Source organism: Akkermansia sp. RCC_12PD (assembly GCF_036417355.1).
Taxonomy (GTDB): Bacteria; Verrucomicrobiota; Verrucomicrobiia; order Verrucomicrobiales; family Akkermansiaceae; genus Akkermansia.
In genome coordinates, this window is record NZ_CP143889.1 from 2303307 (window position 1) to 2360201 (window position 56895).

The window sequence follows — 56895 nt, forward strand, 5'->3', positions numbered from 1 at the left end:
ACTGCGCCATTGCTCCCGCACCCATACCACAAACGGCCCGGAAGGAAAAGCTTAAAGAAGCGGTTCGCCGAAATGTCCGGGCAAGCGGCGGTGCGCTTGACGCATAGAGCCGTATTCCGGGCTCAACAGACTTCCCTGGAGAACATGAAAGACATGGAACTGAGGCTTCCGGGGCAGCCAGAAAGCCATTGCCGCCGTTCCTGCCGGGAAATCTCCTGCGGGAAAAAAGAGGTAAATTTTTTCTGAAAAAAGCCGGGATAAACAAAACCGTCATTTTACTGCGCTTTCCGGGTAGCAACCTTGCTGATTCGTCAAACCTGTTAAACAAAAACATTTATACCTGTCATGAAACAATCCTTCTTATATGCATGGTGTTTGAGCGCCGCCGGGTGTGCCTCCCTGCTGCACGCCCAGTCCGTCAACCAATTCCCGGACAGCGGCCCTGAAACCACTCTGGATTCCCTCTGGGCGGCTACGGGCCACATGCAGGCCTTTTCTGACGCCATCGACTCCCAGATGGGCGTGCACCGTTTTCAGGACGGCAAAAAATCGCGTTTCTGGTTCAGCGGCATGGGAAGCTTCGGAAATGCCAGTGTCAGGAACGAGCATCCCGCCTTCGACTATTCGGCCGGCGGCGGAGTCCTGGGCTATGACTACTGCGCATCCGAAAGTGGAAGGGGAAGGCTGCTCGGCCTGTCCCTGGGCTTCATGTCCGGTACCCAGAACATCAAGGAAATGGCGGACCATCCCGCCGGATTTCTGGAAGGCGACAAATTTGACCAGGATACGATGATGGTCAACATTTACGGAGCCCTGTACAGGCAGACCGGAAGAAAATCCCATCTTCTTCTGTCCATGAATATGGGATTCGGCAATACCGATAACAAATGCGCCCACCACGGCATGAACTACGAAAACTCCACATGGGATACGGAAACCTGGAACGTCGCGTTGTCGGCCGCATGGCGCTACGAAGTCTCCAGGTCCTTCAGTATCACGCCTTTCGCCAAGATGAGCTATGTGCATGCCTCTAACAAAGTGAAAAAGGACGACTATGATGACGAAGGCTATGACTCTTCCTGGTGGTGGGATGATGATGAATACTGGAGAAGGGAATCCAGGTGGGAAAACCGCGGATCGTTCGACAATCTGGCGCTTGAAGTGGGAGTGACGCTGGAACACGCCATCCGCTTCTCCAACGGCATGATGTGGACCAATGCCATTTCCGGAAGCTACTGCCCGGACATATGGCGCAACAATCCCCACCATACCTTCAACGACATCTGGTGGGACGGCGACACCGTCTATGAGTCCCGGTACAGAGGCAGAGGATACGCTCCGGCACGCCAGGCCTTCAAGGCCAAATTCCTGTCGCGCTTCGTGTGCAGCGAAAACCTCTCCATTTATGCCTCCTATCAGGCCTGTTTCCGGGAATCCTGCACGGAACACCGGGCGGCATTGGGCGTAGCCGTAGTCTTCTGACGTCTTTCGTGTCCCTCACCGTGGAGATGGAGGAGCGCGGAATACCTTTTGCTGATGCCGGGAACGTGGAGGGAAAGGAGGAAAAAACGCCGAAGTGCCGGGTGCGCCTCGTGGCAACCGCTTCTTTCCCCGTATTTCTGCGAACGGAAAGCCGGATACCCGGGAGTAATTGAAACGGGGTGGCTATTCCTCTTCCGTTTCGAGGGAATAATCCAGCATTCTATCGCCATCGAACGTGAAAAACGCCTGGAATCGCTTCCCTCCGAGCATGGCGGGAAGCCAGTACCGGTCGTCCTGCCACATGAGATCGTAGGGAATCTCCTCTACGGGAGACCAAAAAGGCTCTGCCTCCGGCGTTTCCGAAGGAGTGCCCGTGAACGACGAAGCCATGAACACATGGCAGAGGATTTCCGGAATGGTCCTGCAGGTAAAGGAAAAATGCAACACGCCCATCTCCCGCGCGTCTGTTACGTTAATCCGCAGCTCTTCCCGGACTTCCCTCAGAACGCATTGAAGAGCCGTTTCCCCCGGCTCAAACTTGCCGCCGGGGCCGTTCACTTTCCCCGCTCCTATACCCCTCTTCTTGCGTATCAGAAGAATCTTTCCCTCCTGAACCACAAACATCAGGGTAGCGAGAATATCCGGGGTCCACGGTGCGGGCCATTGAAAGCCGCTGCTTCTCTCTTGCATGGGCACATGCTACAGGATTGAAGGACCGGCATGAAGAAAAATACGGAATAAATGCATAATGAGTAGGGAAACGGTCAAATTGCCCGCGGCGTCAATCTCCGGAATACTTTGGATGAACAACCGAATCGTTCACTTCATCGACTCTGTGAGAACTCAAATTACCCATTACTCCATAATTTTTCATGCGCAGATGAGCGATGAGATGATTATTCAAATAATCTAGGAAATATTCCTTGTCGAATGCTCCTTGAAAAGTGACGGGAATTGCACTTCCATCTGGACTATGGATGAGATTAATATAATTGTTTTTAGACGTATTCAGAATAGATGACCCATTGTGCAAATCAGCCATCTGATGTTATTGATCTGATGTTTTGCGGCCGCCCTATCTGGCCCGGATCCGTCAAATTCCGGATGTCTTGTTATTAATACTGCTCAGAATTTTTTCCTGAGCAAGGGAGGAGGGGAGTTGAGCGTCCTTGTAATCAAATAAAAGGCTTGTTTTTTTTGCAAGCTGTTCAAAGGCGGCAATTTTTTGCACCAAAACGTCGATATGTGTTTTCCCTTCGGGTTCACGGTAAATATTCAAGCGTGTCACATTTTTTTGAACATTCGCAAGCGAGGATTCAAAAGCAGCGCGGATTTGCGTTTTAATCAGATAAGCCGTTTCCGTGGCTTCTTCATCAGTCAGGGGACCGCTTTTTGAAATAACTAAAAAGGAATAATCATAATCTTTCAATCTATATTTCGCCAATACTTTGGATAAACGCTGCATAGAGCATTCTTTCGGATTCGCGTTAATGACTTCCTTAAATCTCCAAGCGCGTCCAAGCGTGTCGTTAATGCCGATCATTATCGGGTTATCGACTTTTTGTACGAGCCGCATTTCTTGTAATGTAATCCGTCCTTTTCTATTATGCAGTAAAACGGGCAATTCAATGACGTAACCCCCGTATTTTCCTGCTTTGAGGTCGTTCTTATTCAAATTTGGCATTTGATAAGTATACAAAAGCGTCATAATCTGACTTAAACTATCCTGTACGTTTGATAAGGTACGTTGTGTGCGCAAAACTGTGTCTGGTATCGGGAATTCCATGTAATTTTGGATTTCTTTTGCATCTTGAAGAAAAGATTTTTGTGTTGGAACGACGGGAATATCATCTGAAATAATGTTATACGAAATTTCTGTTCCCACAGTTTTCACAATTGGGGGATTTGTTCTTTTCTCACTCTTCCTGTCTGTATTAATCGCCGTCTTGTTTTTTGATAAAATATCGTCCATAACCGTAGTATGGGCAATAGAAATCATTTGGTTTCCGCTGAAGATCCCTCCCTGGCTAAGTGCTTCATTAATCGTATTTAATTGAGCGATGAGAATGTCCAGTTCTTGCGGAGCTTCTTTATACAAAGACAATTTTTTTATTTTTTGAGGGAGTGATGAAAATTCGTGGTTTAAAATACGGGCAAAAGTGTCATTGATGGCATCTTGAATCTGTACTTGTTCCGCTTTTGTCAACGAAGTGATTTGTGCAACACTGAAAAAATCGTACGCGCGTTTACCAACACTGTAATGTGACAGTGGAGAAAACCAAAATTGGCAATAAGCTTGTGTGCCGTTCAATTCCAGGATCTGCTCTTTTGTTAAAATGCGTCCCAAAATATTATTAATTTTATCTTCGCTTTCGCTTTCATGTAAGCCTATCTTCTCTTTTTCCTTTTTTGAAAGAGATTTCGTATATAAAGCGGGAGGAGCAATGAAGCTCCCTTTTGAATTATATTGGTAAGAGTTATTTTTTGTATTCGGTTTTGTAAAAGTTACGAGATAGTGAATCTTCTGATTGATATTTTGATATAATAGATCAACATCCTTGTCCGTTCCAGTGGCTATGCCCCCTTTCGGACGCACCACATAGCCCGCAGAAATGTTATTATATTTTGGAGAAATTTCATGGTTGGGAATAAAAATATCCGGCGTAATATGAGATGTGTGAACGCGTACTATTTTGTTGGGCTTGTAAATCATGATGGTAAAATTGTCGCCCGGAACATAAATCATGCGTGGATTGGAAAAAATTTTATTTAATTGCAGACAAGTTTTCAGGAACGGCAGCATGCGTTTATAATCGTCTGTTTCTTTAAAAAAATCCCATGCTTCCCGTTGTGTTGCAGTTAAGCTTTTTTCTTGTTGCTTCAATGACATTTCAATTTTTTGCGTATCTAGAATGTCGGAATTTTTCGCATCGGTTTCAGTTGAAAAAAACAGCGATGCTGCGGCAGCAATAGGAAAAATAATATTTTTAAAGCTCATAGCCCGGCTCCTTGATGAAAAAAGTGAAGGTTATTCTAGTTTGATTGTTGTTGTATTTTCCGTCCCTGTCTTTGAAAAGTGATCAACCCATGGAAGTTACGAAGGCATGTTCCTCCGTAAAAAACGGCTTTGTTGAAGAAGGCCACCATTGTAAAGGCTTGTCGCGTTGTCAAGCACCTTGCTCCGCTTCCTGCAGGAGGACTTGAGGGGAGTTACCCGTTCCGGAATCACTCCTGTCTGGGATAATACCGTTTCACAGGAAACGTGGGTGGGATGAAAAAGATGATTCGCGACAAGTTCGCGCGAATGGGTGCTTTCCCCTTGTTCGGGAAGATACGGGTAAGGATTCCGGCAAAGGTTGAGAGTGACGCCTTTTGGCTGCAGGAGGAATATTTTGGCCATAGGAGCTTTGTACTCCTTAAGCGCAGACTTAAGGATACGTGTATTGACAGGAAGAGTCCCGAACTGCTTGGACAAAAAAAACTCCATGTAATCAAATAAAGCTAGCAGGAATTGCATGGAGAATCAATTCAAAATGAATCTCCATTGGATGAAAGGATGGCCAGAACCTGGACAGGATTGAAAGAAGAACCGCAATCCTGAACCAAAGGAAACCGCAACACATTACGGCGAAGAGTTCAAACGTAAATGCGTAGAACCCTGCCTCAGCAATAACCGGGAATTTCGATACTGATAAAAGAACTGGGAATATCCCCGGAAATGCTGAGATGCTGGTAATGAAAGAACTTGGCGTCAAAAAACTAACGAACAATACACGTCTGGCTGAAGAACCATTGAGTACAGCCACAGTATAGACCTATCTCCCGGGAATATCCGTATAATCAAGAACAGGTTGGGAGCCTCCGCCTAATGACCGCGGTTCCCTCGCGGGCCTTTCGCGGTACGTACGCGGATATCAGCCAACGGCATGCAGCAGGAGTCTCATAGGAGACAATTGACCTTTTGCCTATTTATTGCGACAACTATGCCTGTCACCCTTCCATCTAGCCTCAATAACATAGCAAATTTGAGGATTTTCAACCTTATACAACCCTTTTCAAGCATTTATGCTTGGTTGCAACGGGGAGAGGGCTTCTTTGTGCCCCAATCCACACCCTCTACCTGTAAGATAATGCCTTTAAAAACCGTTTTAATATCTTGCACTTTCAAGAAAACAAAAACCGCAATCGCTGAAAATCAACAACTTGCGGTATGAAAATGTTGGTGCTCGAGAGGGGACTCGAACCCCTACGGTTTATCACCACTAGATCCTTAGTCCTATGTATGACTATTGATTATCAATGCAAAATGATTTTTAACCCCTCTCGGCTACCAATAGGCTACCAAACGTGCAAAAGCAAGCCCTTTTTGAACGCCTTTTTGCAGGTGTAAAATCTGCCCTTTTACGTCTTTTTAAGAGATTGGAAATTTACTCTATATTCAGAATTCACTGCATTAGTAAATTTCCGAATATGGAGTAAATCAAACGAATGCAAGAAGGGGCTTGTTGGTCGAATGAGGTCGAGTATTTTCCTAGGACAACTTCACCATGTCCGCTAATTGCAGGAAGTACTCTGTCGACCAGATATTAAGCTTGTTCTGATCTTTGATGAAAGGCATGACATCGTCCTTTCCAGAAAATTCAATTCGTTCTTTTTCTTGTTCGTCTTTTCGGCACATGCCCGAATAATGGAAATATCCATCCCGGCGATCATGTCCCAGTCAGCTCTCAGGTACTCATCCAAATAAGACCGCATGGTCTTCATCGATTGAATGCGGAGATTGGACGAAGATACAATCAAATCGCACAAGGCTTTTTCGGGAGTCGCTGTCAGGTAGAAATATCCTTCTTCCGTCTTTTGCCGGGTCAGTCCAATCGGAAAATAAGCCTCAGGAACCTGAATGTATTCGTAGCGGCCTGTCGCGTTGTCAAACGTCTTGCTCCGCTTCATGCAGGAGGACTTGAGGAGAGTCACCCGTTCCGGAATTACTCCTGCCTGGGATAATACCGTTTCATGAGAAACATAGGAGGGATGAAGAAGATGATTCGCGACAAGTTCACGCGAATAGGTGCCTTCCCCATCTTCGGGAAGACACAGGTAAAGATCCCGGCGAAGGTTGAGAATGACGCCTTCTCGCTGCAGGAGGGATATCTTGGCCATAGGAGCCTTGTACTCCTTAAGCGCAGACTTAAGGGTATGTGTATTGACAGGAACAGTCCCGAACTGCTTGTACAGGAAAGAAGCCATGTGATCGAATAGAGAAAAGTTAGCGAGAATTGCAGGGAAAATCAACTTGAAATGAAATAAGTGCGCAAAAATCGCTAGAATTGATGACGAATATCAAGTGCATTCACTGGTAGCGAGGTTAATGAGAGGACAAATGCTCCCCTTTCAATCGCTCCTTCGTCGCCCAGAGGTCGACGAACCAAGTATTCCCAGACAGTGGATAAGAAGAAAAAAGCACCTGTAAGACCTCTTCCCGATACCTCGTCTTACTGAAAATTGCATCATTAACAACGTGACAAAGCCTCTGCCGCAGTCACGAGAGTTTGACGAATTTCCAGAGCCATTTCAGAAGAAACGTATGTCCCCACAAAATCGGCGGCTTTGGAGGGACCTTCGTCTTCTTCCCTGCCGAAACAGGTTTCCAGACATTGAAGTGCGTCCTGTGTTGCGGTATTGCCCGATTTCTTCTCGAATGCAAACTGTTGGAAAATATTCCAGCCATCCTGATGCTTCCCATCGTAGTAGCGCATGACGTAATACAGGTCGTAGGCATCCTTGGGTTGGCGGCGATGAAGAAACGCCCGCAACTTAAGCATGAGGAAAGCTCCTGCTTCACAAACACGCAGAGGAACCTGTATGGCCTCCCCCTCTTCATCTGGAACTTCAAACATGATTTTGCGGGAGGACTCGATAGCCCGTTTAACGCCCAGCAAATTACTGGCTCTGATTCCGGCTATTTCTATCGAACTGGTGGGGCGGACGTGCTCTGTGAGAAAGTCAATAGGGATACGAATGCCATCTATATCTGCCATAAAACGCCCTCCTTCCTTCTGATCTTCCCGATACCCCAATGCTCTCAATTTCCAATCGATAGGTGACATGTCCCCGTCTACGGCAACACTGATTCCCAAATCCACATCAAGAGTCACCGGCCTCAAGAGAGTGGTATTCATATTGCCGGAACAGATGAACCTGGGCACCAGGCCCCCTATTAAAACCATGCCATGACGATAGTTTTCCAAGGCTCCCCACAGGGAGGCAAGCACCTTTCCCGCATGATTCGTAATAACTTCGCTGTAGCTGGTATAATGATCAAATTTCATGATTCCTGCAAAAATCCGGACATTGTACAAGTGCCTCCAGGGCTTCTTCACTCCTCAGTCCCTGTCCCTTCAAATCGATATAAATTTGCGCATCCGAAACCAGAGGGACATGACGGGAACGTTGGAGTTGACGCAGGACATCCTGATCTTCAGGATAGAACAAGAGCAGATTTCCCCCTTGTTCCACTCTTCTCCCCACCAGCCCCGGAGACAATTCAGACAAATTCGGAATACGAGACACATAGGCACTACAAATGACTGGTTCCGTAAAAGCGGCGCGTTGCCAGGCCCCAACCCATTGCGTAAACCCTATCCTGACTCCGTTCTGTTCCGCCCACTGATGCACCATATCAGCCAGTTCGGCAATACCGGTCCCTACAATGGAATACCGGACAACTCTCTGATGAGCGCGCTTTTCATGCCATATGTCCAACAACTCCCGTTCATGAAGAAGAGAAACTTGCCGATAAGGATGACGATCAATAAATTGCCTATCCTCCAGCCTCTTGATGACTTTATTCACCAAGGCTGTACTCGTTCCTGTTGATGCGGCCAAATCCTTTTGGCTCCATTTTTTGGAAACATTGAAAAGAAGAGCCCGGACAATGCGTTCGCTTTTCCCGGAGAACAAGTCTCTGGCGCCCTTGTTGAATCGAAATCGTTTCAAGGGGCTTCCAGTATTGCCAAAATAAACTTTCCCTTTTTTGTAATAAAACGCTCCATTGGGATCAGCAACGGCAACATGAGCCTCCAAGGCTTTTTTCACGAACGGCCCCGCTGGAATACAGGGAAGAACGAGTAATTGATCCCTAAAGGAATCCAGATTTCGAGGCGGCATCAGCCTGTAAACCGTCGGCAGTTCAATGTATCCCTGCGGCTTCCCGGCATCATCATATTCCTCAAAATCAAGAACTGCTCTGGTTGGCTCAATGAACAGTCGCGGAAAGTCCCATGTATCGTGAAGCTTTGCGAATGCCTCACGCAATTCATTTTCTGTAGAAATAAGAGATGCCTTCTGCCTTGACTCCATAGGACTCTTCTACTTGATCTGCTTTATATGCACAACATAAATTTACTCTATATTCAAAATTCACTTTGTCAGTAAATTCTACATATAGAGTAAATTCAAGCGCTAAAGTTTTTGAGTGAATGATCAAAAAGGGGGCAACGGCAACTATGTTAATGAGAGGATGAATGTTCCCTTTGCAAGCGCTCCCTCGTCGCCCTGAGGTCGACAAATCGGCTGCTTCCCAGACACAGGATGCAAAGAATGCCTTTCTTTTCCCAGTTGTAGACTGTTCTGCGGCAGGGGCAGGACGAAGACTCGAACAAGTCGGTTCCTTTAGGGAAAAGCGATAATTTGACAAGTTGAGTTTCCTCCATGACATATCGGAACCCATTTACGCGAGCTTGTCGTTCCAGACGCTGGAATAGCGCTTTCATGTCTATAAATATCGTCTTTCCTATCCGTTTCACAGGAAGGTGTTTGTCTTCAATCCAGGCATGGACGGTTCCCCATGAGGGAGATGACCCTGAAACAAAAATTCCAGAGTTGGTCATGAATTGACCGGTGCGGCAGTATTGAGGTACAGGGATGGGAGATGCTTGTTCCAAATGCATCCCAAAGGAATTTACCCAGAGTTCGGATTCCTTTGACAACTATCGGGCTGACAGGAAATAAATTGATTTTAGTTCGTAATGCGTTGAGAGAAAACAATCAAATATTAAGCATCCCTTTGCTGCTTGCTTGAGAGAAAATCTCATCTTAATCTAAATCATGGCTACTCAAGGACGAGCTCACCTCCCTTTACTCCAATCTGAATATTGGGAGTATTCGGAGGAAGTCTCTATCGAAACACCAAAGGGAAAACAGAAGCGAATATGCTCAGCCAGAAATCGTCTCATAAGCCGATGGAGAGAAATCCTTGCAGCATCAGAGAAGAATCAAAAAGCATCTGTTGAAAAAGGCCTCAAAGAAGGAATATTGCGTAAGGAAATTGAAAAAGAACTCAGAGAAAAAGGAGGGTATCTGAGTGCCCTGAGGTATGCCCAAAATCTCCCCTTCCGTATTGATATTCATACATCTGCGTTTCAATACACGCAGACTCTTTTCCCCAGGCAGCTCCTGAAGCCAAAAATCAAGGAAGCCGGCGTCGTTGATGAATACGGAGTTTTTTCGGAAGAGTATCTGGATCTTTATTACTCTCTGCCCTGGGAATCGTATTGTGCCGAAGGTATGAGGCTCGAATCAACCGATCTTTTCGACCCGAACTGTTCTTTTGATGATGAAAAAGTATTGAGAAGTGAAAAAGTGTATGCCCAATCCATCGTCAAAACACCCCGGGAGTGCGAACAGTTGATAAAAAAACTCCGCAGAGCTGCCGACATGTTGAAAGCATTTCCCTTAGAAAAGGCCGCAAAATTTTTGGAAACGCCCGTTGAAGATTTTCAAAACGAATCCCTCCTGGATTCCAGGGATACCTTGGGATGGTCCATGGAAAATATCACTTCCGCATGGGGAAGAGAAGAAGCAGACAGAATTCTTGCCATGGATATCGCACAGCCAGCAGAACACCCCCATGGAGTCAATACCTGGCGTGCTCTCAAACTGGTTTTCATCACTCTGTGTTCGGAAAAAGGATTTAAGAATTTCACTCGCTGGGATGTGCGTGAAAAATGGATTCAATTGTTTCCGCCTTCCACCTCCTGCAAGAAAGACTCTTCTTCAATCCTGTCCATCTCTTCCAGGCTGCAGGAAGGAGGAGCCAGATGTTCATCCAATACCACGTTGGCACAACTCTTGACCCGTTGGGGATTCGGCTGGTTCCCGACTTCGTAAAAGATAAATTTCATTTTCCGGAAAATGAACCATTGAGTTTTCAAAAGTCGGCATGCAGGAGCCATATACCCTCCGCATCCGTTTCTCATGAACTTCTGATATAGGACGCACTCAATATTTGGTATATTCATTGTAAGTCGCTTGTGATTGAAAATCAGAAAGTGAAATTCCATGTACGATAGTTGATTAAATTATCCGCAGTCTGAGTAAATTCCGGAAGGATGCGGTCAGCACAGGCATCCTCCATATCGGAATCTCAATATTGTCGAATCAAAGAATTCGTAGATAATAACGATTTTTTTGCACAAGGCTCTACACCATCCCAAGTCACTCTTTATTCGTGGGTTAAAGGAAGAATTCTTCCCGTCACAAGAATAAAGGAAGAAAGGCTTATAGATTTGTCAACCTTGAAGACAAACTTGGAAGAACAGGCTTTGCAAAGAGGATTTCGGTACGAATTCGGGAAAACTACCCTTGTCAAATTGTCGCTTTTCCCGTGGGGCGTTTCTTTGTTCCTCCCTTCTGCCATGCCATGCCGCAGGACGGTCTACAATTGGGAGAAGAGCGGGCTTCTCTGTATCCTGAACATCGGGAAAAGCCGTTTTGTAGACATTCATGCAACGGAACAGCGTTTGAAGCGGGAAGGACAATCTGCTCTCATCCGTGTTGTTCGACGATGCAGATCTATCCGGAAGCCAAAGACAAAGGCTCTCTGTGAACTAGAAAATCCAAACCAAACGGAGCAGCCATTCCAAGCAGTCCCTTCTCACACCCCATGTACCTGGGATACCTTCTTGTGGGGATGTCCACTTCCTTCTCAAGAAAAAGCCCTGCCTGACAAAATCGTTCTGAACGTGAGGACAGCTCTGCATGGCATAACCGATCTAAATGGGTTCATCAGATATCTGGAAGGCAACCCTTCCAATCATGCTTTGGGTAAGAGCCTGCTGCATAACGTTCATCAAAAGACATTACGGGAAAATGAATTGAAATTGTCGACCAGGAAACTCTCTCTTTATTTGCCGGCTCCTTATCAAGGAGGAACCGGGCCTCGGAAGACTCTCACCAATCATTGTTCATTACCTGGCCACTTCAGCGCTTGTTGGCCATTTCGCTCACCAAGGGAAGTACAACCTCCTCTTGCCCATGTAAATCTTCTCATCAGTCAGCAAAAGGAAAGCGTCCAGATCACCATGTATATCATGGCCAATCTCTTGAGAACATTGAATAATCATCCCTGGCTTTTAGAAGGGCATACAGAACAGCGGTCCAAACGAGAACAGCTGGCTATGCTTTATTTCCACAACCCATCCATTCACGATCAAAAATCGGCCAACTGGATATCTGCACCTATTACCGCAGAACAACGTACCGAGATTCTTAAAAAAATGCTGACTGCCACCATTGAAATGGAATGGGAGGATATCAAGCGGGCTTATTGCCTGAGTCAGCAGAAGAAATATCCCGTGGAAAGCATTTGGAACAACGGAGTGAGCGTTACTCTTACAAGCATGGAAGTCTGCTACCATTATCTTTCCACAGGGAATGCTCCGTTCATCGTCAAACATCTGGAGCCATTTTTTAAGAGGCATTTCAAAGAGGATCTATTTAGAACACATGGAGAGCGGTCAGGCGCTATTGATTGCGGAAAGGTCAATCAGGAAAGCCTCGTATCCTGCCACGGATATCCGCGTAAGGACATGGAACTCGTCTGCTACGCCAAGACAGCAGACATCCTCAAATTTGAGCTCAGATGTAATAGAGGAGGACTTGTTGCGGATTTTCCTGAAGGCGCATGCAAAAAACGAATGTGCGGCAGTCTGGATGACTTGTGCCGCCTCATTGATCGTGTCATTAAACATTCACGGGGACGAATAGAGAACTTGGTGAACAGTTTAAGCGAACCATCGTATGCTGCCGATTCCATAGCCCCATGGTGGCTTTCCGTTCTTAATATGGATCGTAAACTGCGGTTATGGTCTGAATCCCCTGATAGTGAACTCAAACTGAGAGCAAGCCAAATCAAGATGGAATCCTTGAAAGCTCTCATTACGCCGGAGGGATGGCCCATCCGGAACCTTGGTATGGAAACGGTCAATTTCCTGCGAAGAATGGAGAGAAAAGGATACGTGCAAAGGCATGCCGGAAAATATCATGCCAGAAGAGATCATGCTTTGGAAAAAACAAGTTCAAATCATCATTTTTAAATTGAAGGAAGGGCCACCTTGGGCACGCGTGCCCAAGGTGAGGCGGAAGGTAAGCTTCCGTGTTAAATCTTGCGTCGTCGAGCGGATCCTTTTTTCTTTGAGCGAAAGCGAAAAAGAAAAAAGAGAGCCAGCGAGCGGGGGCGGAGCCGCCCCCCCCCCAAGATTACAAAGGAAGCCTGGCTACTGGTAAAAATGAGGTATTTGATCGAAATTATCCGCCCCCTTCCTCCCTCAATTAGGATGACAATGGTGTTATATGAAGATGAGCGGAGTAGGTATCCGCCATTTCCCGGCCTCTGCACGCTGTTGTGTGCAGAGGCCTTTTCATCATCAACCATCAACATATCAAATCATCATGGCTATCAAACTCATCGCCAACTACAGCAAACGCCTCGGCCTGCCGGGGTATTCCTCCCATCAGTTCGAAGTCTCCATCGAAACGGAAATCGGAAACACGTCAGAACTCGATTTCGCCGCAGAACGTCTCTACAGCTCGCTCCAGTCCGCTGTGGATGCCCAGATCAAGCAGGTCGGATTTGTCCCCGATGCCTCCTATGGTTTGGGAGATGTATCCGGCCCTTCGCTTCCTGCCATGCGCCAAGTTCCCCGGATTTCCATGCAACCATCCGGGGATAAACGCTCTGCCACCGTTTCTTCCGATCAACAGGCATGGAATTGTTCCGAGAAACAGAAGCAGGTCATACTCTCTCTAGCCCGCAAAAACGGTATGAACGATTCCGCACTTCATGATCTGGCCGTACTCTGTTTCAGCAAAGGCGTCTCTCAGCTGAACAAGCTGGAAGCGTCTACCCTGATCAAAGAATTGATCGAAACATCAGGAGCAACATCCCGAAAGGCTTCTTCCTCCGGGAACTATGCCTGACACAAGACAAAAGTTGTGTTTGGAATACGGTGTGCATCTGCTTGTGTCCCTCTTACTTGTCCTCCTCCATGGAAGGAGGGCAAGTAAGGACTTTATTTTATCTGCTGCGTCCTTGGTTCCTATTGTGAAATGAAAATTGTCGAGAAATAGATTACCGGAATCATATTTTCCATGAAATCTGTTTCCATCGCGTACAAAAAGGAGTCGTATTCTGTCTTGGCTCAAGTCTTGTTTTATTGTCATTCTGACTTGAATGAAGTCAGAATGACAATACTTCTTTATCACGGTCAAGAATTCTTGAGCCTGGAAGTCTCCGGGATTTGGTCATCGAAACACTTCCGCGCAAGGCAAACATTTGCATGCGAGTAAGGCGCGGGGGCAAGTCCACATTCATGGAAGGCCATCATGCAGCAGTTGGCGGAGAGCGGCGTAAGCAGGGAAAATATGATTTGGATCAATTTTGCCGACGACCGGCTCTCTCGCCTGGCTATGGAAGTCTTGGGTGGGTTTCATGAATCCTATTACGGAATGTATCCTGAGGAGAGACACAAGGAGAAGGTGTATTTCTTTTCTGACGAGATCCGGATATTTCCTCAATAGGAACTTTTTGTAGAGCATCTGCGGAAGGAAGAAGAATGCGATATTTACATTACAGAGTCTTCCGCGCGCATGCTATTCCCGTGAGATTGGGACGAAAATGCGGGGACGTTCCCTTTCCTAGGCACTGTTTCCTTTCTCCTCCTGGTGCGATTTGATAACAAGCATGAAGATGAACAAAATGTAATCAATTGTTATAATTTGCCAACAATTTGTTCATTCTCTTAAGAGCGGTTTCTTTTAAAAGAGTTATTGGATTGGCTATGCTATGAGTGGCTTATCTGAGAACATGGCGGCTGGACGACAGTGTGGAGAGTTGATGACGACCTGTCTCTCCAGACAAAAATCCTCTTGGCATTGCCTGTTCCTGTATTCGGGATCTGACGGTTAGTCCTTCCATTGCGTGATTTGATTGCGCAAATACACACAAACAGTATATTTACGCAATCATTTTATGATTTTGAAACTTTTCTTTGAGAGAAAGGTTTGGAAACGATGCTGCGCCGAACAAGTTGCGGACAAGTACCGCATAAGTTCAGGATAACAGTCCCGACATCCTTCTATTCACTCAGACGGTTGGCGATAGACAGCAATTTTTAATGGCTGCCCGTTATATAGACCTGAAGGCAGGCATTCAGCTTCTGACTTCATTCCTCAACACCCGTTTTCCCTTCGCAGGGAAGCGGGTGTTTTCGTTTCAACCCATATTTCATCATCAATATGAACAATATTATCGCATTGCCTCACCATCCGGCGACAGCCCGGCACATCCTGCCTTTGGAAGATACCAGACAGGCAGCCCACCTCCAGCAGAGAAACATCATACCGGAACCGGCAGCGGCTCCGGTCGTTCCCCCAACCGTATTCCGTAAGGGGCTTCTCCTCCACTGCGGGGCCGAAGTCGTCGACAGGAGAACGCTTTCCCATGTGGAAACCCCGTCCTGCACGGAATCGTGGTTCCCGCTTCCCCATGACTTCCTGCTGAAGGAAGTGGAATCCCAGCTCGCCGCCTACGGCTTCGGCATCGGAGAAACCACCCATGCCCTCAGCCATGAAGGAAAGCGGTATTTTGGCGTACTCCAAATCCTGCGGCCCGACGACGGCCCCGGCGACTACTCGTGGATTGTCGGCATCCGCAACTCCCACGACAAAACCTTCCCGGCCTCCCTGGTCATGGGAACGCGCGTGTTCGTCTGCGACAACCTCGCGTTCAACGGAGAAGTGAAACTCTCCCGAAAACATACGAGGTTCGCCGTGCGGGATCTGCGCTTCATGACCTCCCGCGCCGTCGGCAGGCTTGGGGAACAATTCCATCGTGAAGACGAACGGATTGCCGCCTACAAAAAGCAAAGGCTGACGGACAAGGCCGCCCACGATCTCCTGATCCGCGCGGTTGATTGCCGAGCAATCACGCCGACCGTCCTGCCGGAAGTCATCCGGTACTGGCGGGAGCCGCTTCATGAAGAATTCCGATCCCGTACCGTCTGGAGCCTGTTCAACGCCTTCACGGAGCAGTTCAAGGCCGTCAACCCGCATGTGGTCGCCAAACGGAGCCAGGCTCTGCACGGCCTGTGTGATTCCGTCTGCGGACTGATTGCCTGAGCGTAGTTAAAAAACAGGAAAGGAAACATCTTATGAATCCATCCTACTCATTGACGGGAGCGCAAGCCGCAGTCCTGATCCTCACGCAATCCGTATCCGGGCAAACGAGCGATGAACTGATCGGCTCCTTCCACTCGGAAGAACGAGGGCGGGTCAGGCAAATCATTCGCTTGCTGGAACGCCGCGGGCTGCTCATCTGCCAAACGGGGGAAGACGATCCCTTTGTCTTCCCCCGCACATGGCATCCCACCTGGGACGGGCGAATAGCCCTGCTGGAATGGGCCTCCTATCTGGGCAACATCCGGCTGGCCGGCAGGAATACTCCGGCATCAACCGGCTCCCGGACAATCATCGAACAGGAAGATCATCATCACCCCTCATCCGTATGCTGACCTTTCTCCTCGTGACCGTTGCAGGCTGGTTCCTGTTCCCGTGGCTGTTCGCTCTCCTCAAATGGGGAATCGTGCTGGCCTTCGGCTTGATGACGGCAGGGCTGCTTCTGTGGTTCTGCCTCTTTTGAAAAGACATTCATCCAGACACCGGAACCATGTATCACATCGTCAAATACAAGGACACGCGCTACTGGGCGGTTCTCCATCACAATGGGAAACTGCTCGCCGTCGTCGTGTACAAAAAAGGCGCCGAGGCCATTGTCCAGGCTTTGGAGCAAATCCTCGTCGACGCCGTCACCCACTCACAACCGCCATGCCCATGATCAAAATCATCCTGTTCGAGCTCACCCGCATCCTGCTGGGCTACGCCTCCGACAAAGTCGGCGAGTTCATTCGGAACAAGCAGAGGAGCGGATCTCGTCCTCCTTCCTTTTACGAAGAAGAGGAGGAAGATCCCTGGTCTCAACATCCGCCCCGCTGATTCCATGATCCTAGCGCAATTACTCCAAGCCATTTACAACCTCATCGCCCAACGATGAGATATGCCTTCTAAGACGATATGTTGTCTGAGGAGGGCGTTCAAGAGGCAGTCCCAACAGGCTCCTCTTTTTTAGCTGTCAGATCGCATTATACGTTATATTACATCCGAAATGTAAACAATACGTCGAATGATACGATTTCTCTTTGTGGAGCTTCCTGAAAAAAAACGTACTTTTTGGGTGTATACTCTTGAAAAAGGAAAATCTACGTAGTAAAGTAGCGCAAAAATGGAAAAGTTACCTTTCACATGTTCTCATGTGACACACCTTTAATAGTATTTTTATTCACTATGAGTACCCCCTCTCAAGAACAAAACAAGCGCTCGGCCGCAGATATTTTTGTGGCATTTGAGTATCAGTGGGATTACTTCGTGTTGATGTTATTAAAGTCGTTGGACCAATCCACAACTATTAGTTTCGAATTACACGATGATGTTGGCGAACAGTCAGACCATAGGCTAATCCTTTACCAAGTCAAACATAGTGTGCAAAAAAATGCTCGTGGAGAAACAAAGTCTTTAAGTAACCGTGATATAGATTTATGGAAGACTATTTCTATTTGGATGAAGTTAATAGAGGAACAATCCGATTTTTTAGAAAATACCGAATTTCAATTAGTGACTAATAAAAAAATCTCCGAAAATGCTTTCATAAAGGCAATTGAGAATTTTAAGATAACGCATTCTATTGAGGATCTTAGGTCGGCAATAGTAGAAATACAAGCGTCCAAAAGGTCTAAAGGAGATGCTTCCGGGGTAAGTGGCTCTAAAAAGAGCCGCATTGACGTATCTAAAATAATTTCAGACCTTTTGAATAAGCCATACTTAGTTGATTTTATTGGTAAAATTTCTGTATCAACAACTTCAGATATACTTAAGGAAGACATAAAAGAACTGATGTACAGTCGATTCGCCTTAAATCGAAACCGCATAGATTGGGTTTATAATAATCTGATGAGTAGTTTAAAAGATAATGCCATTGATAACATTTTGGCAGGTAAATCCGTGTCATTTACTGGAGCTATTTTTGCAGAACAATATCAGAGCATCCTTGATATAGGGCGTAAGAAGCTTCATTTTCGAACAGACTATAGTTACCGGGATTTCGAAGGAAACCCTCGAGAACTGTTGTTCATAAAACAATTATTCGCAGTTAATGATACACAAGAAGATGATACAGATAGAATTGCGGCTTTAACAACTAGTTGGCTTCGATTCCATAACAATTTTCATGATCATTGGGATGACAATACTTTGATTTCTTATGACATTGATAAATTAACTCAAGATGTTTGCTCGGCTTGGCGTACGTTTCATCATTCTGCTCACCGTAATATCCCTCCTAATCCAAGACAAGAGGACTTATACGAAGCTGGATGTAACACCGTCGATAAATTACGAGAAAAGGATTTTAAGTTAGCTGACGCTTCTTTAGGATCTGAAGTTAGCGAAGGGTGTATTTACTACTATTCCAATTCTTCAACAGCAATTATTCCTGAGTTGCCGCTTATAGGTTGGCATCTTGATTGGGAAAATAAATTTAAGAAGAAATGAATAGAATATATAATAACGAAATGATATTCATGGCCTGTATTGTCCAATTACTTAAAACTGAAAAATTGGATATTGCGACCTTATATCTTTTTTGCACCTTGTTAATTGATGATAATCTTAGGCTTATAATACACGATTCCGTTAATTTAGAAAAATGTACTAGTCGAGTTTGCTCTCATGCTCTTCTCACTCGTAAAATCACAGCATTTGGACCATATTTTATAAATGCCCTTGTAATTCTAAAGCAGTCTGACTATATAGTTATAAATTTAAACTACATTGAATCAACGCAAAAAGAATTTCCAAAAGGGAATCTCAAAAGTAAAAGATTGCAAAGAATACTACGTGAAGCAGAGCATTTATTTGAAATATGCCATAATTTTTCGGCTAAAGATATGTATCGCAAATTTAATATACAGCTATGAATTTATATATTGCAAGCATAAGATTGTGGTTCAAGGGTTTTCTTGAAAATGAAGAGAACGCGATAACGTATCGCTTTGAGCCAGATAAAATAAATGTAATTACCGGAGATTCTTCTACTGGGAAATCATCTATACTCGGAGTTATTGATTATTGTCTTCTGTCAGATGCTCCAACAATTGTTGAAAACATAATTAATGAAAATGTTGAGTATTATGGTATAAACATTTATCTCAATGGGAAAAGTTATATTCTTATAAGGAAAGCTCCTCATTTGGGGACAGGAACTCAAGATGTGCATTGGTCGAAACAGAAAGAATACCCAATCCCGTATACTCCGACTCATTCGGTGGGTGAAATGAAAGTTTTGCTTTCCGAGATGTTTCAGGTTCCAGATCATAATAAAAAAGTGGGACGAAAGAATATCCCTATGTCATTTCGACACTTTCTTCCGCTCAACTACTTGACTGAAGATATTATTTCATCTGCAAATACATATTTCGACACTGCCTTCTTCGTTGACAAGAGTTTCGACTCTTTTCTTAATTTTGCATTGGAATACGCCAATGGAATTCGTTGTCATAATAGTAGAGAAATAGAAGACAAAATTCAAAAAGCAGAAAAAGATTTAAAGCAATATCAAGAGAATCACCTTAAGGCGCAAGTCGTTGAAAGAGAATATAAGGAAAGTCTTATTTCTATCTACAAACAGGCGTTCCAGCTTAATTTGGTTTCTCCTGATAATCTATTTCTACAAGAGGACGCAGGAGAACTTAGACGCTATATTCAGCATACCATATCTGAGTATGACCAATTAATCAAAAATGATGAAGATACTACAAAATTAGAACGTCTGAAAAATCGCAAAGACCAGATTAAAGCAACTCTGAATACCTATGACTCTCTGTTATCAGAGATGAAGAGAAATAAGAACTCAGGCGCAAAAGTACAGGACAGCTTAAAACCGATTAAGTATATAAAGAATCATATCGACGAGGTTGTAAGCTCGTCTGATACAATTGAACTTCTTAAGCTATTGGAGAAACAGCTTATTCAAATCAAGGAAGAGAATCCTATTCAGACGGAATTACCGGCAGACTTCAATTCAAGGTATGATGAATTGAATAAGGAACTTACTACTATTGAAGAGGAGTTAAGACATTTTTCCACTCTTCGTAAAACGATTGCTAACCCTAAATGGGTGAACCAAGCGGTAAGCCTTAAGTATCGTCTAAAAGATTTAAAAAAGCCTAATCCAGATACTTATCAATCAAGTGTTGAAGAAGCTAAAATTTCTAAATTAACTGCCTTAAATTCTCAGCTTGGACAAATCCACTTGATGCCACATGACGTAAAGGTGGAATTGAATAAATCTATTAACGAGTATTTTCAATCTCCAAATGGTATGGTGGACTCTTACCCAGATTCTACCATGTTGTATGACGATGAGAACCGTAGAATCTCATTATTGAAAAATGGCGAACATTACCCCATCCGTAACATTGGTAGCAAGTCTAACTATATGTTTTTGCATCTTTGTTTCTTCCTTGGACTTCATAAGTCAATAAAGTCTCATCATTCTGAACAAGTTGGTTCGTTTCTTTTCATAGACCAGCCGAGTATGCCCTACTACGCTGATAAAGATATCCTCAATAATGATGACAGGAGACAATTGACGAAGGCATTCCGATTGCTGAATGACTTTATGAATGAAATGATTGGCGAGCTCGGAGAGCATTTCCAAATCATTTTGATTGAGCATGCTGATGAATCGTATTGGAAGAACCTAGAATTTTACCATACAGCTAGGAAATTTTCCAAGACTGAAAATGGTGGATTAGTCCCTAAATATATTTACGAGAAAAAATGAATATTAGATTAGGAATTCCGAAATATGCCACCGTGCAAATGGTTGGTAATAAGGCCGACGGTGAAGGCATTACTTTTGCTACTGAAGTAGAAGATCTGTCGCTTGCAGTAGATTTCTTGACTATTTTGGTCAAGAACGTATTTAAGTTTGAGGTTTTGAGTCAGTTTGACTGCATTGATTCTTTAGATTTGAATCCGACATATCGGTTTATCAAAGCCATTTTCGAAAAGGAAGATGAGTTTGTCAAACAGTCCAATAATTTGGCTCGACACTTGTATGATCAAAGCATTCATCCCAATATAAAAAATGGTGAGTTTTATGTAATCTATTTAACAGATTGTGGCATTAATGATGATTCTGTAGATGGTATCTTGTTATTGAAAACAGAAATAAAAGACAAATTCTTAACAGTTGCCAATGAAAATGGTAACCTTTCTATTGTTCCTCAAGTGGGAATTAGTACGAAGCATATAGATAAAGGTTGTTTTATTCTCAATACAAAACCTGATGATGGTTATATCCTATCTATCGTTGATACATCAACAATTAGAATGGATGGACTTTATTGGACTAATAATTTCCTTTATGCAAAGAAACTTGTTAATGACTTTCAGTTAACGAGAGATATAACATCTTTTTGCTCATCTGCAATCCATCAAATAGCAAAACAGTATCCCGAAAAAACAGTTGAGTTAGCCAAAGCTGCTCGGAATGTTGCTTTAATGTTACAGAATGATGGTGTAATGGTTAATACTTCCGAAATGCTTTCTGCATTATCTGTAGATGCCGAAATTGCCAATCAATTATCGAACTATAGACGAGACTATGAAAATAGAAATGGAGAAATCTCAGATTCTTTTCTTTGTGTATCCAATGCAGCAAAGAGAAAAGCTATTACAAAAGCAAATCTTATAAAACTTGGCTCTGATTTCGAAGTGAAAATTTTGGATCCTTCGACCGATATAGAACAAGGATACGACAAAGAAAAAAGAAAGAACTATATTAAATTGTACTATCGCTGATATAAATAACACTTCTGACGAGTCACGGATTCTGGAACACTACCGGCGAGTTGAAGGACGGTATGCATACGGCTTGTGTGTTTATAGGTTTCCATACGATAAATAGAAGGTGTTGATTTTTTTGGATTTATATCTTTTTACCTATTTAATTTGAAGGAACTATTTTGTTGTGTCGTCATTTCCAAATCCGTCTTGCCCGAAATAGCTGGATCGCGGGGGGTGCCATCTGGATAGGTGGTTTTATAGATGCCGAAGTCCTGGGCTTTTTTCTCCAGAGTATGGGTGATTTTGCTCGAAGCGGCGTTGATACGTAGGCGGCTTTCGCTGAGGTAGGAAGGATTGTGGAGGGGATGAGGGAATATCCTTGAAAGGAGCTGAGGGGATAACGGCTGGAGGATATCGTCGGAACAGGAGGCAGGATGATTTTGCTTCCAACGCTGAAACCATGTGGGTGAAGTCAGGTGTTTATATTGCTGAGCAATGCCTTTTCCCTTGATGGCATACACGCGTTCCGCCGCCAGCAGGGTCATGTTGTCAAATTGTTGTTGTTTGCGCCATGATTGTTTGATTTGCTCCAGTTCGTCGGTACTTTTGGCTGCGGCGATGGTTTCCAGCGTTTTACGAGTTGAGGATTCCTTTTTTTGTGCCAAGTTGAGGAACATGCGACTGTAATAATCGTGGAATTCCCGAGAGGCTCGGTTGAAGTGCTCTATTTCAGGCTCCTGAAGCAATTTCTCTACAAGTATATCTTCAGGCGTTTTTTGGATTTCCTGCGTCAGGAGTCCTGTTTCATAGAGCCCCCATGTGAGGGCGCCTCCTGTGACGAGCGTTGCGCCTGCGAGGGCCAGAATTCTGTACCGAAGTTTGTGGATGCGCTCTCGATGGAGAGCATGGTTCATTCCTGACAACCACGCTTCCGGCGAGGGTGAACGGTCGTCCCGTTCTATGGAAAGGTTTTGGATGAGGTATGGTGTAATACTCGCCAGCGTCTTTTCTTTTTGAACCAATGATTTCAATAGCTCTTGAGCCTGTGCGTCGCCAATTTCTTCGGATATTGTTTTCCAGAGGCAGGTGGTCGCCAGTTCATAGAAGCACGCTGCAAGGGAGTATTGGTCAGCACGTATGTCGGGGGCAGCGTTTTCCGTAAATAATTCGGGAGCCGAGTACGCAGAGTGTGCCAGTATATTGACTGTGCCATGAGGAGGGCGCTGAGATGCGGTGCCAAAATCGGCCAGAACGGGCTGTCCTTATTTTGTGAAAAGGATATTGCCGGGCTTGATGTCCAGATGGACGATGTGATTCCGGTTCAGGCAGTCGAGAGCCGAGACCAGAGCCTGAAGCCATGAGATGATGGAGCTTGGAGGAATGCGTTTGCCCGAGTGGATAACATCCCGCAGGGTTCCACCCTCAAGAAGAGGCATCACATAAAAGCAGGTTGTGGGCGAAAGACTGAATACCCTGTGTATCTTGATGATGGAGGGATGTTCCAAGGAAGCAATCAGCCGGGCTTCCCTGATGAACTGGTTGACGGATTCGGCAAAGATGTGTTCCGTGTCTTCATCCAGGGGAATCAGGCAATGGGAGTCGGCATCTCTGGTGCAAAGCTCCTGAGGATAGTGTTCCTTGAGGACGACCTTTCTGTCCAGCGTCTTGTCATGGGCCAGATACGCAATGCCGTTCGCCCCGTGACCGAGGACACGTTCGATCACGTAGGGACCGACCTTTTGGGCGGAAGGGAGGGAAACGAGTGCTTCGTGCATGGCGGATGAACGATTCAATCATGCCCCATCAGCTTGGAGGAAATCAATCCTTGTCTTCCGAGAATTCCTCGTGCTCGATTTCATCGACAAGGGAAGAAGCAGGAGAACCTTCACGAACGATTTCATTGATTTTTGTCGCCAGAAAATCGGTCAGCGTCATTTTGCTGTCGAGAGCCTTGCGCTCCAGGGCCGCCTGGACATCCGGCGGCAGTTGAAGGATCACGCGGGACTCTGTTTCCACCTTCACGGACGGGAGCGTCACGGGCATCTCCATCATCAGGGAACGGATGATGTGCTCCTTGACCTCCGGAATCTTTTTCTTGGCCATCCAGTTGTAGACAGTCACTTCACTGACGAAGCACTGCTGTGCGAGCCACCTGTAGTCCAGTCCACGAGCCTTGAGCCAACGCTTGACGTCGGCTTTCAAATCCGTCTGTGGTTTGGAGTCTGAACTCATGATAGAGATATTAGCTTTCCTGCTATTGTTCGTCAACATCCAAGCCATGAATGCCAGAGAAATAGGCAGATAGAATAAGAGATTGAGAGCTAGATTTCTCGGATGGATAATATCTTTTCTTCCATTATAGCTATAATACTATTTGACAATACACTCTAAAACGATATAAAAAATATCCGTATGGCGAGTATGCAGTGTGATATCCCCGAATTGCTCGAGAAGCTGAGCGATGAAGCCAGACTGTATCTGTTGAAGCGTATGGCCTCCCGTAACCTTACCCTTCGGCAGGTACTTCTGGAGATTGTCATTGCGATAAGCAGAGAGAGGGCATCTATCCCGGAAAGAAGCACTGTCGTACATCCGCTCCAATCCGCATCCCGCTAATCCCACCAAAAGGAACCCACGACAATGAAAACAATCCGTATCACTCTCATGGCTCTGATAGCAGTTTCCTGCTGTGCCTTACTTGCACATGCAAGTCTGTCCATCTCGAACACCGCCCCTATTCCTCATGAAGGTCTGAAATGCCAACAAAGCAATGGAGTCAAAGTGTGTCCCACCTGCAATGGAAGCGGCAAGTTCGGCAACAACACCTGCATCAACTGCGGCGGCAAGGGCATTGTCCGCACAAACGGGCAGAGGCTGTAAATTCTTAAAAAATAGCCCTAAATTTTGATTTCCATGAAAAAAATTATTATCATTATATCAATTATTGTTTTAATCATTTTACCTATTATAGGATTTACAAATCACAGATACGATAATTCTGCATTTGAGAAAATTACTAAGAAGGATTTCCCATATCGTTCTTTCCGAATGAAAATAGGGGAAGAACTGAATATAAAAAATGCCATAAACACAGCAAAAGAAAAAATAGAGAAGGCCTCATCACTAAGGTCCGTATATGATGATTTAAAAATGAAAGGAGGAAAAGTTGATCGATGGATTATTAGCCAATTAGGAGAAATTGTCAATAACCAAAAATCTATTGATTATGTGTATTCCTCTGATTGTACTTTACTTACACATACAATTGTAAAAATGGGAAATGGGAATAAAGATTTTCGAATTGAATATGAGAATATTATTTATTCATTATTGAAAGAGGGCGCAGATTCCAATTTATCATATCCATTAAGAGCTGCAATAGATTCAAGAGGAAAATATTTGTCGGTTGCTCTTTTATTATGTGGAGCGGATCCTAATCAAGTACGCGAACAAAGCGATTCTGAATATCACTATTTAAAACACTATTTCCCTAAAACAGCTCTGGCTACAGCCATCGATGAAGATTTATTGATTCCTTCAAAACTAGTTCACAGATCTGTTCCTTTATTCAGTGAAAATTTGAATGATGGTAAATTTGAATTTATTAAATTATTGATTGCTGCAGGTGTTGACGCAAATATAGAAAAAAGGGATGTTTCCGAAAAATTGATAAAATACTCTGAAAACAGAGATAATTCCTATACATCTCCAACAGAAATATTAAATATGTTACTTTTTGTGGGATTTGATACACGAGATCTTTCGGCATTAGATCATTAGAGAAATAATGTAATTTATTAAAACAAATTTTCATATCAACTTTTAAATATAAGTAGAATAACTCACAGAAAACAATAGTTAATCTAACCCTTCGTCATTGTGAAGAACATTTTCTTTTGCTTCATCGGATTATCAGTTTTTTCAGCCTTCCTCTGTGAAGGAGTCGGTATCGTCGCATGGAAGGATCAAGGTTTCCATGAGGACTCCATGGCCAAAATCGCAACATACAGCAGGAGAAAGTTGAGTGGAAACGAAGGGGTATTCAACGTCAACGGAAAAGATATCTATTTGCCTGCGAATCTCTATTGGAGCATCGATATTCCCAATAGTCTTCCTCAGGAACTCTCCGATTCGACTCAATATGAAATGCTCTTGAAGCAAAAATACGAGATGGGCGTATTTCGGAAACGCTTCCCGAAATCTTCCGCCATTCTCGATCCATGGCTGAAGCAATTGCAAAAATACCAGGATAACTATGATTCCGGAAAGTACTTTGTTGACGGCGCTTGGATGGAAAAAGCCGTTTATGAACAACAGCAGGCCGAATTGAGGGAGAAGAGAAAGCAAAGCCGCTTGAAAGAAGAACAAAGGAGGAAAGAGGCAGTCAATCATACTGTTGAGACAGATTCCAGTTCTGTCGAAAGAGAAGAAAAATCCGGAATACCGTACGCAGACGGTTCCTTGAAGGAAATGAGTGGCGGGAGTGCTGAGGGAGTCGGGATAGTTGTCAAAAGGTTGGAACAGAACAAAAAGTCTATGGATTCCGCAGGGCAGAATCAGGCACAGCAGCTCATTCAATCCATCAAACGACTTTTTACCGCGCAGTCTTCCTACAAGAAGGCCCTGCAGCAACAAGCCGGAGCCAAGGCCAAAGCGGAACAATATGAACGCCAGGCGGAGGATGCCATGAGGCCGAGCCCATTGACGGGAGAACCTAACTCCTATATGGCCAATAATGCACGTAAGAAAGCAAGGCAGGTCATCCTGAATGCGGAACATGCTCTTTCCAACGGAAAGAGGGAACTTCTTCAGGCATTGAAGCAAAGCGATACCCTGGCTTGTTCTCTGTATAAGGACATTCCTCAGGACGCAGAAAACCTGGCTCTTGCTGTGACAGCGATTGCCGAATCACACGATGGAGAGATTGATTTCAGAAGCCGCTTTGAAGAAGCTAAGGAAAAGGAGGACAGGCGGAAGGAAGAAATTGCTCGTGAACAGGAAGAGAGGGAACAACAACTTGCCCGTGAGAAGGAAGAAAGGCTTCGGGAAGAAAGAGAACGAGAAGAGCAACGCCTGAGGGAAAGGCGGGAAGAAATCTCTCGTGAAAAGGAGGAACGAGCTCAACAGATTGCGCGTAAGAAGGAGGAAGAACGAAAAGAAGCAGAGGAGAAAATGGAAGCAGCAAAAGCTCCTTCCAATCCATCTCCGTCAACAGTTCCCAACCAGCCTGCGATATCGGTCAATCCGCCGGTTCAGTACATGAGCGATACCGATGCCAACCGGATGATATACCGAACCTTGGGTTCTCCTGATCCGCAGGCACTGGAAGGAATTGATGAAAAGTACAGGAACGTCATTCAGACGTCTACCGACCCGGTAGCGATCGCAAGAGCCGCTGAAGCAGCCTATGCCGATAAAGGAAACATTGATCCTGCCATGCGCGGGTACCTGACCGATATGGCCAAATACCGGGCTCTTTCGAACAAAGCAGGACAGGGATCAGCCTATCATCCCAGTTTGTCCAGAGCCTTTCCCTCGTTACCCTCAGTCATGGAAATGGGAGATTATTCATGGGAGGAAGAGGTTGACAAAATGATAGCTACTTCAAAGGAAACCTATAGCCCCAATTTATCTCCGGCCTGCAGGCAACGAGCCCGGGACATTATCAAAGCGAGAAGCCTCATTATGGGTGGTTCTATGGATCGCCCCGAAGATATTTATCAGAAACTTGGCATTTCAAAGGACACGGATCCCAGTCCGCTTTCCGGGATGACTTTCTCGTTCATTTTCCTGTGTCTCTTGATTTTAGTTCCTTTAGGAATTTTTTGTAGATTGCGCAAAAAATTATAAAAGGATCATGAATATCAGCACTCAATTTTCAGATCAAAGATGAAAAAATATTTTATTTGCGACGATTTCGGGAATCAGCAAGGCCCCTATTCCGAGCATGTGCTTCAAGTTCTCCACGAGGAGAGCTCCATACGGTCTGATACCCGTATTCGTGAAATTCAGTCTTCTGAATGGGGCACATATTCGGACATTGCCGAAAGCGCGTTGCAGGATAAATCCCGGAAGGATATGGATGAATCCTCCTACCTGATTACTTTGCCGGATGGAGAAACCGAAGGCCCTTATACCAAAGAACAAATTAAAGCCCTGTATCGCAATGGTCGATTGGACGGAAACCTTCTTTGCTGCAAGAGGGGCGCATCCTCATGGGAGCCACTTGAAACGTTAATCGGAAAAAATTCTCAACAGCCTGTTTCTCCTGAAATTTCAGGAGGAGTTATGGAAGGAAATATTCCATCTTTCTCAAGTGAAGGCAACGAGAGTTCTCGTTTAATGCCGGAAATGTCACCCATACCTAATACATCGTCACCATCAAGAGAAAGCACTTCATATGGTAATCCTCCATTACAGGACGAAAGAAGTACTCTCTCTGGGCAGGAGTATAACATGAAAGCGTTCTGGGTAATGACTATGCTGTATATTTTGTCCCCGTTGTTGATTATTATAGCATCAGCAACTTATGCCGGTTATGCCCAGTTCTCATTAACGATTTTAGGCATAGGAGTATTGTTCTTTCTGTATGCACAGATTTCATTACTGATTAATACGTGGAAGGCGTGGAAATGCATACAGGCAATTACCCAATATGGTCGTCGCATCCCCTCAGCGGGGCAGGCCGTGGGGCTGTTGTTCGTTCCCGTGTTTCATTTGTACTGGATGTATGTCTGCTTTGTAGGATTGGTCGACAATGCCTCCTGGCTTGCCCGCGTCTCTCAGCAAACCAAACTTAGACTGAAAGCATGGCCGATGTTTGCCTTTGTGCTATTCACTCAACTCACTTTCGGAAGCTGCATCATCACCAATGGATTTCTACCTGAATTTCGACCCTTTTTTGATCTCCTTTCCTGGCTTTGGTTACCATGGCCGATCGCCGTGTTCTGGTACACTGAAAGAATTATTCAGTCATTTCCTCGTCCTCAAGGAAGGAAAAGGAAATCTTCATAGAAAGAGGAAGCAAGATGAAGTCTTATTTGATCAAGCTACCGGACGGAACTCAAATGGGGCCGTTCCCATGGGAGAAGATAGATAAATTGTATGCTTCCCGTAGAATCAGCGGGGATGATCTGGTATGGACGGAAGGAATGCCAGCATGGCTTCCTCTTCGCGAAGTTCAGAAACAGAAAGCCGAGCCGCATCCACAACAAACGGATGCATCAGACGATTCCAGGCAGGGGAAGAAGGAGGAGTCTTATTTTCTTTCATCGGGAGGAGAAAGTCGAAAGGGGCCATATACGTTGAAGGAAATAAGCAACTGGTACCACACCGGGCAGCTTTCTCCTGCGGCTTTCCTGTGGAAGGAAGGGATGACGGAATGGGTGAGAGTGGGAGAATTTATCAGCAGCCATCAGGGGGACAGCTCCTTTTGGGGGAGTATTTTCCGAATGCTGTCATCTCTAACTGGGCTTTCTCCCATAGAAAAGTTCAGTTTGAAAAGCATGTTCAAGGGGATGTTTCGTCGCAGGCCGGAGCAGGAAAGGATAGATTTTTTTACGTCAGGCGGGTCGAAATCTACCCCCTCATTGGAAGAAATATCTACGGATTGGCCCGCGCCATGGATTTTCATCCGTGTTCTCGGCCTTTCCCTGTTGATGTGTATCGGGTGCCTAAGCATGCTTGAGGCATTTAATAACAGTCCTGTTGTTGCTGGTGCGGCTAGTTTAGGGCTGTTGTTTGCCATAAGTTTTGCAGTGCCCTTTTCCGTTCTTGTCTTGTTTGCGGAATTTAATGTCAGAAGGAACATCTCGTGGTATTCGATTATCGTCCTAGTGTTAGGTGGAGGAACTTTGTCTTTGATTGTTACATTGATTTTGAACGATCTTTCCGGTAATCCAAGGGCTGCTTACTGGGCCGGTCCTATTGAAGAACTCGCAAAACTTATTGTTGTCATTTTCTTTGCCCGAAAATTCTTTCTGAATGGACAAATTTTAAACGGCATGTTGTGTGGAGCCGCTGTAGGCGCCGGTTTTGCTGGTTTTGAAACAGCGGGTTATATCATGAGTACTGAATATGGTTCCGATCCATTAGACACGGCGGTACTGAGAGGAATTCTTGCTCCCTTTGCTCATGTTTCCTGGTCGGCAATTATGGCAGGGGCATTCTGGCTTGCTATGAAGAAACAACGGCAGAACAGCACTCCCCCTATCCTTCAGCCCTCTTTTTGGCGAATTGCTGTTATCCCGATAGGGCTTCACATGTTTTGGAACAGTCCTTTGTTGATGAAGTCGGAATTATTGGTCTTATGCAAATATGGGATATGTGCCGTCATCTGTTGGTGTATGGTCTTTTTACTTCTCAATGAAGGGTTGATCCAAGTCAGGCAGGCAAAGGAGCATAAAATCGACCTCTAGAAGCATGTACCGGTATGCTGTGCCCCCGCTATACACCAGAGCCATTTTTGTCAACAGGCAGGAGGATGCTGTATTTCAATAGCGAGGACACTCCTCAAGTACGGCGGTTTAGCAACTGGCATCATCCATCTTTCAAGTTCCTTCCCCAAAGTGGAGCAATGGCTGTCCAACCTCATCACTCTGGAGGAGTCCGTAACTCTGGTAATTTATTTTATACCATGCCGTATGCTCCTGCCGGAGAAACGCATGTCATCAACAAGGAAAACAACAATGAAAAACAGACCATCCATTACCGAAGAGGAGGATCATAAAAACAAGGAGGTGCCGGACATTTGTCTCGAAAGGACTACTGTACACTATCAGGATGAACTTCTCAGGTGTATAGAGCAAGAGTGCGGATCTGTGATTCCCCATGTTCACGGCAAGCTTGTTCTTTTGAGAAGGAGCAAGGTGCTTGCCTTCTTTCTCTTGCTGATCCTCTTAGCGACTGGTGTCATTGTCTGGCATTGCTTTACAAATCAGGCAGATCGGGACATCTATGAATATCAGCATGTTCCTGAAAAAAATCCTATATGGTTACAAATAGCAATTTAATAGGTCCACAAGAAAAGCAAGCAATAATGAATAACAGACCAGTCACGATCGAAGAGGAGGATAAAAAACAAGATTCTTTATCATGAAAGAGAAACCAATCAAACCAATGAAACAACCATGGCCCCGGAGTGCGAAAATCACTGTGTGGGTACTGAGCATCTTGCTCCTTGCCGGCTTCGCCTGTTGGAGAGAGATGGCGCATCGCAATATCAAGCAGGAACAAGTAGCAGCTGAACTCTTGAGTGCAAATATCGAGCTGAAAAAAGAGAATGATATAATCAATTGGGTTTTCGAGCCAGAGCTAAATACCTCTGATCCTACACATCCGACAGAAGAATATATCAGGCGGCAGGAGGATCGGTTCCGTACACTCGGCCTGGCAGGTACTTACCGACATATATGGTCGGATAAGTATCCAGTCAAAAAATGAATTAAAATCAATCTGTAGAAACGAAAGATACAATGAATAAATGGCCCCTCAGTGCAAAGATTACAGTATGGGTTCTGGGTGTGGCGTTCTGTGCCGTTTTTGCCTGCACGGGAGAGACGGCTCATCGTAACATCAAGCTGGAACAAATTACAGACGAATTGGCGAATGCAAATGTCGAGCTGAAAGAAAAGAACGATATATGTAATTGGGGTATCGAGATAAAGCAGAATTGTACTGATCCACCATTTCCAACAGAAGAATATTTCAGGCAGCAAGAGGTTTTATATCGCAAACTCGGCCTGGCAGATACTTATCGACATATATGGTCGGATAAGTACCCAGTCAAAAAATGAATCAATCACAACAAACTGCTGAAGAACGGCTTCAGCAGGTGGTGATTTTTGAACAACTCAACGAAAGGACATTCCTTATCATGAAAGACAAACCAATCAAACAACAATGGCCCCGCAGTGCGAAAATCACTGTTTGGGTGCTGGGTATCCTATTAGCTGGATTTGCTGTGTTATATTATACTGCACTAGAAGCGTCACTAGAAGTGCCACCACTACAAGTGTCACCACTAAAGTTCAACATTATGGACGAGCTTGACGCGAAAACCATAGAGGCCTTGCGGCAGCGAATACGTCAAAAAGATCAGATCCAACAAGAAACGTTAAGAGAATTGTAATCTCGATCCAACACTCCCGGCGCAGCCTCTGTGGCGGGAGTGTTGCTTTTGAACAACTCAACGAAAGGAGATTCTTATTATGAAAGACAAACCAATGAAACAACCGTGGCCCCGGAGTGCCAAGATCACTGTGTGGGTGCTGAGCCTGCTATTAGTTCCAACGCTGTTCTACGCCATTGCCGTAGAACCTAATCCTTGCGGATGTGAGAGTGAAATTATAATTGATCCCCCTAAGCAAAGCTGCCTGCCTGTAGCAGACTTACTCGCTGGGCGTCTCAGGGAACAGAGGATCAAGCATCCGGAGGATTTTCCTGCACCTAAGACAGAAAATGAGGATTTCCTCAAATCTATCTTGGAAGCGGACGATACAGTCGAGTATTTGAAATCTATTGGGTATTGACACCCATCTCCAACACCCGGAGCAGAATTACCTGCTCCGGGTGTTGATTTTTCTTAGCTAGGATCAGGACTCATTAATTAAGATAAAAGATAACGCAACAAGCAAAGCATATGGCAGAAAAGAAGGTATGGGCACATCGGTCATAGCGCATGGCAATTCTCCTCCAGTCCTTGATTCTCCCAAACATGTTTTCCACTTTGTGGCGTTGCTTATAAAGTATTTTGTCGTAATCAACAGGCTTCTTGCGACATTTCCGGGAAGGTATGCAGGGGGTGATTCCCTTGTGATGCAAGGCATTTCTAAACCAGCTGGCATCATATCCCCGATCGGCAAGCAGACATGAAGCTTGAGGGAGATGATCCAATAACATGGCAGCTCCCTTGTAATCGCTGGTCTGTCCGCAAGTCAGCGCCAGGGCTATGGGTTTGCCTTGTTGATCGCAAACTGCATGCAGTTTGGTGTTGAGCCCTCCTTTTGTACGTCCGATACACCGGGATAGAGCCCCTTTTTAAGCAGGCTGGCCGCTGTCTGGTGAGCCTTGAGATGAGTAGAATCAATCATCAATTGTTCTACGGATCCGTTTTTCCGGGAAAGCTCCATGAAAATTTTATTGAAGATTCCCATGCGGCTCCACCGGATGAATCTATTGTAGAGAGTTTTGTAGGGACCGTATTCACTGGGAGCATCTTTCCATTGGAGGCCGTTTTTAATCACGTAAATGATTCCGCTGAGTACCTTTCTGTCATCCACCCGGGCAACTCCGTGAGATAGAGGAAAGTAAGGTTGTATACGTTCAAGTTGTGCTGGCGATAGATAATACAGGTCTTTGCTCATGCTGATTGCTTTCTTCAATGTAATGTAGCAGAAATCAACCATGTTGGAAATTAACGAGTCCTGAGCCTAGCACATAAGATATTCTTAATGAATATTTATAAAAATTCATTAAGAGGAAGGAAAAGTGTTTCATGAGCATGTCACATCAATTGCTCGTGCTATTTACACTCATTCTTGATATTTTTAGTATTCCTTAAATAATAGAAAATGCCCCGGAATTTGAGAAAGTGCTGTTCAAACACTACAAGGATCAGATAACTGTAAACCACAGAAACTTGGATAACCCCATTCTCAAGAATTTTCTCTCAAACTACCTTGTTCTTAAATTCGACGCTTCGAATTCCTCTTCTCAACGATAAACATTCGATGCTCTCTCAAAGGGAAACAAAGAGTTGACGGGTTTTTGTCATCTTCTCCCGTGAGGGGAGAGGTGGAAACATATAGGAGCAGAGGAAGCAAATAATAAAAAATCCCATATTTACAGTATTCTTTCTGTATTTTTTCCTGATTATCTAAAATATATAATATAAAATCAAAAAATATATCTCAAAAATAGCAGACGCAATGGAAGAGGGGGGTAAATATGAACCACCATTCTGTAATTGATATTACTAAGCAAGAACCTCGAATGTAAGATTTTGAGGCAAAAAGCGTTGACGCACCTTTTGTATGATAATGCGTTGATAGTCAACAAAATCTCCCCCTAAACCAACACCAATCCAGTACCACACAACCACATAATATCCTCAAGCTACCGGTTTGTTGGACAAAGTCCAACAAAAATTCGAGTCATGATGGATTTTTCTAAAAATAAAATAAAAAAGAATATGAAAATCATAGAAGGTACTTTTGTCTCTGCTGAGGACATCATTGAAGAACTAAGGGGCATTCGGGAATGCCTGGATGTTCTTCTTACCCGACAGGCTACTGAATCCGGTTCTGTCGTCTGGGCAAGTCAGGCTACTCTTGCCAAGCGTTACGATACGAGTAAATCGACCATTTGCAGGTTACTGGCAGAAGCCGTGAGTTCAGGTCATGTCAGGATGATTCGCCTGCATGGCGGCGTCCAGAAGTATCATGTTGCCGAATTTGACGCTTTCATGGCGTCTATTTCGATTCTTTCCTGTAAAAAGGCTAAAAGATAAGTGAGGGGACAAGCCGTCCCCCAGGTTTATAAACCGAGACGAACAGTCATGTGTTCTGGCAATTTTGAAAATCTCCTTCCGGAAGGAGATTCCAAAAACGCTCTGCCATCTCCTGATCCACGCCAGACAGATTCATGTAGCGGTGCATGATCTGAGTCGAACTGGAATGTCCCATTTCCAGCTGGAGCTGGGGAATGTTCCGATGAATTAGGACGTGGTAGCTGGCAAAGGTATGGCGCAAGGCATCGTTAGGCCAGCGTTTCCCATTAGCATCCCACCCGGCTCTGTAACGAAGACCGGCCCATCGAACGGGCCACTGGGGCGGACATATGGAGTCATCCTCCTGATGAGGCGCCATGCGCAGCCACGCTTCCAATGCCGGACAGATGTTGACCTGTCGAGTTCCTCCCGTCTTGGAGGCTCTACTTCGTACTTTGATGACTTTCTCCGGGGTATCCAGGAAAATGTCATTCCAGGTCAGCCGGGTTACTTCCTGCGGACGAATCCCGGCGAATGCCATGATCGCCAGAGGAGCCAAGCAACAGGTAAGGTCGAGACGCGCTCCCTCTACCGTTTTGCGGCTTGTCCGGGGCATTCCTTTTTCCTCTCTTGTCGGAGGACGGCAAGCCTGGAACAGTCCTGCAATTTCTTCCGGAGTCAGGGGATGGATTTCGTGTTCATGAATGGCAATGATGTCAAGAGCCTGCGCCGGGTTTTCATGGCACCATTTCCGTTTGATTCCGAAGTTGAAGATGCTGCTGAGAATTTTCCGGGCATCATTCTTTTGTTTATCCGGCTTGAAGGTCCTGCCAATCATCTTCCGGCAGTCGTCCGTCGTCAGCTGAGAAAGGAGCGTCACAGCAAAATCCGGACAGCATTTGCCGATGCGTCCCGTTATGTAACGTATTTGGGAAAGTGTGCTTTCTCTGCGTTTTTGGACGTGCTGTTTTACTTCCAGCAATTTTGATACGGCGTCACAAAAAGGAATGGATTTGCTGTCTCTCTTTTCCTGTTCCATCCCCATCCGAACAAGACGTCTGATTTCCGCTACGTCATTCACCTGTTCCAAAAGAGGAGCGAGCTCCTTGATGACCCCAAAGACATCAAGGCCATAAGGTTCCAGAATCTGCTGTGCTTCCCGGAATAGCTGCGCCTCGGAAGCAGAGACTTGAAACACGCTGCTGCCTTCCGCATTTCTTCTTGTCCTCAACTGAACGGCAAAGGCGTTGCCTTCCCGTTGTGTCGTAAAATAACGATTCTGCCTCTTGCCTGTTTCCGACAATTCAGCCGGTATGGAAACACGGTAGACCGCTTTCCTTTTTTGAGCCTTGCGTTGTTCATCAAGCACGCATCGTATGACAGAAGGTTTGGGCATCGCCCCTTTGTAGCATATTTCGACGACAGGTCATGTCCTGAATTCCGTCACTCCCGGAAGAAGTCTTCAAAAACAGGAAAATGACGGGGATCATGCGAAATGTCTTCTCAAAAATGCTCTTGCAAAATCCAAAGCTGTACATGCCGCTGTAAACGTGGCTTTTGGAGAACAATTTCGGCTACCAATGGCTACCAAACGTGTTCCGAATTTTGCGAATTCGTGCCTATTTTTGATAACAGCTCTAAATTGGACAGCTCGGTATTTAGACAAAGGAAAGCCCCTTAATTCTTTCAAATTAAGAGGCTTATCAGTTGGTACTCGAGAGGGGGCTCGAACCCCTACGGTTTATCACCACTAGATCCTTAGTCTAGCGCGTCTACCAATTCCGCCACCCGAGCATGGGTGCCTTAAGGCGGGGAGTTTTTAGCTCACGGAAGCGAATAGATCAAGCTTTTTTCTTCTTTTTTATCCTGCTGGTTCCGTTTTTTAAAGGCAGCTTCTTTTACCGGACCGGGAGGGAGGTTGCCACGGGCATGATGGCCGGGCGCAGGGTGACGGCCTTGGTGTCATATTTTTCCGAGGGTTTGAAGAGCCAGCCGGGATTGGTGTTGATGGGTTCGAACCGGGTTGGCTTGAAGATGGGCAGTTTCAAATTGGAGTTGGGCTCGTAACCGTATTTGCCTGTGTATTTGCCATACACCCTGTATTCATAATTGTTGTCATAGGCATAGCGCGGATTCCCGGCATATTCCGGCAGCCGGTCCGGCGTGCGGCAGGCGCTTTCGTCCATGATGACGAGCTGGGCCGTTCTCCAAGTCTGGCCCGGCTGGCGCAGGTAGCCCCAGAAGCGCGTTGACGGTACGTGGTAGCGACGGCCTACGAAGTAGCTTCCCCTCGGTTCCCGGGCTATTTCCATGTTGCGGGCATTGATGGCGGCTATGTCCTTTTCCAGAGAATTGCACTGGCTGAGCATGGGAAGGATGACGGCCCCTAGGAGGGGAAGCAGGCGTTTGTTCATGGTTGTACTGATGGTATTTTTTTGTTCAGAAGCATTTTTATGGCGGATGATGCCGCAAAAAAGCCGAAGGTGCCGGTGATGTGAGTGATGGAGCCGAAACCGGCGTCACAACCCATTTTCCCCTGAAAGCCGGGATCGCGCGAGCAGGAGGTTTCTCCATCACAGGTAGGGTAGACGGGCGTTTCTTGGGAGAAGATGCAGGGGATTTTCAGATTGCGTTTTTTTTCTCCCAGTGGAAGGCCATAGTCATTTTTAAGTTTGGAGCGCAGGTTGGAGAGCAGGGCGTCTCCCTTCGTCCGGGAGAGGTCCGCAATTTCTATTTTGGACGGGTCCGTCCGTCCTCCGGCTCCCCCGCAGGTGATGAGAGAATGTTTGCTGCGGTAGCAGGAGGCGATGAGGTGTGCCTTGGGAGAGAGGGAGTCAATAGCATCAATAATGACGTCCGGCGCGGTTCCAAAAAGCTTTTTCGCGTTAGTTTCCGTATAAAAATTGTCCAGCGTGATGATTTCCGCTTCGGGATTAATATCCCTGATTCGGATCGCCATGGCTTCTGTCTTGGATTGACCGATGGTTGTTCCCAGCGCGTGGATTTGCCGGTTGGTATTGGTAATGCAAAGGTCGTCCAGGTCCATCAGGATAATGGTACCCACGCCCGACCGCGCCAGCGCTTCCGCCGCCCAGGATCCTACTCCTCCAATGCCGACGACGGCCATGCGGGAGTTCCGGAGGGTGTCCAGTCCTCTGGTTCCGTATAGGCGGCCTATGCCGCCGAATCTGGCTTCATAGTTCATGGCGTCGTGTGTAAATCAGGGATGAAGGCCAGGGGAGGGGACAAGCGGCCCTTTCTGCTTTTCAGGAGTGACTGCAATGGCGCCGGAAGAGTAACACGGAATGATGTCTTTGCGGAAATATCCGCAGAGAACCATGAATGGGGACGGCATCAGGTTGGGAGTCACGTTGTACATGGTCAGGAGGCCGGTTTTTCCACGATTTGGCTGATGCGGATGATATCCAGGGCTTTCCCGGTCTCCTCATCCACACGGATGACCGCGCCGCAAAGGCGCACGGGCCAGCCCGCTACGGGGAATTTGGCCGGCATGGAGGTGCGGAACCGCTTGAGGATGGATTCCCGCTCCCTCCCCAGCACGCCGATGGCGGGACCGCACATGCCGGCGTCCGTCAGGTAGGCCGTTCCGTGTTCCAGAATGGTTTCGTCCGCCGTCTGCACATGGGTGTGGGTTCCTATGACGGCGGAAACCAGTCCGTCCAGATTGTACCCGGTGGAGATTTTTTCACTGGTGGTTTCCGCATGCATGTCCACCAGGATTACCTGGACGCGTTCTTCGTTTCTCAGTCTTTGCGCCTCCTTTTCCGAGATGAGGAAAGGGTTTTCCAGAGGCGGCTGGATAAAGGAGCGCCCCTGGACCTGCATGACCGCTACTTTTCCCTTGGCCGTCTCCCTCACGACGCTGCCGTGCCCCGGCGTGCCTTCGGGATAATTGACGGGGCGCAGCACGCGCGGTTCGGAATCCAGCCACGGGGCTAGTTCCACTTGGTCCCAGACATGGTCTCCGGTAGTGATGACGTCCACTCCGGCCTGCAGCAGTTCCTGGGCCAGCCTGGGCGTGATGCCGCGCCCGGCGGCGGCGTTTTCCCCATTGACCACGACAAAGTCCGCTCCGTACGTTTCCCGGAGTCCGGGGAGCGCATGCTTCAAGGCGGTGCGTCCAGGTTCTCCGACCACATCGCCTATAAATAGTATGGTTATCATGAAAGGGAACGGTATCTGCCCGGTCTTTTTGCTCCTACTGCTCTTCCTTGGTAACGGGAACCACCAGCACGGGAACGGGGGATTTCCGCATGACAGAGCTGGCTACGCTGCCCAGGAAGACGGTGGAAAGGAAGCCGTGGTTGTGCTTGCCCACCACAATCATGTCTATGTGGTGTTTTTCGGCATAGTTGATGACTGCCTCGCTGATTTCGAATTCGTCTTCCACCGCCTGTACGATGGTGGCGTCTGTCAGCTGGGAGAGTTTCTCCGCCGTTTTTTTCAAATGGTTTTTAGCGATGGATATGACTTCGTTTTCCTCCGTCTGGTCCATGACGGGGACGGGGACTTCATCCGGAAGCACGCCGGAGACTTCATAACAAATGCTGGGTTCCACAATGTGGAGCAGATGGATGATGCTGTCGTTGGGACAGGCCAGTTTGCCGATCTGATGGATGACGGCGTCCGTGGCGTTGGAGAAATCAATGGCTACCAGAATATTCTTCATATATTTCTGTATAACATTCCGTGCTTTTCCATGCCACTAAAAAACGTGTGCTGTCCCGGCTTCCCGGGCGTTTCAGTCTCGGTTCAGCCCAGGCCCACGGCCCGGCGAACCCGGTCCAGCACCACGGATGCCGTTTCCCGCGCCTTTCTTGCGCCGTTTTCCAGCACCTGGTGCACATAGTCCTGGCTGGCTTCCAGCTCCACCCGGCGTTCCCGTGCGGCACGAAAATATTCCCAATAGGCGTCAAAGAGGCGTTTTTTGAAGTCGCCGTAGCCGCAGCCTCCGTTCCGGAAGCCGCGGACCATGTCTTCATAACCTTCCGCAGAGGAGAAGAGCTTGTAGAGCTGGAGAATGATGGAGTTTTCCGTCGGTTTCGGTTCTTCCACGGGAGTGGAGTCCGTGGGAATTCTCATGATGAGTTTGCGGGTGGCTTTTTCCTCCCCGAAGATGGGCAGCGTGTTGTGGTAGCTTTTGCTCATTTTCTGGCCGTCCAGCCCGGGGACAATGGCGGTGCTTTCCGCAATGAGGGCGTCCGGCAGCTTGCAGGTGCCTTCTCCAAATTGTTCGTTCATTTTGCCGGCCAGGTCGCGGGTGACTTCCAGATGCTGTTTCTGGTCCTTGCCTACGGGTACCAGGTCGGAGTCATACATCAGGATGTCCGCAGCCATCAGTACGGGATAGGTAAAGAGGGCGTTGCTGGGGGAAAAGCCTTTGGCGATCTTGTCCTTGTAGGAGTGGCAGCGTTCCAGCAGCCCCACGGGGCATACGGTGCTGAGTATCCAGGCCAGTTCATTGACTTCCGGCACGGAAGACTGGCGGAAGAAGACGCATTTTTCCGGGTCCAGTCCCACGGCCAGGAAATCCGTTGCCAGATTTTTGCAGTTTTCGCGCAGGGTGTCCGCGTCGTGCACGGTGCTCATGGCGTGGTAATCCGCCAGAAAATAGTAGGATTCTCCGCGGTCCTGCATGCGGACGGCAGGTTCCATGGCTCCGAAGTAGTTGCCGATGTGCAGCTTGCCGCTGGGTTGAAGTCCTGTAATGATACGCATGGCGCGCAAGATTGTGCCTGTTCCCGGCGTGCAAGTCAAGAAGGGGGACGGTCAGGAATCTTGGCTCCGTGCAACGGGTGCTGTCCGGGCTCCATTCAGCGGAAAAAAGGTGTTTTCATGATGCGGAGGGAGTCCGCGAATGAAACTTGAGGCCTTTTTCTTCATTGGAAGTTTCTGCTTGTGAAGAGGTGCCGAACTGCTTTTTTCGTCCCCTTCCGGGGAGCGGAGGAGGAAGATACACAGGAAGGGAACGAGCAGACACCACAAGACCGCCAGAATGTCTTTTATTCCGGGGACATGATTTCTGGAGGCCTGAAGAGAAGCGGCCAGGGAAAGGAGGCCCAGGGGAAGAACCAAGCTGAACACCAGGGCTGCCGCGGAGAATTCATGGATGTAAACGGAGGGAATTTCCAGTTTGGACAGGGCGCTGTCCGGCGGTGCATAAGAGGCTGTCAGTCCGGCGTAAAGGAGGAACGAGAGCAGGCCCAGCATAAAGGCGGCCACGCAGAAGGTTGTCACGGCGGAGGAAAGAAGGGGCCGAATCCTGCGGCAGCGGCGATAGATATGGCAACCCGCAGCGGAGAGAACGGCCAACAGCCCGAAGACGTAGAGAAAAGATTTGATTTCCAAAAGCCGGGAATGGACAGCCGGATGATCGTCCTGCCCAGCAAGGATCACGGCCATTCCCGTTATCCAGAGCATCAGCACGGTATGGGCCATTCCCTCGGGAATGAGGCGGAAGGAGTGCCCCTCATGGGAAGAATGCGGAACGGGTGCGGAAGCCATGCTTGTGATGGTCATTTCAGGTAATTCCGTTTTGATGAAAAAAGGGCTTTGAGTAACGTATCTTTTTTCGGAAAACGGTTTGGAAAGTTGCGGGAATTTTTAAAAGGAGTGCTGTTCAATGCGTCCGGCCCGCAAGACGGGGCAACCAGGAGAGCGGCCAAAGAGGCATTATTCCTCCAGCGCTTCCAGAACGTTGTGCACGCCGTCTGCAAAGCTTGGGTAGAGGGGTTCCCAGCCCAGGGACAGAAGGCGGGCGCAGGAAATGCGCTGGCTGGTGTCTCCTCGGCGGCCTCCGGAACGCGGCGGAGACGGGGGGGGGCTGGAATGCCGAGCAGCCCGGAAAGGTAGGCGTAGATCTCACTTAACTGCATGGGAGTGCGGTCTGCCACGTTGTAGATGCCGCGGGGCGGATGACGGAGCGTGCACAGCAGGAACAGGGCGGAAACGGCGTCGTCCCTGTGGATGTAGTTCATCCATCTGTCCATGTTGCCGGGCAGGGCGGCTCCCTTGGCGCAGTAATCGGAGACTAGGATGCAGCGCCCCGGTCCGTACAGGGCCGCCAGCCGTACTACGGTTCCCTGTGCAGCCAGGATGGTCTGTTCCGCCTGAAGAAGAAGGCGTCTTTTTTCCGTCGTGGGGTAGACGTTGTGCTCTTCCGTCACCCAGCGTCCGTCCGTAATGCCGTATACAGAAGTGCTTGAGCAGAAGATAACCGGTTTTCCGGGGAATGCTTCCAGCGTGTTTTCCGCCCCCTTGGTATACAATCGGAGGTAGTCTTCCGTCCCGCCCCCCCGCGTGCTGGCGCACATGACGATCAGGCAGGGTTCCGGAATCCGTGCCGCCAGCCTGTGCATGGAGGCGGAGTCCGTCATGTCCGCTTCATAAATGGCCTGTTTCGGGTCAATATCCGCCGTCAGGGGGATGTGCCCGGCTTCCCGCAGGCGTTCAGCCAAGGCCCGGCCCAAGTAACCCGTGCCCAGGATGAGGACTGTGCGTGATTCTGTACATAACAGGCTGGTCATGGGTCATTGCGGCGGTGCGTGAGTTCCAGCAGCATTTCAGCGTGCGAGATGTCTTCCGGCCAGGTGATTTTAGGGTTGGGCTCGTGGTTGTGCACCAGGCGCGTGGGATGGCCGATGAGCTGCAGTGCCGTGACTTCGTCGGTCACCCGGATGTCCCGTTCGGAGACTTCCACATAGGCATCCAGCAACAGGGGGTATTGGAATACCTGCGGGGTTTCCATGCACCAGAGGCCGTCCCTGTCCACCTGTTCGGGTAGGGTAAAACGTTCGGAGTCCGCCCTTTTCAGCGTGTCCGTGACAGGGCGGGCAGAGGCAGCCGCTCCGCATTCCCTGGCTGTCTGGATGCAGCGGGAGATTTGCTCTACCGTGATCAGGGGGCGCGCACCGTCGTGCACGGCTACCAGCTCCGGCGTATAAAGCAAGGCGGCCAGTCCGTTCTGTACGGATTCATGGCGTTCCGCCCCTCCGTCCACGCGGGTGATGGGAATTCCCGTTTCCAGATCTGCGGAGTCAATGGCGCGGAAACGTTCTTCCGGACAGACCACAACGATTTCCGAAACTTCCCGGCAGTTGGCAAAGGCGCGGATGCTGCGTTCCAGCACGCGGACTCCGTGCAGCGGGGCCAGCAGCTTGTCGAATCCGGCGCGCCGGGAAGACCCGGCCGCCACAATGATGGCGGCACAGCAGCTCATGACAGTCTGGAGGATACCATTTGGGCCAGTTCCTTGCCGTTGAACTTGCCCGCGGTACGTTCCTGCATGAGCTTCATGACCCGACCCATGTCCTTTTTGCTGGATGCTCTGGTTTCCTGCAGGACGGTTTCCAGGATGGCTTCCACTTCCTCCCTGCCGAGTTCCGCAGGCATGAATTGCTTGAGCACGGTGATTTCTGCTTCCTCCTTGTCGGCCAGCTCCTGACGCCCGGCGGAGCGGAACTGCTGCGCGGAATCCTCGCGCTGCTTGATCTGCTTGCGGACTGCAGCCAGTTCCTCCGCTTCGTCCAGTTCCGTGCCCAGGCCACCCTTGGCGATGGCTGCGTTCGTCATGGCCGTTTTGAGGGCGCGCAGCGTATTGAGAGTGACGCTATCCTTGGCTTTCATGGCGGTTTTCATGCCGTTCATGATTTGGTCTGAAATCTTGCTCATATCCCCATTACCTAAGCCATCCCCCCGTGCACTTCAAGCCGTAAATTGAAAAAGCCCGCCAGCGCGGCAGATGCCACGGGCGGGCTTGAAAGGCGTGGTGCAGGTCGCGGCGGGGCAGTTATTTTTTTCCGCCAATGGGCATGATGTGGATTTTCTTTTCAGTCATCCCCGGAGCCACGATCATGGGGCCGTACAGGATGAAGTCCGCCGTCCCTTCAATGGGGCCGGTGGCTGCGGGGGCGGAACGCCCCGTCTTCAGGTCCAGTCTGCGTATGGCTTCCGGCTTTTTGTCCTGGGACCAGTCGCTATAGTAGAGTGCTCCGTCGCGGTAGGCCAGGCCGTCGTATTGTCCCCGTTCTCGGGAGAGTTCCGTTACTTCGCGGGAAATGGGGTTTACGGAGAGGAGCCTTCCGCTGGGCTTGCCTTTTTCGTCTGTGGCGTATTCGCAGACGTAGATGACTTTTCTTTCCGGATCCCAGGCCAGTCCGTTCGGCTTGTGGATAGGCTGTTTGGTCACCAGCTCTCCATAAGATTTGGATTCCGTGTCCACGTAAAATATCTGGTCGGTGTCCGTGGAGGAGACCATGAGCCTGCCGTTGATGAACGCCAGGTCATTGAGGAACTTCATGCGGGAAGAGGCCAGGTCCACATACCCTTCTATGGCGCCGGTTTTGGCGTCTATCTTGTAGACCATGCTGATGTCCGTGCAGTACAGGAAGCCGTCCTTGTACAGAAGCCCCTTGGGTGCGTTCAGGGTATCCACGTCCGTGATCTTCTTCGGCTCCGTGGAACCGTAGGGAATGATTCCCAGATAGCCGTCCTTGTCCTCTTCCGTGGGCGTGAGTTTGGATCCGATAGAGGTGAAGTAGATATTGCCCTCATCATCCGCGGCTACGCTTTCGGGATGGCCGTCAATAGAGATGGTCGCTTTTTCCAGGGGCGGAAGCGGCTTGGCGGCGTCCGGCTGTTTTTTGGCGGAAGGCGCGGCCATGGCGCCGCAGGCCAGGCACAACAGGAGGAATGGTATTTTCATGGGCGTGTACAGTGTTTTCAGGGGGCGGATGTTTATGGCATGGCAGATGCACGGAATCAAGCAAATAGCTCGTTGTCCGGGGAAGGGCGTTTCCCTCCCCGCCGGGGGCAGGGGAGGGGATCAAGGGCCGCTGGTCAGATGGCTCCCTTGTCCGCATCTGCGGGCCGGGGCATGTTTTCCATGCGGATGAAGCGGTTGACGGCATTCAAATAGGCGCGGGCGGAGGCTTCGATGACGTCCGTGGACGCACCCTTGCCCACAATGGGCTTGGGCAGGCCGAAGTCCACATGTACCGTGACTTCTCCCAGGGCGTCCTTGCCTTCGGAAGCGGCGTTGACGCTGTAGCCCTTCAGGGTGCCTTTGCGCTTGGTGATGCGCTCAATGGCCTTGATGACGGCATCTACCGCTCCGTTGCCCGTGGAGCTGTCTTCAAACTTTTTTCCTTCCTTGATCAGTCCGACCGTAGCCGTGGGGCGGGCGTGGCTGCCTGCCACGAATTGCAGGAAGTCCAGTTCCCAGAGGCCGGAGGAAGCGTGCAGGGAGTCGTCCACAATCGCGGAGAGGTCGTCGTCATAGACGAATTTTTTGGAGTCGCCCACTTTTTTGAAACGCTCAAAGACGGTGTTGACTTCCTCCTCCGTCAGCACGTGGCCCAGCTGCTCCAGCCTGGCCTTGACGGCGGCGCGTCCGGAGTGCTTGGTCAGCGGAAGTTCCGTGGAACCCCAGCCGACAGCCTGCGGGTCCATGACTTCGTAGGTTTCCCGGCAGTTGAGGATGCCGTGCTGGTGGATGCCGGAGGAGTGGGCGAAGGCGTTTTCCCCCACGATGGCCTTGGAGCGCTGTACCTGCATGCCGCTCATGCGCGCCACAATGCGGGAAGTGCGGACGATTTCCTTGATGTTGATGTTGTCCCTGACATTGCCGAACTGGTCGGAACGGGTGCGCAGAGCCATGATGACTTCTTCCAGAGCCACGTTTCCGGCGCGTTCGCCAATGCCGTTGATGGTGCCTTCCACCTGCCGGGCTCCGGCGCGGATGGCGGCCAGGGAGTTGGCTACGGCCAGCCCCAGGTCGTTGTGGCAATGCACGGAAATGACGGCCTTGTCGATATTCGGCACGTTTTCCTTCAGGTGGCGGATGATGCGGTAAAATTCGTCGGGCGTTGTGTAGCCGACGGTGTCCGGAATGTTGACGGTAGTGGCCCCGGCGTCGATGACGGTTTCCACGACCTTGGTCAGGAAGTTCAGGTCCGTGCGGGAGGCGTCTTCCGGGGAAAATTCCACGTCCTGGACGAATTGTCTGGCGCAGGACACGCCTTCCGCCGCCATGCGCAGGATTTCCGTTTCCGCCTTCTTCAGCTTGAACTGCATGTGCAGTTTGCTGGTGGCCAGGAAGATGTGGATGCGCGCGCGGTCGCCTGCCGGTTCCAGGGCCCTGGCCGCCGCTTCAATGTCCGCCTTGACGCAGCGGGCCAGCCCGGCGATGCGGCATTTCTTGATTTCCGTGGCGATGGTATGCACCGCTTCAAAGTCTCCGTCCGAGATGCAGGGAAATCCTGCTTCAATGACGTCCATTCCGAGTCGTTCCATTTGACGGGCCACTTCCAATTTTTCACGGAGGTTCATGGACGCTCCGGGGCATTGTTCTCCATCGCGAAGGGTGGTGTCAAAAAAATATACTTGGTCGGACATGATATGTATCAGTTAAGGGAAAACATGGTAGTATGACTCTTCCATGAAAGCAAGCCCTACGCGGGTAATCTCCGGGCGCTCTCGTTTCAGGATAATGACAGGGCATGCCTTTGTCAGCGTGGGGACGCCTGCTATAGTGATGAGGTGAAAATCAGGTTTTACCTCAATGACCAGGCGGAGCGCACCATGGCTCTGTGGAGCGAATCCCGTCAGGCTTATCTGGTGGCGGATTCCGTGCTGAAGGAAGTGGACGCCTGCATTTGCGGGGATGCCGATTCCACAGGAGAGGAGGGGAGGCGGATAGCGGAATTCCTGGATAATCCGGCCGCCAAGGCTGTAGACCGGGACTGGATGATTGACACGGCGCTTCCCTGTTCCCCGTCCAAGCTGGTATGCCTGGGCAAGAGCTATGCCGACCACGCCCGGGAATTTGACGGCGCTTCCGTGGAGGAGCCCGCCATTTTCCTGAAAGCCACTTCCGCCATTACTTCCTGCTGTGACGTGGTTCTGTACCCTCCCGGCTGTGACAAGCTGGATTATGAAATAGAGCTGGCCGTCATCATCCGGAATGTGTTGAAAAACGCCACCCGGGAGGAGGCTGCCCGCGCCATCAGCGGCTATACCCTGATGTGCGACTATTCCGAGCGGGCCAACCAGCTTGAGCACGGCGGCCAGTGGACCAAGGGAAAGAGCTACGACAGTTTTGCCCCGGCGGGCCCCACCTTCATTTCCGCGGAGGAACTGGGCGACGGTTCCGGAGTGCCTCTGGAATTAAAGGTAAACGGGGAAATCCGCCAGCAAGGCAATACAGCCGGACTAATCTGGCCCGTACCGGAACTGGTCGCGTATGTCTCCCGCTTCATGACGCTGTGGCCCGGCGATGTCCTTTCCACCGGCACGCCGGGCGGCGTGGGGATGGGAATGAAGCCCCCCCGCTATTTGAAGCCGGGGGATGTGGTGGAGTGGGGGAGCCCCGCCTTCGGTTATGCGTCCCAGGCCGTGGTGATTGACGATGAAGCATAGGAGGAAAGTTTTACCGCATTTCCCCCTGTTCCAATTTGACGTGATTAATTTCAGGCGGCAGGAAGATGAAAAGGATGAAAAATGTCGTGCCCTATGTGGTGATGGTGACCGGACTGACCGCCATATTCGTGTGGTCCAAGTGGAGGCAGGCGGAGAACCGCGAGGTCCGGGCCGTATCCGTCGTAACCCCCGCTCCGGCCGCGGACGGCATCATGCTGATCGACGTCCGGACTCCGGAGGAATTCCATGCCAGACACAGAGACGGCGCAGTAAATATCCCCGTGGATGAGGTGGAAACGCTGGCACCGCAATTGGTACCGGACAAGGATACCCTGCTTCTTTTATACTGCCGCACGGGTAAGCGTGCGGACCGTGCCTTGGAAATCCTGAAAAAGATGGGTTATAACAGGGTGGAGAATTTGCACCGCCTGGATATGTAGGCTTTCTGCTTGAAAGCGTAAAGAGGGGGGCTTTCTCAGGCATTCTTTTTCAAAGCTCTATTTTTCCGCGGGCATCGTTCCCTCCTGCCGTCGCCTGCTAATTCCACATGTTTTATTTTCAGGGCATTCTGCCCTGATGTGTTCGTAAACAGGCCCCCCGGAAGTTTTTCCGGCCATTCGGAGAAACGGCCTACGTCCCCATTTCCATTCCGTGGATCTTCGTCCATGGCCGGGACATTTGTTCCTGTAGTGCGGACATTGACTGCGGGCGCAGCCTCGACGGTCCGGAGAATGTCAGGAGAATTCTTTCTCTATTGAGTGATGGCGCGGAGGATGGGGACATTATTCTCAAGGTTGAACCTGATACGGCTGTTATTGGCCGTTCATGGCTCCAGCCCATGCTGGTCAATCCTGAGATTCTTTCACCGCCTGCGGGTCACCTATCAGACCGCTTTCAGTTGTTGCTGCACCGTCCGGGGATCACGGCGGCTAAAGGGCTTTTCTCCATCAGCGGATGTCCTTTGTTATCCCAGATTGCCATGCCCAGCCCGTTGGTCTTGAGGAAATCATCAAATCCGCGGCAGTGGGCCGTTCTGCTGCCGCTTGCAGTCAGGGTGCCCCCGGAGGATTCCGTCTCAAAAACATTACGGTCGTTTTCCTGTTTTACGGATTCCAGTTTGAGCTTGCCGGGGACGGCTTTCAGAGCGGGGACTCTACGTTTTATGACTGAACGGATAGCGTACCGTTCTTCCAGTGAAAGAGAGTAACTGACATGCATGCAGCATAGAGTCGGCAGCGTACTGATCAAGGTGCGCAAAGAAAAGTCGCCATCCTGGTGGCAACAAAAGAATGCTCCATTTTATTTTCAGGATTTTCAGCCTTTGTTTCCGATTTCCCCGGAAAAGCAAAATCCCCCGCATGGATGAATGCGGGGGAAGCTGCCGATTGGCAAGGAAGAATTATTCCGCCTTGGGCTTGGGTTTGCGCGGCGCCCTCTTGCGCGGCGTTTTTACCTTTGCAGCGGGTTTGTCGGCAATGTGAAGGAAATTGAGCGTTTCCGCCCCGTCCGTTTGCACGGCTTCGATCTTGTCTCCGGTCTTCACGTCTCCACGCAGCAGCGCTTCCGCCAGCGGGTCTTCCAGCAGGCGTTCGATCGCGCGGCGCATGGGGCGCGCTCCGTATTGCGGATCGTACCCGTTCTTGATGATCAGGCTCAGGGCTTCCGGGCTCAGGGACAGGGTGATGTCCTTGGCCTTGAGGCGGGAGATGAGCTTGTCCGCCTCCAGCTGCACGATATGTTCCAAATCGTCCCGTTCCAGCATGCGGAAAACGGAGATTTCGTCAAAGCGGTTGAGGAATTCCGGACGGAACTGTTTGCGCGCTTCCTCCAGGATTTTTTCCCTCATGGCGGCGTAGTCCGCCTTGTCGGAGGTCATGGCCCCGAAGCCCATGGTGCTCTGCCTCTTGGCGGAGGCGGCCCCCACGTTGGAGGTCAGGATGATGATGGTGTTGCGGAAGTTGATCTTGCGGCCCAGGGAATCCGTCACGCTACCTTCCTCCAGAATCTGGAGAAGCAGGTTCATGACGTCCGGGTGGGCTTTTTCTACTTCATCAAACAGGATGACGGAGTAGGGCCTGCGGCGCACGGCTTCCGTGAGCTGGCCGCCTTCGTCATGGCCTACGTAGCCGGGAGGCGAACCAATGAGGCGGGACGTGGTATGTTTTTCCATGTACTCGCTCATGTCCACCTGGATCAGCGCGTCCGCGGTGCCGAACATGATTTCTGCCAGGTTGCGCGCCAGGTAGGTCTTGCCTACGCCGGTAGGACCCAGGAAAAGGAAGGAGCCGATCGGGCGGCGCGGGTCCTTGATATCCGCGCGGCTGCGCCGCAGGGCACGGGCGATGGCGGAGGCCGCCTCGTCCTGGCCGATGACCTTGCTTTTCAGTTCTTCCTCCATGCGCAGAAGCTTCGTGGTTTCCTTTTCCTCCATCCGGGCCAGAGGGATGCCGGTCCATTTGGAGAGAACGGCCATCACGTCTTCTTCCGTGACGGGGACGTAGTTGGTCTCGTAAGACGTGCGCCAGGCGTCCAGCATGTTCTGAAGTTCCCTGCCTGCCTGCTTTTCTTCGTCGCGGATATGGGCCGCTTCTTCAAAAAGCTGTGCGTCCACGGCCTGGTTCTTGCGCTCCTTGAGTTCCTCAATGTGGATCTCCATCTGGCTGATATTGTCCGGCCGGGTCATTTGGGAGACGCGCTTGCGCGCTCCCGCCTCGTCCAGGATGTCGATAGCCTTGTCCGGCAGGAAGCGCCCCGTCAGGTAGCGGTGGGAGAGCTTGGCCGCAGCTTCCACGGCGTCCTTCGTGTAGTGGACCTTGTGATGTTCCTCATACTTGGGCTGGATGCCCGCGAGTATCTTGATGGTATCCTCCACGGAAGGTTCCCCCACCTGCACCTGCTGGAAGCGGCGTTCCAGGGCGGCATCCTTCTCAATATGCTTTCTGTACTCATTGAGCGTGGTGGCGCCGATGGCCTGGAGCTCCCCGCGGGAAAGGGCGGGCTTAATGATGTTGGAGGCATCCATGGAGCCTTCCGCGGAACCGGCGCCTACGATGGTGTGCAATTCGTCGATGAAAAGGATGACGTTGCCTTCCCGGCGTATTTCGTCCATCACGGCCTTGAGCCGTTCTTCAAACTGGCCGCGGTACTTCGTGCCCGCCACCATCAGCGCCAAGTCCAGGGAGATGACCCTCTTGCTGCGCAGGAGTTCCGGAACGTGGCCCTGGGCTATTTCCTGGGCCAGTCCTTCTACAATGGCGGTTTTGCCCACCCCGGCTTCCCCAAGCAGAACGGGGTTGTTCTTGTTCCGGCGGCATAGAATCTGAATGACGCGCTCGATTTCCGAGGAGCGGCCGATGACGGGGTCCATCTTGCCGTCGCGGGCAAGCTGGGTCATGTCGCGGCCAAACGCCTGGAGGGCGGGCGTCTTGGACTTTTGCTGTCTGGAATAGGCCGGAGCGGTAGGTTCGTCTGACGGGATGGCGGGGGAGTCGTTTTCCTCCTCCTCGTCATCGTCGTCCGGAATGATGTTGTCTTCATCCGCATCCATTTGGTATTTGGGCGTGAGCACGTCCAGCAGTTCCCGGCGGGCCTGTTCCAGATCCACGCCGAAATGGCGCAGAATCTGTCCGGCCACGCCGTCGCCGTCGCGGATAAGGCCCAGAAGAAGATGTTCCGTTCCCACGTAGGTATGGTTGAGTTCCTGGGCTTCCCTGTTGGCCAGGGCCAGGACCTTGCGCACCCGGGGGGTATAGGGAATGTTGCCTTCGGCCTGGGGTTCCGTGCCCCGGCCTATCTGCTGCTCCACCTGCTGGCGCACGGCGTTGAGCTCCACCCCCAGGTTTTCCAGGATGGTGACGGCCACGCCCTTGCCCAGCTTGAGGAGGCCGAGAAGAAGGTGTTCTGTTCCTATGTAGTGATGATTGAAGCGGTCCGCTTCCCGGCGCGCGTGCGCCAGTACTTGTTGCGCCCTGGGCGTAAAGTTATTCATATATTATGGAAAATGTTTCTTGGTTGCATTAGCTTCCGGAAAGTTCCTTCCGGATGATGTCCGCGCGGATCTGGTCCCTGTTTTCCGAGGTTGTCTGTTCCGTGGTGGACAGGCGCGCCAGATGGGCCGGCTGAATGTTGAGTATGGTTTTATTGACGTGTTTCAATGCCTGATGGGAAAAAATGTCCAGAGACGCTCCCATCCGCAGGAAGGAGAGCAGTCCCAGCGCCTCCTGGGTGGAAAGCAGGGTGGCGTTGGTCAGCAGCCCGTAGGCGCGGGAAACGCGGTCTTTCACCTGAAGGGAGGCGGACTGGAGCAGCTTTCTGCGGGCATTCCATTCCTGGTGCGCAAGATCGGACGTGAACCGGGTCATGCGTTCCACGATCTGTTCTTCGCTGTCGCCCAGCGTGGACTGGTTGGAAATCTGGAACAGGTTGCCGGTGGCTTCCGTGCCTTCACCGTACAGCCCGCGCACGGTAATGTTGAGCTGCACCGCCGCCTGGACGACCTGCTGCATCTGTTCGGAGATGACCAGGCCGGGCAGGTGCATCATCACGGAGGCCCTCATGCCCGTACCCAGGTTGGTGGGGCAGGCAGTGAGGTAGCCCAGGCGCGTGTTGTATGCGTACGGAAGCTTCTCTTCCAGCCCGGAGTCTATCCTGGACACGGCGTTCCATGCCTTCTTGAGCTGGATTCCGGGAAGGATATACTGCAGGCGCAGGTGGTCCTCTTCATTGAACAGGATGCTGGCATTCTGGTTGCGGGAAATGAGTACGGCGCAGCCTTCCGAACGGGCGGCCAGCTCCCGTGAGATGAGGTGGCGTTCCACCAGCAGCTGCTTCTGCTGCTGGTTCAGTTCGGAAAGTTCCGCGTAATAGCCGCCCTTCATGGCGGGGAGCTGGCGCGCCTCCGCGGAGGTAAGGGCCAGGGTGTCCGCGCGCTGCTGGCGCGTGGCCCAGCCGGGGAAGGGGGTAGCCGTCAGATTCCGTGCCAGGCGGATGCGGGAGGTGAGCACGATGTCGTGCTCGTCTTTGGATTCCACCATCCACTTGGCGGGATTGTTGAGTAAATCGTCAAAGAGCATGAAGGTTAATTGGTCGGCGTACGCAGTTGTTTGATTTGATCGCGCAGCTTGGCCGCCCGTTCATAATCTTCCCTTGCTACTGCCAGAGAGAGTTGTTGTTCCAGGTCGCTGATTGTTTGAGTTTCCGTTTCACGTTTTTCCGCTCTTGCGGGCGTTTTGCCGTGGTGGTGGGAGTCCGGCTGTATCTGGGCCAGGAGGGGCAGGATTTCTTCTTCAAAGACGTTGTAGCATTCACTGCATCCCAGGCGGCCCACATTCTTGTAGTCCTGAAGAGTAAAGGAGCAGATCGGGCAGTTGGTCAGGGGAAGGGACTGAAGCGCCGGAATGGGCGCGGGAGAGTCTTCTCCTCCTTTTGTGCCGAATTGCCCTTGAAGATTCGGAAACAGTTTTTCCGCCAGATCAAAGGCGTCCGGGTCCAGCAGGCCCCGCTCCTGGGCGCATTTGGCGCAGAGGCAGAATTTGGTGGACTTGCCGTTGATGATCTGTGTCAGGAACACCGTTGCCGGTGCAGAGCATATCTCACATTTTTTCACAACCCGCATTATAAGGCCGCGCCCTGTTTTGGACTAGAAGACTGCGTGTCATGGATTGTCATGAAAAAGGACCTTCTTATTGTAAAGAGGATGATTTCTTTCCGCGTTGTTTGAGTAAACCGCATCTGGAAGAATACAAATAGGCTACACAGAAGATCACGCCCAGTACCAGAATGATGGTTGCCCCCAGGTGCCAGCCGAGAGGAAAGGAGAGGTAAAAGGCGAGCACCGAGCCGAACGCCCCGATCAATCCGCCACCCCAGAAAAGATGGGAAGGCTTGTTGGTGAGCATGTAAACCGTGGCGGCTGGCCCCACGAGCAGCCCCAGCGTCAGAAACGCCCCCACGGCCTGGAGGGAGGAGACCAGCACCAGGATGATGAGGGTGAAGATGCCGTAACTGATCAGGCGCGAGGGAATGCCCAGGGTGGTGGCGATGTCCGGGTCGAACAGGTAAATCAGGATGGGGCGCCGGAAAAGCAGCAGCGTCAGCACGCTGGCGGCGCTGATGGCGAAGGCGATCCACAGGTCGGAATCCGACAGGCTCATGATGGAGCCGAACAGCCAGTCGTCTATCTTCTGCTGGAGACCCAGCCGGACCAGGACGATGAAGCCGGCGGCAAACGCCGTGGTATGCAGGATGGACAGGGCGGTATCCTGGTTCAGCCTGGACGTGCGGGACACGAACAGGGAGCCCAGCCCCACCAGCAGGGCGGCCACCACGGCCCCCAGCAGCAGGCTCCAGCGCGTCAGGCCGAACATCAGCACGGCCACCGCGATTCCCGGCAGCAGCGCGCAGGAGAGCGTGCCGATCTGCAGCGCGGATTTTTTCAGGATCACCAGCCCGCTGACGAAGCCGTTGGCAAAGCCGATCATGAGACACGCCAGCAGGGAGCGCTGGGCGATGGGTTCCCGGAGAAATTGAAGAAAGTCGTCCATAACGTGAAAAATTGTCCGGTCAGGCGTTCATTCCGTATGTTTCCCGTATCCGTTCCGGGGAAAGCACCTCCTGCGCCGGACCGAAAGCGACCAGGTCGCGGTTCATAAGCAGGACCGTATCAAAGATTTCCGCCGCCGTGTTCAGATCGTGGTGGGAGGCGATGACCAGGCGTCCTTCCCCGGCCAGGGAATCCAGCAGGCGTCCCAGGGATTGGCAGGCGGGGGCGTCCAGCCCCGTGAACGGTTCGTCCAGCAGGAGGACGTGCGCTTCCTGCGCCAGGGCGCGCGCCAGGAAGGCCCGCTGCTGCTGGCCGCCGGAAAGCTCGGAAATCTGGCGTTCCGCCAGGTGTTCCAGACCGAGCACGTGCAGGGACTTTTCCACAATCTCCCGGTCGTGCCCGGAGAATTTTTTCCACAGGCCCAGGGCCGGGTAGCGGCCCATTTCCACGAGAGCGCGCACGGTGATGGGGAAGGACCAGTCCACGTCGGAGCGCTGGGGCAGGTAGGCGATTTCCCTCGGCATGTCATGAAGGGGGTTCCCGTTCCACAGAATGTTGCCGGCATCCGGATGAATCAGCCCCGCCAGCGCCTTGATCAGGGTGGATTTTCCCGCGCCGTTGGGCCCCATCAGGGCCAGCGTGTGCCCGCAGGTGATGGAAAAGCCGATGTCGTGGAGGGCGAGCAGCCTGCCGTAATACACGGTGACGTTCTCCACATCCAGGCGGTGGCGCTCCGGATGGCTGGCATGAGCGCCCCAGCAGATGTGGTCCTGGGCGCAGTGAGGGGAGGGGGCGCTTATTTCCATGAGAAGGAGTACGTATCGTTCAATGAAGGGCCGAAGGACCACCGGGTGGCGGAATCGGCCTGCCTGCCCTCCGGTTCCAGCTCCAGCGTCACGGGGGTGTCCGGCGTGCCTTCCGGCCATTGGGCGGAAACGGTGAGCGTGGCGGAGCTTCCCTTCAGGGGAAGGCGGCACTCCACTTCTTCATGCAGCCCCGGATTCTCCGCCTTCCAGAGAACGGCGTCCCCGGAGGCTATGGAAATGTTCCTGGGCCGGTGGGCGCATTTGACCGTAATGACGGTGGGAACACCCGGAGCGGCAGTCTCCTGGGGGGGATGCGGGACGGCCTGTTCCGCCGGAGTGCCGGAAGTCATCTTGTAAAGCGCCAATCCCAGCAGGACGGCCCCCGCCAGGGCGGGAAAAAAACTGTCTCAGGGGGGAACTGGTCATGGTTTCCGGGCCGGGGAAAGGGCTTCCTTGATAATCTGGACGTTCTGTTTGAACATGCTTTCAAAGTCGTGCCCGTCCGGGGACAGGCCGTCCGTATTGACGGGCTTGGCGACGGAAATGTTCAGGGAGTTGGCTATTTCATTCAGGCTCTTGGGATTGGAGGAGTATTCCGGAAAAACGGCCTTCACCTTCGCCTCCCGGAGTTTTTTCAGCGTGGCCGCCAGTTGGGCGGAATTCCCCTCGTCTTCACGGCTCACCCCCTGCATGCTGATGCTGCGGAAGCCGAATTCCCGGCAGAAATGGTTCATGGCCGCATGGCCGGTCACCAGGATGCGGTCTGCTTCCGGGATGCCGGAAAGCTCCGTTCTGGCCCAGGCGGAAAGACGGTCCATCTTCCGGTTCCATTGGGAGAGCCCGGCTGTGTAATCCTCCTTGTGGGCCGGGTCCATGTTGGCGAGCACGGCGGCCAGGGCGCGCGCGGCCCTCTTCATGTTGGCGGGGGTGTGCCACCAGTGGGGATCGTTGGGGCCGTGGGAGCAGGAGCCGTCTTCCGCGTGGTCGTGATGGTCGTGTTCCGCGGAATCGGCGGCTACGGGCACGTCCGGAATGGATGCCCCCAGGTCCAGAATCTGCGCCCGGGAGCCCAGGGCGTCTTTCAGCCGTGGAAGGTACGGCTCCAGATTCTTGCCGGAGGCCAGCACCAGCCGCGCCTGTCCCGCGGCGGCGATATCCTGCGGCGCTGGCTCGAAGCTGTGCAGGTTGCCGTTGGGTTTCAGCAAATCCGTAACCTGGACGTGGCTGCCGCCCAGGGCGCGCGCCATGTCCCCCAGCACGGGGTGCAGGGCCGCGATCTTCAAGGGGGGGGCTTCCTGGGCGCCCAGAGTACAGAACAGGCCCAGAAGACACAGAAAAGGAATTAAAACGCGCCGGAGCATGTTTTCCATTATGGTGCGCCCGGCAGGGGATGCAATGGTCAAATTTGTCTTCCAAAGTGAGATGACGCTAACTTTGGCGCGCCTTTCCTGCGTTCTTTCTTTTGCCCCTCATTTTCAAATTGAACTTCTGGTACAGGAAGGAGGAAACGAGCACGATGAAGGCCAGGCCCACGAGCGCGCCCACCCGGTAAAGCTGGCTGAGGCTGGAAATGTCGTAGCACACGGCCTTGAGCAGCGTGATGCCCAGCAGGGCGAGCCCCGCCATGCGCACCCTGGCGGACCTGATGTCGAACCCCGCGGCGATCAGGCACAGGGCGAACAGGCTCCAGGCCAGGGATATGGTCAGGTCCTGCGCCAGGCTGCGGCCGAACTGGATCAGCAGCGGATGGTCCCCCGGCGCGGCAAACCCGCAGGAAATCTCCATGTTCATCCAGATGAAAAGCAGGATGGCTCCGAAGATGTTCAGGGAAGGGATGAGGAAGCGGAGTCCGGAACGGCCGCCGGTGAGGCGGGGCATCACCTTTTTCTGCATCCACCACGCGCCGGCCATGCAGCAGAACACCAGCGTGGCGTATGTCAGGCGCAGTTCCGGCATTTGGCCCGGATCAAGCTGGGAAACCGTCTTGAACAGGCCGCTGTGGATGAACATGGCCGCCAGCAGGAAAAAGCCCGTCCAGGCCAGCTTGGCCTGGGGAAACTTTCCGCACAGCAGCAGGAGCGCGAAGCCTTCCAGGGACCAGGCCAGGGTCAGAGGCGTTTCGCTCCACTGGAAGCCGATGGCCAGGGTCAGCATGCCGATGGCCGTGCCGTAGTAAAAGGTGAGGACGGCGGACCGTTTCAGCAGTGTTTCGAAAGGAAGCCTTTGCAGGTACAGAGCCGTCAGGAAGGGGGAGACGGCGCAGAGAAGAGCGGCGGTGGAAGCCCAGAACCGGGTGGAGACGGGATGGTGGGACATTCCGTACTGGAACCAGACAAAATAGAAAAGAGGGACGCACAGGGCGGAGGCGCTCCAGGCCAGTAGTCCGTCGCGGAAGCGCCGGATCACGAACGAAGGAAGCAGGAACAGGAACGCGAAGACGAAAAACGGCACCCAAGGGTGGAATTCCTGATGCCATGCCGCCAGGGCAAAACCGCCTACGGCCACCATCAGGGCCTGTCCCCGGCCGTGCCGGACGGCCATCCAGCAGAAGACGCCCGCGATCAGTATGGCGTAAAAGGGAAGCGGGGAGTCCGGCCAGATGATCGGAAGCCACGCCAAGGCCGCCGCCGTGAAACAGGAGATTCTGACACCCGGATGCAGGTCGGCCAGGCAGGCCCCTCCGGACAGGGTGCGGGCGGACAGCACCTTGTAGGAAGCTGCGATCATGAATATGCCGAATATTCCGCGGAGAAGCTCGGAAAACCAGGGGAAATTTTCCGGTTTGGGATGTTCCGTAAAGGAGGCGCACAAGTAGCAAACGGTGAAGATGCCCACCGGCAGGAACCAGGACCAGTAGGTGCTCCTCGCCCTGGCCAGCGGAAAAAGGGCGATCATCGGGA

At 50.2% G+C, this 56895-nt stretch carries 58 protein-coding genes and 1 tRNA gene (1 of these 59 cut by a window edge); 26 read left to right on the top strand and 33 right to left on the bottom strand.

The window, feature by feature from the left end; genetic code table 11:
- Positions 1-345 precede the first annotated feature (345 nt).
- A complete protein-coding gene (locus V3C20_RS09765) occupies positions 346-1482 on the top strand; it encodes an autotransporter outer membrane beta-barrel domain-containing protein (RefSeq protein WP_130083852.1) in 1137 nt (378 codons plus the stop codon).
- 183 nt (positions 1483-1665) lie between these two features.
- Here the strand turns inward: V3C20_RS09765 and V3C20_RS09770 are convergent, their stop codons facing one another.
- From V3C20_RS09770 to V3C20_RS09795, 6 genes are all read right to left on the bottom strand, one after another.
- Positions 1666-2172 (bottom strand): 8-oxo-dGTP diphosphatase, encoded by a 507-nt coding sequence (locus V3C20_RS09770; RefSeq protein ID WP_130083851.1) that lies wholly within the window; start codon positions 2170-2172, stop codon positions 1666-1668.
- A 91-nt stretch (positions 2173-2263) separates the two neighbouring features.
- Positions 2264-2524 carry a hypothetical protein gene (locus tag V3C20_RS09775; RefSeq protein WP_130083850.1) on the bottom strand — a complete coding sequence of 87 codons (261 nt, stop codon included), beginning with the start codon at positions 2522-2524 and terminating at the stop codon, positions 2264-2266.
- 51 nt (positions 2525-2575) lie between these two features.
- A complete protein-coding gene (locus V3C20_RS09780; RefSeq protein ID WP_130083849.1) occupies positions 2576-4480 on the bottom strand; it encodes a hypothetical protein in 1905 nt (634 codons plus the stop codon).
- 1556 nt (positions 4481-6036) lie between these two features.
- The gene (locus V3C20_RS09785; protein ID WP_130083848.1) at positions 6037-6729 is read right to left on the bottom strand and encodes a hypothetical protein; all 693 of its coding nucleotides are present in this window, start codon (positions 6727-6729) and stop codon (positions 6037-6039) included.
- Positions 6730-6992: 263 nt separating this feature from the next.
- Positions 6993-7811, bottom strand: coding sequence for a nucleotidyl transferase AbiEii/AbiGii toxin family protein (locus V3C20_RS09790; protein WP_130083847.1), 819 nt, complete (start codon positions 7809-7811; stop codon positions 6993-6995).
- Complete coding sequence (locus V3C20_RS09795) at positions 7801-8841, bottom strand: hypothetical protein (RefSeq protein ID WP_130083846.1); 1041 nt, start codon at positions 8839-8841, stop codon at positions 7801-7803. Before V3C20_RS09795 ends, V3C20_RS09790 begins: the two co-directional genes overlap by 11 nt.
- A gap of 747 nt (positions 8842-9588) precedes the next feature.
- Here V3C20_RS09795 and V3C20_RS09800 point away from each other — a divergent pair.
- The 3 genes from V3C20_RS09800 (at position 9589) to V3C20_RS09810 (ending at position 13740) form a co-directional block, all read left to right on the top strand.
- Complete coding sequence (locus V3C20_RS09800; protein WP_130083845.1) at positions 9589-10650, top strand: hypothetical protein; 1062 nt, start codon at positions 9589-9591, stop codon at positions 10648-10650.
- 221 nt (positions 10651-10871) lie between these two features.
- Positions 10872-12857, top strand: a complete 1986-nt coding sequence (locus V3C20_RS09805; protein ID WP_149874178.1) for a hypothetical protein — start codon at positions 10872-10874, stop codon at positions 12855-12857.
- Positions 12858-13212: 355 nt separating this feature from the next.
- Complete coding sequence (locus V3C20_RS09810) at positions 13213-13740, top strand: hypothetical protein (RefSeq protein WP_130083843.1); 528 nt, start codon at positions 13213-13215, stop codon at positions 13738-13740.
- A gap of 390 nt (positions 13741-14130) precedes the next feature.
- Here the strand turns inward: V3C20_RS09810 and V3C20_RS09815 are convergent, their stop codons facing one another.
- On the bottom strand, positions 14131-14253 hold the full coding sequence (locus V3C20_RS09815) for a hypothetical protein (protein WP_275669350.1): 123 nt from the start codon (positions 14251-14253) through the stop codon (positions 14131-14133).
- Between the two features lie 804 nt (positions 14254-15057).
- Between V3C20_RS09815 and V3C20_RS09820 the strand changes: the two genes are divergently transcribed.
- From V3C20_RS09820 to V3C20_RS09860, 9 genes are all read left to right on the top strand, one after another.
- Entirely contained in the window at positions 15058-15939 is an 882-nt protein-coding gene (locus V3C20_RS09820) for a DUF932 domain-containing protein (RefSeq protein WP_130083842.1), read from the top strand.
- A 32-nt stretch (positions 15940-15971) separates the two neighbouring features.
- Positions 15972-16331 carry a hypothetical protein gene (locus V3C20_RS09825; RefSeq protein ID WP_130083841.1) on the top strand — a complete coding sequence of 120 codons (360 nt, stop codon included), beginning with the start codon at positions 15972-15974 and terminating at the stop codon, positions 16329-16331.
- A complete protein-coding gene (locus tag V3C20_RS09830; protein WP_275124789.1) occupies positions 16325-16459 on the top strand; it encodes a hypothetical protein in 135 nt (44 codons plus the stop codon). The genes V3C20_RS09825 and V3C20_RS09830 overlap by 7 nt, the downstream gene beginning before the upstream one ends.
- Before the next feature lie 27 nt (positions 16460-16486).
- Entirely contained in the window at positions 16487-16654 is a 168-nt protein-coding gene (locus V3C20_RS09835; protein WP_153812579.1) for a hypothetical protein, read from the top strand.
- On the top strand, positions 16645-16812 hold the full coding sequence (locus V3C20_RS09840; RefSeq protein WP_153816306.1) for a hypothetical protein: 168 nt from the start codon (positions 16645-16647) through the stop codon (positions 16810-16812). Before V3C20_RS09835 ends, V3C20_RS09840 begins: the two co-directional genes overlap by 10 nt.
- Positions 16813-17160: 348 nt before the next feature.
- Positions 17161-18423: a dsDNA nuclease domain-containing protein gene (locus V3C20_RS09845; RefSeq protein WP_202975653.1), complete on the top strand. Its 1263-nt coding sequence runs from the start codon at positions 17161-17163 to the stop codon at positions 18421-18423.
- A 29-nt stretch (positions 18424-18452) separates the two neighbouring features.
- Positions 18453-18848 carry a hypothetical protein gene (locus V3C20_RS09850; RefSeq protein WP_130083839.1) on the top strand — a complete coding sequence of 132 codons (396 nt, stop codon included), beginning with the start codon at positions 18453-18455 and terminating at the stop codon, positions 18846-18848.
- The gene (locus tag V3C20_RS09855) at positions 18845-20716 is read left to right on the top strand and encodes a DUF3732 domain-containing protein (protein ID WP_130083838.1); all 1872 of its coding nucleotides are present in this window, start codon (positions 18845-18847) and stop codon (positions 20714-20716) included. The genes V3C20_RS09850 and V3C20_RS09855 overlap by 4 nt, the downstream gene beginning before the upstream one ends.
- On the top strand, positions 20713-21738 hold the full coding sequence (locus V3C20_RS09860; RefSeq protein ID WP_130083837.1) for a nucleoid-associated protein: 1026 nt from the start codon (positions 20713-20715) through the stop codon (positions 21736-21738). The genes V3C20_RS09855 and V3C20_RS09860 overlap by 4 nt, the downstream gene beginning before the upstream one ends.
- Positions 21739-21875: 137 nt before the next feature.
- Here the strand turns inward: V3C20_RS09860 and V3C20_RS09865 are convergent, their stop codons facing one another.
- The 3 genes from V3C20_RS09865 to V3C20_RS09875 all read right to left on the bottom strand — a co-directional run bounded on the left by V3C20_RS09865 (position 21876) and on the right by V3C20_RS09875 (position 23955).
- Positions 21876-22754 carry a hypothetical protein gene (locus tag V3C20_RS09865; protein WP_130083836.1) on the bottom strand — a complete coding sequence of 293 codons (879 nt, stop codon included), beginning with the start codon at positions 22752-22754 and terminating at the stop codon, positions 21876-21878.
- A gap of 231 nt (positions 22755-22985) precedes the next feature.
- Positions 22986-23498, bottom strand: a complete 513-nt coding sequence (locus tag V3C20_RS09870; protein WP_130083835.1) for a protein kinase — start codon at positions 23496-23498, stop codon at positions 22986-22988.
- A gap of 43 nt (positions 23499-23541) precedes the next feature.
- Positions 23542-23955 carry a hypothetical protein gene (locus V3C20_RS09875; protein ID WP_130083834.1) on the bottom strand — a complete coding sequence of 138 codons (414 nt, stop codon included), beginning with the start codon at positions 23953-23955 and terminating at the stop codon, positions 23542-23544.
- Between the two features lie 432 nt (positions 23956-24387).
- Here V3C20_RS09875 and V3C20_RS09880 point away from each other — a divergent pair, with 432 nt between their 5' ends.
- From V3C20_RS09880 to V3C20_RS09925, 10 genes are all read left to right on the top strand, one after another.
- Positions 24388-24603 (top strand): hypothetical protein, encoded by a 216-nt coding sequence (locus V3C20_RS09880; RefSeq protein ID WP_149873735.1) that lies wholly within the window; start codon positions 24388-24390, stop codon positions 24601-24603.
- Between the two features lie 33 nt (positions 24604-24636).
- Positions 24637-25503, top strand: a complete 867-nt coding sequence (locus V3C20_RS09885; protein WP_130083833.1) for a hypothetical protein — start codon at positions 24637-24639, stop codon at positions 25501-25503.
- Between the two features lie 99 nt (positions 25504-25602).
- Complete coding sequence (locus V3C20_RS09890) at positions 25603-27573, top strand: hypothetical protein (RefSeq protein WP_130083832.1); 1971 nt, start codon at positions 25603-25605, stop codon at positions 27571-27573.
- A 39-nt stretch (positions 27574-27612) separates the two neighbouring features.
- Entirely contained in the window at positions 27613-28737 is a 1125-nt protein-coding gene (locus V3C20_RS09895) for a DUF4339 domain-containing protein (protein ID WP_130083831.1), read from the top strand.
- A 14-nt stretch (positions 28738-28751) separates the two neighbouring features.
- Entirely contained in the window at positions 28752-30140 is a 1389-nt protein-coding gene (locus tag V3C20_RS09900; RefSeq protein ID WP_130083830.1) for a GYF domain-containing protein, read from the top strand.
- A gap of 270 nt (positions 30141-30410) precedes the next feature.
- A complete protein-coding gene (locus tag V3C20_RS09905) occupies positions 30411-30734 on the top strand; it encodes a hypothetical protein (protein ID WP_130083829.1) in 324 nt (107 codons plus the stop codon).
- An 82-nt stretch (positions 30735-30816) separates the two neighbouring features.
- Positions 30817-31164 (top strand): hypothetical protein, encoded by a 348-nt coding sequence (locus V3C20_RS09910; RefSeq protein WP_130083828.1) that lies wholly within the window; start codon positions 30817-30819, stop codon positions 31162-31164.
- Positions 31165-31196: 32 nt separating this feature from the next.
- Entirely contained in the window at positions 31197-31517 is a 321-nt protein-coding gene (locus V3C20_RS09915; protein WP_130083827.1) for a hypothetical protein, read from the top strand.
- Positions 31514-31852, top strand: a complete 339-nt coding sequence (locus V3C20_RS09920) for a hypothetical protein (RefSeq protein WP_130083826.1) — start codon at positions 31514-31516, stop codon at positions 31850-31852. Before V3C20_RS09915 ends, V3C20_RS09920 begins: the two co-directional genes overlap by 4 nt.
- A gap of 79 nt (positions 31853-31931) precedes the next feature.
- Entirely contained in the window at positions 31932-32252 is a 321-nt protein-coding gene (locus V3C20_RS09925; RefSeq protein WP_130083825.1) for a hypothetical protein, read from the top strand.
- Positions 32253-32325: 73 nt separating this feature from the next.
- Here V3C20_RS09925 and V3C20_RS09930 read toward each other — a convergent pair.
- A protein-coding gene (locus V3C20_RS09930) for an IS5 family transposase (protein WP_240043656.1) occupies positions 32326-33086 on the bottom strand; the annotation gives its coding sequence in 2 pieces (ribosomal slippage) (positions 32326-32744 and positions 32744-33086; 762 coding nt in all).
- Between the two features lie 791 nt (positions 33087-33877).
- Between V3C20_RS09930 and V3C20_RS09935 the strand changes: the two genes are divergently transcribed.
- A complete protein-coding gene (locus V3C20_RS09935) occupies positions 33878-34231 on the top strand; it encodes a helix-turn-helix domain-containing protein (RefSeq protein WP_130083824.1) in 354 nt (117 codons plus the stop codon).
- 46 nt (positions 34232-34277) lie between these two features.
- On the opposite strand, the gene V3C20_RS09940 is transcribed toward V3C20_RS09935, so the two are convergent.
- The 13 genes from V3C20_RS09940 to V3C20_RS10000 all read right to left on the bottom strand — a co-directional run bounded on the left by V3C20_RS09940 (position 34278) and on the right by V3C20_RS10000 (position 45625).
- On the bottom strand, positions 34278-35579 hold the full coding sequence (locus tag V3C20_RS09940; protein ID WP_161982587.1) for a site-specific integrase: 1302 nt from the start codon (positions 35577-35579) through the stop codon (positions 34278-34280).
- A gap of 339 nt (positions 35580-35918) precedes the next feature.
- Positions 35919-36004: transfer RNA gene (locus tag V3C20_RS09945), tRNA-Leu, on the bottom strand.
- A gap of 104 nt (positions 36005-36108) precedes the next feature.
- The gene (locus V3C20_RS09950; RefSeq protein WP_130083822.1) at positions 36109-36624 is read right to left on the bottom strand and encodes a hypothetical protein; all 516 of its coding nucleotides are present in this window, start codon (positions 36622-36624) and stop codon (positions 36109-36111) included.
- Complete coding sequence (locus tag V3C20_RS09955) at positions 36621-37415, bottom strand: tRNA threonylcarbamoyladenosine dehydratase (protein ID WP_130083821.1); 795 nt, start codon at positions 37413-37415, stop codon at positions 36621-36623. Before V3C20_RS09955 ends, V3C20_RS09950 begins: the two co-directional genes overlap by 4 nt.
- Positions 37416-37591: 176 nt before the next feature.
- A complete protein-coding gene (locus V3C20_RS09960) occupies positions 37592-38395 on the bottom strand; it encodes a TIGR00282 family metallophosphoesterase (protein ID WP_130083820.1) in 804 nt (267 codons plus the stop codon).
- Positions 38396-38429: 34 nt separating this feature from the next.
- Positions 38430-38900 carry a universal stress protein gene (locus V3C20_RS09965; protein WP_130083819.1) on the bottom strand — a complete coding sequence of 157 codons (471 nt, stop codon included), beginning with the start codon at positions 38898-38900 and terminating at the stop codon, positions 38430-38432.
- Positions 38901-38983: 83 nt separating this feature from the next.
- Positions 38984-39949: a tryptophan--tRNA ligase gene (gene trpS, locus V3C20_RS09970; protein ID WP_130083818.1), complete on the bottom strand. Its 966-nt coding sequence runs from the start codon at positions 39947-39949 to the stop codon at positions 38984-38986.
- Positions 39950-40000: 51 nt separating this feature from the next.
- Positions 40001-40750: a hypothetical protein gene (locus V3C20_RS09975; protein ID WP_149873383.1), complete on the bottom strand. Its 750-nt coding sequence runs from the start codon at positions 40748-40750 to the stop codon at positions 40001-40003.
- Positions 40747-41757, bottom strand: a complete 1011-nt coding sequence (locus V3C20_RS09980; RefSeq protein WP_330935366.1) for an NAD-dependent epimerase/dehydratase family protein — start codon at positions 41755-41757, stop codon at positions 40747-40749. Before V3C20_RS09980 ends, V3C20_RS09975 begins: the two co-directional genes overlap by 4 nt.
- A complete protein-coding gene (gene ispD / locus V3C20_RS09985; RefSeq protein ID WP_130083815.1) occupies positions 41754-42449 on the bottom strand; it encodes a 2-C-methyl-D-erythritol 4-phosphate cytidylyltransferase in 696 nt (231 codons plus the stop codon). Before ispD ends, V3C20_RS09980 begins: the two co-directional genes overlap by 4 nt.
- Positions 42446-42901, bottom strand: a complete 456-nt coding sequence (locus V3C20_RS09990; protein WP_130083814.1) for a GatB/YqeY domain-containing protein — start codon at positions 42899-42901, stop codon at positions 42446-42448. Before V3C20_RS09990 ends, ispD begins: the two co-directional genes overlap by 4 nt.
- A 118-nt stretch (positions 42902-43019) precedes the next feature.
- Positions 43020-43934, bottom strand: coding sequence for a hypothetical protein (locus tag V3C20_RS09995; protein WP_130083813.1), 915 nt, complete (start codon positions 43932-43934; stop codon positions 43020-43022).
- Positions 43935-44068: 134 nt separating this feature from the next.
- Positions 44069-45625, bottom strand: coding sequence for a 2-isopropylmalate synthase (locus V3C20_RS10000; protein WP_130083812.1), 1557 nt, complete (start codon positions 45623-45625; stop codon positions 44069-44071).
- A gap of 144 nt (positions 45626-45769) precedes the next feature.
- Between V3C20_RS10000 and V3C20_RS10005 the strand changes: the two genes are divergently transcribed.
- Both V3C20_RS10005 and V3C20_RS10010 read left to right on the top strand, forming a co-directional pair.
- Complete coding sequence (locus tag V3C20_RS10005) at positions 45770-46648, top strand: fumarylacetoacetate hydrolase family protein (RefSeq protein WP_130083811.1); 879 nt, start codon at positions 45770-45772, stop codon at positions 46646-46648.
- Positions 46649-46713: 65 nt separating this feature from the next.
- Positions 46714-47088, top strand: coding sequence for a rhodanese-like domain-containing protein (locus V3C20_RS10010; protein ID WP_202975652.1), 375 nt, complete (start codon positions 46714-46716; stop codon positions 47086-47088).
- Positions 47089-47542: 454 nt separating this feature from the next.
- Here V3C20_RS10010 and V3C20_RS10015 read toward each other — a convergent pair whose 3' ends face one another.
- From V3C20_RS10015 to V3C20_RS10055, 9 genes are all read right to left on the bottom strand, one after another.
- Positions 47543-47896 carry an alpha-N-acetylglucosaminidase N-terminal domain-containing protein gene (locus V3C20_RS10015; RefSeq protein WP_130083810.1) on the bottom strand — a complete coding sequence of 118 codons (354 nt, stop codon included), beginning with the start codon at positions 47894-47896 and terminating at the stop codon, positions 47543-47545.
- 151 nt (positions 47897-48047) lie between these two features.
- Positions 48048-50636: an ATP-dependent Clp protease ATP-binding subunit gene (locus V3C20_RS10020; protein ID WP_130083809.1), complete on the bottom strand. Its 2589-nt coding sequence runs from the start codon at positions 50634-50636 to the stop codon at positions 48048-48050.
- A 28-nt stretch (positions 50637-50664) separates the two neighbouring features.
- Positions 50665-51720: a protein arginine kinase gene (locus V3C20_RS10025; protein ID WP_130083808.1), complete on the bottom strand. Its 1056-nt coding sequence runs from the start codon at positions 51718-51720 to the stop codon at positions 50665-50667.
- A gap of 5 nt (positions 51721-51725) precedes the next feature.
- Complete coding sequence (locus V3C20_RS10030) at positions 51726-52217, bottom strand: UvrB/UvrC motif-containing protein (protein ID WP_067952166.1); 492 nt, start codon at positions 52215-52217, stop codon at positions 51726-51728.
- Between the two features lie 112 nt (positions 52218-52329).
- Entirely contained in the window at positions 52330-53190 is an 861-nt protein-coding gene (locus V3C20_RS10035) for a metal ABC transporter permease (RefSeq protein WP_130083807.1), read from the bottom strand.
- A gap of 19 nt (positions 53191-53209) precedes the next feature.
- Complete coding sequence (locus tag V3C20_RS10040) at positions 53210-53995, bottom strand: metal ABC transporter ATP-binding protein (RefSeq protein WP_218957821.1); 786 nt, start codon at positions 53993-53995, stop codon at positions 53210-53212.
- Positions 53986-54345, bottom strand: coding sequence for a hypothetical protein (locus tag V3C20_RS10045; RefSeq protein ID WP_330935367.1), 360 nt, complete (start codon positions 54343-54345; stop codon positions 53986-53988). The genes V3C20_RS10040 and V3C20_RS10045 overlap by 10 nt, the downstream gene beginning before the upstream one ends.
- A gap of 72 nt (positions 54346-54417) precedes the next feature.
- Positions 54418-55356 carry a metal ABC transporter substrate-binding protein gene (locus V3C20_RS10050; RefSeq protein WP_161981287.1) on the bottom strand — a complete coding sequence of 313 codons (939 nt, stop codon included), beginning with the start codon at positions 55354-55356 and terminating at the stop codon, positions 54418-54420.
- A gap of 67 nt (positions 55357-55423) precedes the next feature.
- Positions 55424-56895, bottom strand: the 3' portion of a protein-coding gene (locus tag V3C20_RS10055) for a DUF2339 domain-containing protein (RefSeq protein ID WP_130083804.1). The gene runs 1144 nt beyond the window's last position; 1472 of the gene's 2616 nt are visible here — the last part of the coding sequence; its start codon lies off the right edge, out of view; its stop codon occupies positions 55424-55426.

Excerpts from the sequence above, each read along its gene's own strand:
- V3C20_RS09765 (WP_130083852.1), top strand. The coding sequence starts at position 346 with ATGAAACAATCCTTCTTATATGCATGGTGTTTGAGCGCCGCCGGGTGT.
- V3C20_RS09770 (WP_130083851.1), bottom strand. The coding sequence starts at position 2,172 with ATGCAAGAGAGAAGCAGCGGCTTTCAATGGCCCGCACCGTGGACCCCG.
- V3C20_RS09775 (WP_130083850.1), bottom strand. The coding sequence starts at position 2,524 with ATGGCTGATTTGCACAATGGGTCATCTATTCTGAATACGTCTAAAAAC.
- V3C20_RS09780 (WP_130083849.1), bottom strand. The coding sequence starts at position 4,480 with ATGAGCTTTAAAAATATTATTTTTCCTATTGCTGCCGCAGCATCGCTG.
- V3C20_RS09785 (WP_130083848.1), bottom strand. The coding sequence starts at position 6,729 with ATGGCTTCTTTCCTGTACAAGCAGTTCGGGACTGTTCCTGTCAATACA.
- V3C20_RS09790 (WP_130083847.1), bottom strand. The coding sequence starts at position 7,811 with ATGAAATTTGATCATTATACCAGCTACAGCGAAGTTATTACGAATCAT.
- V3C20_RS09795 (WP_130083846.1), bottom strand. The coding sequence starts at position 8,841 with ATGGAGTCAAGGCAGAAGGCATCTCTTATTTCTACAGAAAATGAATTG.
- V3C20_RS09800 (WP_130083845.1), top strand. The coding sequence starts at position 9,589 with ATGGCTACTCAAGGACGAGCTCACCTCCCTTTACTCCAATCTGAATAT.
- V3C20_RS09805 (WP_149874178.1), top strand. The coding sequence starts at position 10,872 with ATGCGGTCAGCACAGGCATCCTCCATATCGGAATCTCAATATTGTCGA.
- V3C20_RS09810 (WP_130083843.1), top strand. The coding sequence starts at position 13,213 with ATGGCTATCAAACTCATCGCCAACTACAGCAAACGCCTCGGCCTGCCG.
- V3C20_RS09815 (WP_275669350.1), bottom strand. The coding sequence starts at position 14,253 with ATGAAACCCACCCAAGACTTCCATAGCCAGGCGAGAGAGCCGGTCGTC.
- V3C20_RS09820 (WP_130083842.1), top strand. The coding sequence starts at position 15,058 with ATGAACAATATTATCGCATTGCCTCACCATCCGGCGACAGCCCGGCAC.
- V3C20_RS09825 (WP_130083841.1), top strand. The coding sequence starts at position 15,972 with ATGAATCCATCCTACTCATTGACGGGAGCGCAAGCCGCAGTCCTGATC.
- V3C20_RS09830 (WP_275124789.1), top strand. The coding sequence starts at position 16,325 with ATGCTGACCTTTCTCCTCGTGACCGTTGCAGGCTGGTTCCTGTTCCCG.
- V3C20_RS09835 (WP_153812579.1), top strand. The coding sequence starts at position 16,487 with ATGTATCACATCGTCAAATACAAGGACACGCGCTACTGGGCGGTTCTC.
- V3C20_RS09840 (WP_153816306.1), top strand. The coding sequence starts at position 16,645 with ATGCCCATGATCAAAATCATCCTGTTCGAGCTCACCCGCATCCTGCTG.
- V3C20_RS09845 (WP_202975653.1), top strand. The coding sequence starts at position 17,161 with ATGAGTACCCCCTCTCAAGAACAAAACAAGCGCTCGGCCGCAGATATT.
- V3C20_RS09850 (WP_130083839.1), top strand. The coding sequence starts at position 18,453 with ATGGCCTGTATTGTCCAATTACTTAAAACTGAAAAATTGGATATTGCG.
- V3C20_RS09855 (WP_130083838.1), top strand. The coding sequence starts at position 18,845 with ATGAATTTATATATTGCAAGCATAAGATTGTGGTTCAAGGGTTTTCTT.
- V3C20_RS09860 (WP_130083837.1), top strand. The coding sequence starts at position 20,713 with ATGAATATTAGATTAGGAATTCCGAAATATGCCACCGTGCAAATGGTT.
- V3C20_RS09870 (WP_130083835.1), bottom strand. The coding sequence starts at position 23,498 with ATGCACGAAGCACTCGTTTCCCTCCCTTCCGCCCAAAAGGTCGGTCCC.
- V3C20_RS09875 (WP_130083834.1), bottom strand. The coding sequence starts at position 23,955 with ATGAGTTCAGACTCCAAACCACAGACGGATTTGAAAGCCGACGTCAAG.
- V3C20_RS09880 (WP_149873735.1), top strand. The coding sequence starts at position 24,388 with ATGGCTCTGATAGCAGTTTCCTGCTGTGCCTTACTTGCACATGCAAGT.
- V3C20_RS09885 (WP_130083833.1), top strand. The coding sequence starts at position 24,637 with ATGAAAAAAATTATTATCATTATATCAATTATTGTTTTAATCATTTTA.
- V3C20_RS09895 (WP_130083831.1), top strand. The coding sequence starts at position 27,613 with ATGAAAAAATATTTTATTTGCGACGATTTCGGGAATCAGCAAGGCCCC.
- V3C20_RS09900 (WP_130083830.1), top strand. The coding sequence starts at position 28,752 with ATGAAGTCTTATTTGATCAAGCTACCGGACGGAACTCAAATGGGGCCG.
- V3C20_RS09905 (WP_130083829.1), top strand. The coding sequence starts at position 30,411 with ATGAAAAACAGACCATCCATTACCGAAGAGGAGGATCATAAAAACAAG.
- V3C20_RS09910 (WP_130083828.1), top strand. The coding sequence starts at position 30,817 with ATGAAAGAGAAACCAATCAAACCAATGAAACAACCATGGCCCCGGAGT.
- V3C20_RS09915 (WP_130083827.1), top strand. The coding sequence starts at position 31,197 with ATGAATAAATGGCCCCTCAGTGCAAAGATTACAGTATGGGTTCTGGGT.
- V3C20_RS09920 (WP_130083826.1), top strand. The coding sequence starts at position 31,514 with ATGAATCAATCACAACAAACTGCTGAAGAACGGCTTCAGCAGGTGGTG.
- V3C20_RS09925 (WP_130083825.1), top strand. The coding sequence starts at position 31,932 with ATGAAAGACAAACCAATGAAACAACCGTGGCCCCGGAGTGCCAAGATC.
- V3C20_RS09935 (WP_130083824.1), top strand. The coding sequence starts at position 33,878 with ATGATGGATTTTTCTAAAAATAAAATAAAAAAGAATATGAAAATCATA.
- V3C20_RS09950 (WP_130083822.1), bottom strand. The coding sequence starts at position 36,624 with ATGAACAAACGCCTGCTTCCCCTCCTAGGGGCCGTCATCCTTCCCATG.
- V3C20_RS09955 (WP_130083821.1), bottom strand. The coding sequence starts at position 37,415 with ATGAACTATGAAGCCAGATTCGGCGGCATAGGCCGCCTATACGGAACC.
- V3C20_RS09960 (WP_130083820.1), bottom strand. The coding sequence starts at position 38,395 with ATGATAACCATACTATTTATAGGCGATGTGGTCGGAGAACCTGGACGC.
- V3C20_RS09965 (WP_130083819.1), bottom strand. The coding sequence starts at position 38,900 with ATGAAGAATATTCTGGTAGCCATTGATTTCTCCAACGCCACGGACGCC.
- trpS (WP_130083818.1), bottom strand. The coding sequence starts at position 39,949 with ATGCGTATCATTACAGGACTTCAACCCAGCGGCAAGCTGCACATCGGC.
- V3C20_RS09975 (WP_149873383.1), bottom strand. The coding sequence starts at position 40,750 with ATGACCATCACAAGCATGGCTTCCGCACCCGTTCCGCATTCTTCCCAT.
- V3C20_RS09980 (WP_330935366.1), bottom strand. The coding sequence starts at position 41,757 with ATGACCAGCCTGTTATGTACAGAATCACGCACAGTCCTCATCCTGGGC.
- ispD (WP_130083815.1), bottom strand. The coding sequence starts at position 42,449 with ATGAGCTGCTGTGCCGCCATCATTGTGGCGGCCGGGTCTTCCCGGCGC.
- V3C20_RS09990 (WP_130083814.1), bottom strand. The coding sequence starts at position 42,901 with ATGAGCAAGATTTCAGACCAAATCATGAACGGCATGAAAACCGCCATG.
- V3C20_RS09995 (WP_130083813.1), bottom strand. The coding sequence starts at position 43,934 with ATGAAAATACCATTCCTCCTGTTGTGCCTGGCCTGCGGCGCCATGGCC.
- V3C20_RS10000 (WP_130083812.1), bottom strand. The coding sequence starts at position 45,625 with ATGTCCGACCAAGTATATTTTTTTGACACCACCCTTCGCGATGGAGAA.
- V3C20_RS10010 (WP_202975652.1), top strand. The coding sequence starts at position 46,714 with ATGAAAAGGATGAAAAATGTCGTGCCCTATGTGGTGATGGTGACCGGA.
- V3C20_RS10020 (WP_130083809.1), bottom strand. The coding sequence starts at position 50,636 with ATGAATAACTTTACGCCCAGGGCGCAACAAGTACTGGCGCACGCGCGC.
- V3C20_RS10025 (WP_130083808.1), bottom strand. The coding sequence starts at position 51,720 with ATGCTCTTTGACGATTTACTCAACAATCCCGCCAAGTGGATGGTGGAA.
- V3C20_RS10035 (WP_130083807.1), bottom strand. The coding sequence starts at position 53,190 with ATGGACGACTTTCTTCAATTTCTCCGGGAACCCATCGCCCAGCGCTCC.
- V3C20_RS10040 (WP_218957821.1), bottom strand. The coding sequence starts at position 53,995 with ATGGAAATAAGCGCCCCCTCCCCTCACTGCGCCCAGGACCACATCTGC.
- V3C20_RS10045 (WP_330935367.1), bottom strand. The coding sequence starts at position 54,345 with ATGACTTCCGGCACTCCGGCGGAACAGGCCGTCCCGCATCCCCCCCAG.
- V3C20_RS10050 (WP_161981287.1), bottom strand. The coding sequence starts at position 55,356 with ATGCTCCGGCGCGTTTTAATTCCTTTTCTGTGTCTTCTGGGCCTGTTC.